This window comes from Uliginosibacterium sp. TH139 (genome assembly GCF_002855595.1).
GTDB lineage: Bacteria > Pseudomonadota > Gammaproteobacteria > Burkholderiales > Rhodocyclaceae > Uliginosibacterium > Uliginosibacterium aquaticum.
Genome location: NZ_PKRR01000001.1, coordinates 511056 through 567812, shown reverse-complemented (window position 1 = coordinate 567812; position 56757 = coordinate 511056). Strand labels below are relative to the sequence as shown.

The following is a 56757-nucleotide window of genomic DNA, read 5'->3' as shown; positions in this document are numbered from 1 at the left end:
GGCCATCAGGTGTGGATCAAGCGCGAGGACATGCAGCCGGTGTTCTCCTTCAAGCTGCGCGGGGCCTACAACAAGATGGCGCAGCTCAGCCCTGAGCAGCGCGCGCGTGGCGTGATCTGCGCCTCGGCCGGCAATCACGCCCAGGGCGTAGCCCTGTCCGCACAAAAGCTCGGCTGCCGCGCAGTGATCGTGATGCCGCTGGCAACGCCAGCGATCAAGGTAGATGCGGTCCGCGCCCGCGGTGGCGAGGTGGTGCTGGCCGGCGACTCCTATGACGACGCCTATGCCCATGCGCGCGAACTCGAAGCCCGCGATGGCCTCACCTTCGTGCATCCATTCGACGACCCGGATGTCATTGCCGGGCAAGGCACGATCGGTGTGGAGATATTGCGCCAGCATTCCGGCCCGATCGATGCCGTGTTCTGTGCGGTGGGCGGCGGCGGCCTGCTCGCCGGCGTGGCGGCCTACATCAAACGGATCCGCCCGGGTACGCGCCTGATCGGCGTCGAAGCCGTAGACTCTGATGCCATGGCGCAATCACTGGCCGCCGGCAAGCGCGTGCAACTCGCGCAGGTTGGCCTGTTTGCCGACGGCGCGGCCGTGAAGCTGGTGGGCGAAGAAACGTTCAGGCTATGTCTTCAGTATGTGGATGAAATCGTGCTCGTGGATAACGACGCGATCTGCGCGGCGATCAAGGATGTGTTCGAGGACACCCGTTCGATCCTGGAACCCGCCGGCGCCTTGGCCCTGGCTGGAGCTAAGGCCTGGCTGGCACGCGAAGGCGGCAGCGGGCGCAGCGTGGTGGCAGTGGCCAGCGGCGCCAACATGAATTTCGACCGCCTGCGTTTCGTGGCCGAGCGCGCCGAGCTTGGCGAGCAGCGCGAAGCCGTGCTGGCGGTGACGATTCCCGAGCAGCCCGGCAGCTTCAAGGCTTTCTGTCGCCTGCTCGGCGGGCGCAATGTCACCGAGTTCAACTACCGCCTGAGCGAAGGTGCCGAGGCACACGTTTTCGTCGGCGTCTCGATCGCCCGGCGCGCGGAAGCCAGCGAGCTGGTCGCGCAGCTCGCCACTGCCGGCCTGCCGGCGCTGGACCTGACCGACGACGAGATGGCCAAGACCCACACCCGCTACATGGTGGGCGGCCGTGCGCCGCATGCGCAGAACGAGCGCATCTACCGCTTCATCTTCCCCGAGCGCCCCGGCGCCCTCCTGCGCTTTCTCGATAATCTGCGCTCGGACTGGAACATCAGCCTCTTCCACTACCGCAACCACGGCGCGGACTTCGGCCGGGCACTGGTGGGCATGCAGGTGCCGCCCGAGGATGCGGCCGAGTTCGAAGCCTTCCTCGCCCGCGTCGGCTACGACTGCGTGGAGGAAACTGCCAACCCGGCCTACCGCCTGTTCCTGCGCTGAGCGCGCAGCGCCCCCGCTTCAAACCTCAAGGAGTTCAGCATGATCGGTTACGTCACCCTCGGTACCCAGGACCTCGCCCGCGCCTCGGCTTTCTACGATGCGCTTTTTGCCAGCATCGGCACCAAGCGCCAGTGGGAGTCCGAACGCAGCGCCGCCTGGGGCATGGATGACAGCAGCCCCGCACTGGGCGTGATCAAGCCCTTCGACGGTCAGCCCGCAACGGTAGGCAACGGCACGATGGTGGCGCTGTACATGCCCAGTCGTGAAGCGGCACGCCAAGGCCATCGAACTGGGTGCTCAGGACGAAGGCAAGCCTGGTCCGCGTGGTGATGCGCTCCGTAAACTGATTGATCCGGATGGCAATAAGCTCGCGGCCTTCCACATGTAATTCGCATCAGACAAAGCAAAAGGCCCATCCACATTGGACGGGCCTTTTTGTTTGTGATTGCGGGTGGGTCAGGGGATGTCGGCGACCAGGATGCCGTTCTCGTCGGTGATGTAGAGTTTTTTGCCGATCACGGCAATGTCATAGGGCCGGTTGAGGTGGCCGGGCAGGCTGCCGGTCACGACTACCGAGAGTTCATCCATTTTCCCTAGCACGGTACTGACCGAGCCAGTGGTCGAAATCTTGCGTACCGTGTTGGAGTCCACCACATACAGGTTGCCGCTGGAATCAAAGGTCAGCGCCCGTGGCGCGACGAAGAGGGAGGATCCCAGGTTGCCGTCCACATAACCGGCCGTAGTGGCACTACCCGCGTAGGTGCTGACCAGACCGGCCGGGGTGATCTTGCGGATTGCGTGGTTGCCGGTGTCGGCGACATAGAGGTTGCCACTGCTGTCGGACACAATGGACTCGGGATAGGCGAAGCGCGCTGCAGTGCCGCTGCCGTCGCTGCTGCCGGGGAAATCCGCGCTGCCCGCAAAGGTGGTCACGACGCCCGTCGGGCTAACCTTCCGGATCACGTTTGTGCTGTATTCGGCTACGAAGATGTTGCCTGATGGGTCGAGTGTCAGTGCGTCTGAGTGGCTGAAGCGGGCCGCAGTGCCGGTACCGTCCAGCGTGCTGCAAGTGCTGGCGAGGCCGGCAAGTGTGGTCACGACACCCGCTGCCGTGACCTTGCGCAGGGCGCAGGAGTCCATCAGGTAGAGGTTGCCGGCGCTATCTCTGGCAACGGCACCGATGGAGCCCAGACGCGCCGCACTGCCGCTGCCATCAGTATTGCCCCAGAGGCCGGCAGAGCCCGCGAGGGTACTGACGATGCCGCTGCTGCTGATTTTGCGCAGGAGGTAGTTGCCGGAATCCGCGACGTAGAGGTTGCCCGAAGCGTCCGCCACCATGCCGCGCGGTTGGCGGAAGCGCGCGTTGCTTGTGGCGCCGTCGAGGTAGCCGACGTAGGGGCCTTTACCAGCTAGCGTGGTGACGCTGGCGCTGCTCGTATTGAGGGTACGGACAGCGTAGGCGTCCGCCAGATACAGCGCGCCGCCGGTGGCGTCGATGACCATCCCCTGAGTGTAGACGCTGGCAGCGCTGCCAATGCCATCGATCACGGCAGATTCGCTGTTTCCGGCCAGCAGGCTCGCTGTGCCGCCACTGCTCAGCTTGCAGATCCGTTGGTAGTAGCTGATGTAGAGATTGCTGCCGCTGTCGATGGCGAGCCCGGTGATGGTGCCGCCGCAGCCTGCAGCGGAGAGGGTGGAGTCGGACATGACGGTGGTGACCGCCCCCGCTGCCGTCATTTTTCGCACGCCGTTCGTGTCACCGATATAAACGTTGTTGCTGGCGTCAACGGCGATGGCGGTGGGGTAGCTGAAGCGGGCACTGTTGCCGGAGCCATCGGTGCTGCCGACCAGGCCTGCAGAACCCGCGGGGGTGGACACCAACCCGCCGCTGGAGATTTTGCGGACGGTGTGGTTGCCGAGGTCCGCAACAAACACATTGCCATTGCTGTCTACGGCGAGGCTTCTCGGGGAGTGGAAACGGGCACTGCTGCCGGAGCCGTCTGCGCTGCCACTCACGTTAGTGCTGCCGGCTAGGGTCGATACGACGCCCCCGGAAATCTTGCGGATGGTGTCCGCTCCCTCATCGGCCACATAGAGGATGCCGGTGTTGCTCATGGCTATGCCGCTTGGATAGCCAAAGCTGGCGCTGCTGATGGGGCCATCGGCACCGTTGTGGCTACCAAGCATGCCTGCATAGGTACTGACTGTGCCGGTGGCACTGACCTTGCGGATCAGATTGTTGAATCTGTCGGTCACGAACAGGTCGCCGGTCGTTGCATCGCGCGCAATGCCGGTGGCCTCGTCGAAGCGGGCGCTGGTGCCGACGCCGTTGTAATAGCCATAGCCGCCGAGGCTTCCAGTGAGCAGGCTGAGCTGCCCGCCGCTGGCGTAGTCGTAAATTGGGGCGTAAACACTGTTCGCGCTCGACGATGCGGCAGCGCTGCTGGAGTTGTTGCTCGTCGCGCCACCACCACCACCGCAGGCGGTCAGCGCAATAAGGACCCAGGATGCGATTAGAGAGGGCGCAGGCGTGCGCAGCAGTTTGTAGCGGATCATGATGTCCCCGGATAATCAGGCTTTGGGCGCCCGATCTTGTGGTATGGGCCTCGTCGCGGAGGCCAGCAGGGAGATTGTAAATCGGATTAAATAATTATCAATCTGGGTTCGATCAAGCCCGTGATGCGATTCGCGTGCGCTTCTGGTACGCGAGCATGAAAAAGCCCGCTCATGCGAGCGGGCTTTTTGATTGATGCCGGGCGATTACTCTCCGATCTTGAACAGCAGCGAGTCAGCGCCATCGTTCAATGCCACGGTCATCGGCATCTGCTTGGCCGCCGGCCCCCACAGCTGGCGCGGACCGGGCGAGGCGAAGAGATCATCCGCCGCCCAGGCTTCGCGGCGCGAAACGAAGAATTTCATCGCCGGCGCGCTGGTGCGTACCAGCGCCTTTTCGATCACGTATTCATCCTTGCCGTGGCGGCGCTCGATGTTGAGCAGGCCGGAGAGCGGGATCGCCAGCGGCTCGCCACCGGCGCTGAGGCCGGACACGCTGGCCATGTAACCGGTACGGCCGTCGAGGATCAGGGCACCCACGGTGAGGCCCAGGTTCCAGGTGTAGGCGGCATCGAACAGGGTCGGCGCACCGCAGCGGCCTTCGTAGCCGAAGAAGTGGTGATGGGTGGCAAAGGGCACTTCCGGCGCGACTTGCTGCAGGCGTGCCCGCACCATGTCGCTCAGGAGTTGCTCAGTGGGAATCAACGACACCTGCAGGTTGCCGTGCGAATCACGATCAGCCAGCAGCATGTTGATGATGTAGCCGGGCAGCGAGCTGAACAGCGCGCTGTTGGCGGCCGAAAGCTTGGCGGCCACGAAAGCCGGGCGGGCATCCACCGGCAGCGCGGCAAAGGCCTCGGCGTGATGCGCAAGGCTGTCGTTGAGTTCGGCGATCAGCGCATTCATCTCGGGGATGAATTCGATCAGGCCTTCCGGCACCAGCACCACACCGTGCTTGAGTTTCTTGCTGCGGTAACGATCGATGACCGCGTTGGCAATCTGCTCGACGATGGCGGAGAGCGACAGCTTCTTCTCAGCAACCTCTTCTGAGATCAAGGTCACGGCGGGCTTCACCTGCAGCGCGACTTCGAGGGTCACGTGCGAAGCGGAGCGACCCATCAGTTTGATGAAGTGCCAGTATTTGATCGAGGAGCGGGTGTCTTGCAGGATGTTGCCAGCCAGCTCGGCATAGATGCGCGTAGCGGTGTCGAAGCCGAAGGAAATCGGCAGCAGGCCGGGCACCTGCAGATCGCCGTCGATGGTCTTGGGCGCGCCGATCACCTGCACGCCGGAGCCGTCGGCCTTGATGCCTGAGAACAGGAACTCGGCGAGGATCGCGGCGTTGGTGTTGGAGTCGTCACCGCCGATGATGACGATGGCGTCCAGATTGTGCGTAATGCAGGTCTGCTTGACTTGCTCGAACTGCTCGGGCGTCTTGATCTTGGTGCGATCAGTGCCGAGGAAGTCGAAACCACCGGTATTCAGGATGCTGGCCACATCGGCATCGGTGATCTCGAACAGTTTGCCTTCCAGCAAACCCTTGGGGCCGCCTTTCACCCCGAACAGGGTGTTGTCTGCACCAAGCATCTTTTTGATGCCGCACAGCACGTTGTGCCCGCCCGCGGCGGGGCCGCCCGAGAACAGGGCCGCAACGCGCTTGCCGGAAACGCGTGGGCTCGCCGGGCCGGCCACGCGCAGCACGGCATTGCCCGAGGCCTTCACGCTCTGTGCGAAGTGTTGGGCCACGGTGGCGCTATCCTTGGTCGTCAGCACCTGGCTGCTCGCGGCAAAGGCGATGGCCTGGGGCGCTGCCGCCGTGCCAAAGGCGTTGCAGGTGGGCAGGGGCAGCTGGCGAACTTCGTTTTCGAAGACGGAACGATGGCTTTCCATCTGCTGCAATTGGGCGGCGAGTGTGCTCATGGCAGGGGTCTCTCGTGGTTCTGACGCGGAGGTTCTGGATATGAAACAGCCGGCAAAGCCGGCTGTTTGAATGACGCCATTTTAAACCGGGACGGTTACAAGCGGCGTTCCGGTTTTTCGGGGCCGATCAGCCCTTGAACATCTGGTGCGGAATCAGCTTCCAGTAATCCTCTTGCGAAGCATCGTCCAGACAGGCCTGGATAATCTTGCGGCCCAGCGGGTCCAGATCCGGCGTAAGGAAGGGGGTCAGCTCGCGCTTGAAGAACTCGCGCCACATCTGCGCGCCATGTTCAAACACTTCTGGGCCACCTTCCAGCTGGGTCTGCACATGCAGCAGCACCGGTGGGATCATCGAGCCTTCAACCTTCACCTGACGCGGCACATAGCCCAACAGCGAACACGGCGACTCGACCAGCTCTTCGCGGTGGAAACGCGCCGAGCCACGGCGGGCCAGGTATTCGCGCACGATCCACTCGGACATGAAGCCCACGTGCCAGGCGCCGATGTTCTGGTTCGGGATCAGCACATGGCGGGTTTCAGTATTGGCGACGATCTGGCGCAGCAGCAGGTTGGCCTGATCGACACGGCGACCGGTACAGAAGGCCCAGTAGGAGCCCACGCCTTCGCACTGCATTCCACCAGCCGCCGAATCCTGGATCGACGGGTTGGCGTGGCCGCGCGGCGCAGCCAGACGCCACAGCCAGGCCAGTGCCGGGCTCAGCACGTGGAGCATGCCGAGGATGCCGTAGAGCTGACTATCTTTGTGGGTGGGCGGGCAACGCACACCAAAGGAGCGGATGTTCACCGCTACCGGCCCTTCCTGCACGTCATGCACCATATCGCGCGGAATGATCAGGCGCGGGTTCGGGCAGGGCTTGCCCGGAGAGTCTTCAATGTGTTCCCACAAAAGCGCCTGGCCGCCGGGCACGATGTAGTGGTTCAGGAAGATCAGCGGACGCTCGGGGTGCATCACCAGACGCTCAAGGTGCGGATCGGTGCCGTAGCCCTTGATGTGATCGACGCGCACGAACCAGCCGGCTTCCGCATCCTTGATGTTGAGCTTGGTCTGGCCTTCGTTGTAGTGCGGGTGAGCACAGGCCATGTCGTCGGCCATCGGGTTCAGATGGCAGGCTTCCGGCAGGTTCAGGGTGCGCTGCTCACCGGTCACGACGTTCTTGCCCAGCAGCAGGCGGCCGTCTTCCATGCGGTGCACATGCTCGGTCATCTCGCTCTTGCCGCCGCCCGAGGCGCCTTCGTGCATGATGATGGTCTGGTTGTCGTAGGGGGTAACCACGCCCACCGCGGCGCAGTGGTTGGTGGTCCAGCCTTCGCGCTCACCAATGTCCAGCAGCAGCGAGTACACGCCCTTCTTGGCCGAAGGACCGGGATAGAGGTTGTAGGCGAAGATTTCCTGATGCGTCTCGGAGCGTGCGTGCACCACCACCTGCTTGCCATCGAAATGGGTATGGCGGAAGGGCGGAGCGATGAAGATCGCGCCACCGGCAAGCTTGAAGTTGGACGGCACCTGGCTGTTCGGGATCATGCCCTGCAGGTCAGCCAGGGCGCCGGCAAAGAAAGCCGCGCCCTTGGGCACGATAGCCAGCGCGCCATAGCCCAGTTCATCGGGGCCGGCGTAAAACGGAACGACGATCAGTTCCTGGGTCTTGAGCCAGTCGAGCGTCTTCTGGCGCATCTTGTCGAAGCTCTCGCCGAAACGCTCCTGATAGGTCGGCTTGTCGGTCGGCAGCTTGTCGCCGATGACCATCGCATCCGGATCGCGGCGGCGCATCTTGGGATCGATGAAGTTGATGCAGATGCCGTTGCGCGCCTTGGTAACGGTGGCCTCCGCCACATAGCCCTTGCCCGGCACGTCGAAACCGACCTCGACCTCGCCCTTGTCTTCACGGTTAGCGTGGCGCCAGTCCGTCTCACCCGGCTTGCGGTTCAGCGCCCAATTGAGCAGATCTTCGCGACATTCGGCCACGTAGATGGCCGGAGCGGCACTGAGCACTTCGATGACGTGCGCCGGCAAGCCCAGCTTGGGCCAGTCGTTCTTGAAATCGATGGGTTTGATTGTTTGCGTCATGGTCGGTAAGGGCCTGGCGTTGAGAGGCGGCAGCCGGAACAGCGCTACCACTAAGGGAAACCCCGAAGGATACAGGGACTCCCAAGCGAGTTGTTGACCTGACCCGGGTAGAGCGCGAGGGCCGTGCAAGCGCTCCGACGCTTGCCTCAAGGCGCCCGCTCTGCAATGCTTGGCGCCGCTTTTCCTCTGCTTGCCTTCCGCTGTTCGGGCCCTTATGAAACTTCTCCTCCTTTGGGTGCGCCGCCTCTTGCTGGCAACCCTGCTGCTCCTCTTGGTCTGGCACCTGTGGTTGCTGGGCTGGGTTCTGTGGTGGAAGTGGGTCGATCCGGGCTATACCAGCTTCATGCTGATTCGCCTGGCCGAGCTGCAGGTGAAGGATCCGGCGGCCCGCCTCAAGCACCAGTGGGTGCCTTACGGAAAAATTTCGATCCATCTGAAACGAGCCGTGGTCGCAGCCGAAGACGACACTTTCGTGGATCACGATGGCTTCGATCTGGAAGGTATCCAGAAAGCGCTAGAAAAGAATGACAAGAAAGGCCGGGTGGTGGCGGGGGGCTCCACCATCAGCCAGCAGCTGGCCAAGAACCTGTTTCTGTGGTCCGGCAGCACGCGCTTCGAGAAGTATTCGCGCAAGGCGCTGGAAGTACCGGCCACACTGATGATCGAAGCCTTGTGGGACAAGCGCCGGATCCTCGAGGTCTATCTGAACTCGGTGGAATGGGGCAATGGCATCTTCGGCGCAGAAGCGGCTGCACGCCGCTACTTCGGCACCGGTGCGGGCCAGCTCGCGCCGGCCCAGGCCGCACGCCTTGCCGTGATGCTGCCCAACCCGCGCAAATACGAAAAGAACTACTCGCCGCGCCTGGCCGCCCACGCAGCGCGCGTGCAAGCACGCATGGCGGGCTCCGAAGTTCCCTGAGCGGCCTGGCAAAGGCCGCCAGGAAACTGCTGCATCGCGACATTCACGCGTAGAATTCCGCCTTTCCAACGAGGCCTCGCCATGACTGACAACGAAGACCTCCAGCCTGAAATCGACGACAACGAGCTCTTTCAGCAGCATCTGCTGGAAGTGCAGGGCCTGCTCGGCCGTCATCGCCTGGTTGAGGACCTGGTCAGGCGCCAGGAGATGCCCCGCCACGACCTGGTGGACGGCCTCGTGCACCGCCAGAATCTGGTCGAGCTGCAGAAAAAACTCGACACCCTCGACGCCGCCGAGATCGCCCGCATCCTCGAAGCCCTGCCGCACAACGAGAGCGTGGTGGTGTGGGAGCTGGTCAAGGCCGCGCGCGGGGAAGAAATTCTCGACGAACTCTCGTCGGACGATTTCCGCGACACCCTCACCTCGGAACCCGAGCAGCCCGAGCGCAAGCCGCTGATGCTCAACGCCTTCGAGCTGCACAACGGGCGCCTGCGTCAGATCAACATCGAGACGCGCGCCGCGCTGGCTGCCGCCAAGCCGATCTGGGTGGACCTGATCGCGCCGGACAAGGAAGAGCTGGAGTGGGTAAAGCAGGTGTTCGGCCTCTCCCTGCCGGATCCGGAAGACCTCACCGACCTTGAAGAATCGGCGCGCTTCTACATCGAGGATGAGAGCGAGCAGATCCATCTGCACTCGGACTTCCTGCTCGACAAGGCCGATGAATCGCGCAACGTGGCGGTGGCCTTCGTGCTCCATCACGGCATCCTGTTTTCGATCCGCAACGAAGAGCTGCCGGTGTTCCGCCTGCAGCGCCTGCGTGCACGTATCCAGCCGGGCTATGTGTCCGACGGCAAGGACGTGCTGCTCGACCTCTACGCCGCCGATGTGGAGTACTCCGCCGACACCCTCGAAGATGTGTATGCCTCGCTCGAGGCCGTCGGCAAGCAGGTGCTCAGCACCGAGATGACCGACACCCAGGCCGCCAAGATCCTCGCCGCGATTGCCGCCGAGGAAGATCTCAACGGCCGCATCCGACGCAACGTGATGGACACGCGCCGGGCCCTGTCCTTCCTGATCCGCGGCAAGTTCCTATCCAAGGACCAGCAGGAAGATGCACGCCAGATCCTGCGCGACATCGAGTCGCTGGACGGCCACACCGCCTTTCTGTTCGACAAGATCAACTTCCTGATGGATGCCACGGTCGGCTTCATCAACATCAACCAGAACAAGATCATCAAGATCTTCTCGGTGGCCAGCGTGGCCATGCTGCCACCAACCCTGATCGCCAGCCTCTACGGCATGAACTTCAAGTACATGCCCGAGCTGGAGTGGAGCCACGGCTACGCCTTCGCCCTGCTCCTGATGCTGTTCTCGGTGCTCGTCCCCTTCTGGTACTTCAACAAAAAGGGCTGGTTGCGCTGAAAACTCCGCATCAGCCTACTGCGCGGATCAATCTCGAAATTTCGGTGTTCAACGTTCAGGCCAGGGCGCGTGATGCTTGATGGAAAGCTCTTGTTCCAAGCGGCTGGTGAAGTGGATTTGCCTGTTTTTGCCGGCCTCGCAAAAGCAGGTATGGCGGCTTATTTCACCGTCCATCACATGGAATGGAAGCCGGAGCTGTTCGTTGAAGGTTTTCGCACCACGGAAAACTACAAGATTCTGCTCAAGGAGAACACGGTTGGCGTACTGCGAATTGCGCAGGAAGAAGACCACATCTTCGTTTTCGACCTCCACGTTGAGCCAGGCTTCAGAAACAGGGGCGTCGGCTCAGCCGCCCTGGCTTTCATCCGGGAGATTGCGGAGCAGCGCAAGAAAGCGAGCATCAGGATGTGCGCATTCAGAACGAACCCGGCCATAGATCTGTACCTGCGCTCAGGCTTCAAGATCGTTACTCAGGACGAGTGCCTCGTGAAACTCAGGCACGAAGTGTCCGACGCATCATAAATTCGAGCATTGCCATTGCGCCCGCACAGGCGTTTTCTGTGTCACTGAATGCGCTTGGCGTAGAACTCACATCCACCCGCGCAAGGTCTCCCAGGCCAGCTTGGCCAGAAGGCTCACCGCCAGGATCAGAAACAAGCGCCTGATCCATTGATTCCCGCCGCGCATGGCCAGGCGCGAACCGACCACCGAACCGCAGATCGCGGCCACTCCCAGCGGCACGGCCAGCTCATAGGCCACCATGCCCGCCGGCACCAGGAACACCAGGGTGGCGGCATTGGTACCGAAGTTCACGACCTTGGCGCAGGCCGTGGCGCGCAGGAAATCAAAGTGGAAGAAGCGCACGAACAGGAACAGCAGGAAGCTGCCAGTACCGGGGCCGATGAAGCCATCGTAGAAGCCCAGCGCCAGGCCCAGTGCAGCACCCTTGATCAGGTCGGCGCGGGTCGGGGTGCGGCTGGTATCCAGATGCCCCAGCTGTGGCCGGAACCAGGTGTAGACCAGCATGATGGCCAGCACCACGATGATCACCGGCCGCATCCACTGACTGGGCATCAGGTCCAGCATGCGCACACCGAGATAGGAGCCGGCAAAGGCGGTGATCACGGTGGGCAGCATCAGGCGCCAGGGCAGGTCCATCTTCGCCGCGTACTGGCGGATCGACATGGCATGGCCCATCACCGAGGAGAACTTGTCCACGCCCATGATCTGGGCCGGTGAGAAGCTCGTCAGCACGCTGTAGAAAGCGGGAATCCCGATCAGGCCACCGCCACCGATAGCCGCATTGATGGCCCCGGTGATGAAGGAAATGGGCAGCAGGATCAGGAGTTCGTGGGTCACTGTGCGGGAAGTGGGGAGTGGGGTGGTGGTGTAGGGCGAACTTCAGTCCGCCATTCACAGGTGGCGTGCGGCTGAAGCCGCACCTACAAACATCAGGCGTTCCGCAAGGCCGCGATCACGGGCGCGGTATCCGGGCGCTGGCCGCGCCACAAGAAGAAGCACTCGGCGCCCTGCTCCACCACCATGCCCAGGCCATCGGCCGTCTGCCCCACGCCGGCAGCCCGCGCGGCGAGCACGAAAGCGGTCGGCTCTTTCTTGTAGGCCATGTCGTAGGCGAGCGACTCCTTGTCCCACACGCCGGCCGGCAGGGGCGGCACGTCGTTGGTCATGGAAGAGGCCGAGCCGTTGATGATCACGTCGAAGCGGCCGCTGATATCGGCAAACCCTCCCCCTGCGAGCTGGATGCTGCCGGCCTCACGGCCAAACTCGGCAGCCAGTTCGACGGCCTTGCTGGCGGTGCGGTTGGCGATGAAGATCTCGGCCGGCTGCTCGTCAAACAGCGGCAGCAGGGTGCCGCGCACCGCGCCACCGGCGCCGAGCAGCAGCACGCGTACCCCCTTGAGCGAGCGGCCGAGGTTGTGGGTAATGTCGCGCATGATGCCGAAGCCATCGGTGTTGTCGCCGAGGATCGTGCCGTCGTCCCGCAGCGTGAACATGTTGATGGCGCCGGCCGCGCGGCCACGCGGGGTCAGTTCATCCGCCAGTTCGAAGGCTTCGAGCTTGAAGGGCATGGTGATGTTCATGCCTTTGCCGCCGCTCTTCTGGAATTCGCGTACGCCAGCCACGAAGCCATCCAGCTCACCAAGAATCGCGCCGTACGCCATATCCTGCCCGCACTGCTGTGCAAAGGCGGTCTGCAGGGCCGGCGACTTGGCCTGGGCGATGGGGTTGCCGATGATGGCGTAGCGATCAGTCATGGAGCGACTCCTGCAATGTTCGGGGATGGCGGATCTTAGGTTTGGGCTAACCAGCTGTCCAATATATATTTCAGGATGAATTGATCGCCTGGAGATATGAATGGAGCTGCGCCACCTGCGCTACTTCGTGGCCGTTGCCGAGGAGCTGCATTTCACGCGAGCCGCGGCCCGCCTGCACATTGGCCAGCCGCCCCTGTCGCAGCAGATCCAGACCCTTGAGGCGGAGCTGGGCGTGAGCCTGTTTCATCGCACCCGACGCAGCGTGCAACTGACCGAGGCTGGTCGGCATCTGCTCGAGCGGGCGCGCACCATCCTCGCCGCCAGCACGGACGTGGCGGCCGAATTGCAGCGCATCGCACGCGGCGAAAGCGGTGAATTGCGCATTGCCTTCACCTCCAGCGGCCTGCTGATTCCGGAGCTGCGCAGTGCCCTGAAGACCTATCGCCAACGCTACCCGGGCGTGAGCCTGCGCCTCTCCGAAATGTATACCCACGCCCAGTTCGCCGCCCTGATCGCGGGTGAGCTGGATGTGGGCTTCGTACGCTACAACGAACCTGCAGCACCGGCCGGCCTGCGTCTGCAGCTGCTGCGCCGCGACCGGCTGTGCCTGATCCTGCCGGACGATCATCCGCTCGCCTCGCAGCCACGGATCCATCTCGCCGAGTGCCGCAACGAAGCCTTCATCGGCTACCCGGCCGGTGCCGGTGCCAGTCTGGTGGACTACCTGCAGGCGCTCTGCCGCAACGCGGGCTTCGAGCCGCACATCACCCAGGAAGCGCGTGAAGCACAGACCCAGATCGGCCTCGTTGCAGCCGGTATAGGGGTGGCGGTACTGGCCGAACCGCTGGCCCTGATCCGCGTGGAGGGAGTGCGATTCATTCCACTGGCTGACCCTGGCGCAGAAGTGTGCATGGCCCTGGCAACCCGGACCGAAGAGGCATCACCACGCGTACAAGGTTTCATGAACGGCTTGCTTCCGGCTCGCGTCGACTGATGCAACGGGGTTGCATCTGACCGGCACACATGTTCCAATCCGCCCCATGCCTGCCCAAGTCACCGCCAATTCCAGCCAGATCGAGCGCATCCACGCCCTCGGTGCGCGTGCGACGCCGGCGCGCATCGCCGTCCTGAAGCTGCTCGAAGCAGCCGAGCGCGCCCTGAGTCACCGCGAGATCGAAGAAGCGCTGGGCGCCGGCTTCGATCGCGTCACGCTCTACCGTGTGCTCGACTGGGCTGTGGAAGCCGGCCTCGCCCATCGCATCACCGATGTCGAGCGGGTCTTCCGTTTCAGTCTGGCCGCGCCGGATGCCGCCGCCCACGGCGAGCACGCCCATTTTCGCTGCGACTGCTGCGGCAAGGTTTTCTGCCTGGCTGACATCCCCGCCCCGCAACCGACACTGCCTGCCGGTTTTGCCGGCCGCGCCGTCGAGTACTGCATCACCGGGCAATGTGCCCGCTGTGACGAAAAAGAATCCACATGACCCTGCTCTCCATCCTTGCCGCCACCCTTGCCGGTGGCCTCCTCAGCGTCATCGCGGCCGGTCTGCTGATCGCCGGCTTCCCGCAACGCTGGCTACCGCGCCTGGTTGGCTTTGCCACCGGCGTACTGCTGGCCGTGGCGCTGCTTGATGTGTTGCCGGAGGCTTTCGAGTCCGGTGTCGAAGCACACGCCCTGTTCGTCACCCTGCTCGCTGGCCTGCTGGGCTTCTACGGGCTTGAACGCATCGCCCTGTGGCGCCATGCGCATGTGGACGAAGAAGGTCATGACCACCACTGCCCCAACCACGGCCACCATCATCACGCGGTGGGTAGCCACACCGTGGTTTCGGTGCTGATCGGCGATGGCTTTCACAATCTGGTCGACGGCGTACTGCTCGCGGCGGCCTTCCTGACCGACCCGGTGCTCGGCTGGAGCACCGCCTTCGCCGTGATCGCTCACGAAGTGCCGCAGGAAGCCGGTGACTTTGCCATCCTGCGTGCCGCCGGTATGAGCACCCGGCGCGCCCTGCTGTGGAACGGCGTCTCCAGCCTCGCCTCGATTGCCGGTGGCCTGCTCGGCTACTTCGCGCTCTCCGGCATGGAAGGCCTGCTGCCCTACATCCTCACCGTCGCCGCAGCCAGCTTCCTCTACATCGCGATCTCCGATCTGTTGCCGATGCTGCGCCATGAACCGCATCGCCACACCTCGATCTGGCAAACCGTGGCCCTGCTCGCCGGCATCGCCGTGATTGCCCTCGGTTCGCTGGGCCATGGCCACTGACAAACGCATCCCGGTCGTTCTGCTGACCGGCTTTCTGGGAAGCGGCAAGACATCCCTGCTCAACTCCCTGCTGCGGGCACCGGAGATGGCCGGCGCGGCGGTGCTGATCAACGAGGTCGGCGCGGTGGGGCTGGATCACCTGCTGGTCGAGCAGGTTTCCGAAGACATCACCCTGCTCGAATCCGGCTGCCTGTGCTGCACCGTGCGCGGCGATCTGTCGCGCAGCCTGCGTGACCTGTTCATGCGCCGATTGAGGCGCGAAATCGGCCAGCTCGACCGGGTCGTCATCGAGACAACCGGGCTGGCCGACCCCGCTCCGGTGATCCATACCCTGCTCAAGGACTTTTTCCTCGCCGAGCGCTTCCGCCTCGAAGGCGTGATCACCACCGTCGATGTGCGCCACGTGCACTGGCAACTCGGCCAGCACCCGGAAGCCGTCAAGCAGGTGGCGATGGCTGACCGCGTGGTGCTCACCAAGTGCGATCTGGCGGACAGCCTGATGATTGCCGAAGCCGAAGAACGCGTGCGCGAACTCAATCCGGCGGCTGATCTGTGGCACGGCGAGCCCGGCAAACTGCCGTCAGGCCTGCTCGAAGGCATGAGCCTGTATGCGCCGGAAGGCAAGATGCCGGACGTTGCCCACTGGCTGAATGAATCCGCCATCCGCGAGCAGCAGCGCCTGAATGCCCGCCACGGCGTGTTCGGTCAGACCGCTCCGGCCGCAGCACTGCACGACGAAGCCATCAGCACCCATGTGCTGCATTTCAGCGAACCCTTCGCCTGGGGGGACTTCGCCCGCGCCCTGGATACCCTCCAGTCGGTCGTTGGCGAACACATCCTGCGTATCAAGGGCCTCGTGGCTGTCGAGGGCGAAGACCTCCCGCGAGTCATCCATGCCGTGCAGCACGAGCGCTATCCAGACAGCCAGCTGCCTGCCTGGCCGGACGAAGACCGGCGCAGCCGCCTTGTCTTCATCGTGCGCGAGTTGCCCCGCAGCGTGCTGGAGAAAGCCTTCTCCGCCTTCTGCTCAGCCCAGCCGGACGCCTCTATCTAAACGTTTGCGTGGCGCCCTGCCACGTCACCCCGGTATGCAACAGGCGTAATTGCGTGATCCATTTCACGCTTGCAGCCAAACCCCGCCCGAACGCGTCCGACGGGAGTCTATATTCCATTAGGGCTCACCCTTACGGGCAGCGCATCAGGACTCAATCTACGTCCCTTTGCGCCGTCAACCATACTAAGACGGGCGGGTAAACCGAGGCAGCAATGCCAGCGGCTTCAACCCGGATGTTGCGAGGCAGGCAAGCAGCTTTGCCGGCTGGCGTCAGGCAGTTCAATTACCAGGAATCGGCGCATGAACCTCATGCCCTTGAAGGCTCCGGCGAATATCGACTTCAATCAGCCCGCCCAGTGCCAGGCACTGCTGCGGCGGATCAGCGTCACCGATCTGGAAGAGGCCGGCCGCACCCTGATCCAGTTGCTTGAGGGCATGGCAGTAGCCAGCCCGCCCCCACTGGCCCAACTACAGGTACTGGAAGAAGCCCGCCAGACCCTCGATTACGTGCTCGGCGAGGTTTCAAAACGCTACGCTTCACGCCCGCTCCCCCCTTCCAGCCACGAAGAGGAGACGCTGCGTCAGGTCGTACGGCTATGGTCGCTGATGGCCACCAACTACGGCTTCGTGGCCCAGCGCGGCACACTGGCCGGCGATGGCAGTGTGGACGACAAGCGCGCCCTGATCGCCCAGCGCCGCATCCGTTATCACGCCCTGGCCATGACCGAGTACTTCCGTGCCCGCCAGGAAATGCCGGAAAACCTGTGGCTGGATCTGCACCAGCTCTTCGCCTCGGCAGAGCGCAGCGGCGTGGCCAGCACCCGTGTACCGGACGCACTGAACGAAACCTGGGGCGCCCAGAGTCCGCTCGAAGCCTATGTTGCTTTGCTGCTGACCGATGCGGCCAGCCCCTACAGTCGCACCCCGCGTGAGTTCCTGTGGGTCGTGCGCTGGGCCCAGCGCTTTGCGCCCTACTGCACTCTGCACACTGGCGGAGTGGGCACTAACACCAACCTCTACCTGTTGGAACCCGACAGTGACCACGGCCTGCGCCCGGCCGGCACGGTCGATCCCGCCGCAGTCGTCCGCAGCCTCGACACCACCAAGCTCGCAAGCCACATCCAGGCCGTCGTCAGTCAGCTCAAGAGCGGTGTTTCAGCCGCTTCGCTGGGCCTTGGTGACGACTGCGTGCAGCCGGCCTGCGCCCGCCTCATCGTATCGCTCTACCGCCCCTGGGGGCTGGCTTCTTCCGGCCGCAAATTCCCGCGCAAGCTGCTCCATGGCCAAGTCGAGGTGTGTACTGATCCAGTCGGCGTGGCCTATTTCCTTACCGGCAAGGCCTTCGAGCAACCCGAAGACGAGCAGATCCACTACAACGACTTCACCCGCACCGAAGCCATGCTGGCGCTGGGCGAGCGCGTCGAGCAGGCTGAAATGACGGATGCCCAGCTCACCGAACATGCCCTGAAATTGGGCTACGTACTGGAGCCATGGGATGTGCTGGATCAGTCCGTGGCGGGCTTCCGACTGATGCGGGCGCAGGGCGAATCACGCCTTGATCACCGCCAACTGATCGGCGTGCGCACCAACGCGCAAGAGCGGATCCTGCTGGCCGAGATCAGCTGGCTGCAATACTTGCAGAACGGCGCGCTGTGCTGCGGCATCTCGCTGATGCCGGGGCCACCCACGGTACAACCGGTGCGCCTGATCGATCCGCAACGCAAATCCCTGCGCGAACGCTTCAAACTAGGTTTCCTGATCCCGGGCGTCACCGCGCTGAAGACCGAACCGAGCTTGATCGTACCGGCAGGCTGGTATGTGTCGGATCGCCGCGTCGAGGTGCGCGCCGAAACTCCTTGGGTAGCACGCATGATCAAGCTCATCGCGCGTGGCGCGAATTTCGACCGGGTCAGCTTTGTACGGGAAGACGCAGTCGCTTCGCCGGAAAGCGCGCCGTAAAACAGCTCCCCTCACCCGATTGGCTGCGGATCAGCAACAGCCCCTGGTGACGGTTCAGCACATGCTTGACGATGGCCAGACCAAGGCCGGTTCCACCAGTTTCACGCGAGCGGCCATGATCCACGCGGTAAAACCGCTCGGTCAGGCGGCTGATATGCTCCGGGCCGATACCAATGCCGTTGTCGGCCACTGCAAACTCCCCGCAGCCATCGGCCGCCACGCGCCAGCTCAGGCGGATCGTGCCGCCTTCCGGGGTATAGCGCACGGCATTGCTGGCAAGGTTGGAGAAAGCGCTGTGCAGTTCCTTCTGGCAGCCCAGCAGGGTTGCCGGCATTACTGCATCCAGCACGATGGCATGCTTTCCTGCTGACAGCTGTTCGGTCTCGTAGAGCACGCTGCGCACCAGTGCGCCGGCATCTACTGGATCTTCCACGCTGGTCAGCTGATTGGCCTGCAGGGTGGAGAGCTGCAGCAGATCGTCCACCAGACGCTGCATACGCTGCGATTGTTGCAGCGCTAGCCCGAGGTAATGCTCGGATTCACCGGGCGTGATGTCCTCGCCCGCATCCAGCATGGTCTCGATGAAGCCATTGACCACGGTGAGCGGGGTCTTCAGTTCATGCGACACATTGGCCACGAAGTCGCGGCGCATGGTGTCCAGGCGTTCGAGCTGGGTAATGTCGCGCGCCAGCACCATTTCCTGATCATCACCGAAAGGAATCACCTGCACCGCAAGGGTCAGCCCCTCCTGACGACTGCTGTGCAGCACCAGTGGCTCACGCGTGAGCTCGGCCGGCGCGCGCAGGTAATTCACGAAAGTCGGCTCGCGCACCAGGGTGGTGATCGCACGGCCCATGTCGCGTTCGCCATCGAGTCCAAAATAGCCGGCGGCGGCGGCATTGATCCATTCGATGGTGTGCTGGCGGCTCAGATAAATCACGCCATCCGGCAAGGCCTGGCTAGCCTCGCGAAAACGCGCCAGGCTATGCGCCAGGCGTTCGCGCTGCTCGCGTTCGCTGCGCGCACGCCGCGCCAGACTGGCAAAGATGTAGTCCCAAACGCCAAAGGCCACTGGCGTAGGCGTACCAAGCGGCTTCTGGGCCCAGTTCACCAGCCGGGCCATGTGCCGCAGATGGTGCAGCAGGATCAGCAACAGCAGACCGATCAGCAACAGCAGGGCCGTCAGCGGATCGAAGAACAACCACAGCAGACCGCCCGCCCCGAGCACGAGGAGAACCGTTTCGCCCGCTGCCAGCAGGATGTAACGCCCGGCAAGAATCTTCTTTACTCCTGGTCTGCGGTCGCAGGCAACTCGGCCGAGAAACGATAACCACTGCCACGCACGGTCTGGATCAGGCGGTCGTGGCGGCTGGCTTCGAGGGCACTGCGCAGGCGGCGGATATGTACATCCACGGTCCGTTCTTCCACGAACACATGATCACCCCACACCTGATCAAGCAACTGTGCCCGCGAGTGTACCCGCTCGGCGTGAGTCATGAGGAAATGCAGCAGGCGGAATTCAGTCGGGCCGAGATTGGCCGGCTCACCGCCAGCAGTCACGCGGTGGGTGGCCGGGTCGAGGCGCAGGCCACCGATCTCCACGGCATCTTCAGTTACCTGCGGAGCCCGCCGGCGCAGCACAGCCTTGATACGGGCGACCAGCTCGCGCGGCGAGAAAGGCTTGGTCACGTAATCGTCCGCTCCGATTTCCAAACCCATGACCTTGTCCTGCTCTTCGCTGCGCGCGGTCAGCATGATGATCGGGATCGTGCGGGTGCGTTCCTCGTTGCGCAGGCGACGAGCAAACTCCACGCCGCTCATGCCGGGCAGCATCCAGTCCAGCAACACCAGATCCGGCAGGGCTTCGCGCACGATGCGTGAAGCGGTCTCGGCGTCGCTGGCCCGCATCACGGCATGGCCGGCGCGCGTCAGGTTGGCGGCAATCAGTTCCTGGATCGCAGGTTCGTCTTCAACAAGCAGGATGTTCGCAGGCATGGCACTCCCCTTCGTGCGTTCGATTCCTGCAGTCTATTGCCAATGCATGACTGTTTTGTGACAGGTAAGCATTGTGCAACACAAGCGGATCTGCCAACAGCCGGACGAAGCGCGCCCGACCACGGCTTTTGAAGGATAATCGCTGTATCCACTGCTGTTACGGCATCTCCACATGGCTGGCCTGAACCCCGACACTCCTCTGCCCACTGCGCTGACCCTGCATCAGCGCGCCCGTACCCTCGAGATCAGCTTCGAGGATGGCCTCAGCGCCACCCTGAGTCACGAGCTGCTGCGGGTGTATTCACCCTCCGCCGAAGTGCGCGGCCATGGTGCCGGCCAGGAGGTGCTGCAGTTCGGCAAACAGGACGTCGAGCTGATCGACATCCAGCAGATCGGCAATTACGCCGTGAAGCTGGTGTTCTCCGACGGTCACGACAGCGGCCTGTATTCCTGGGATTACCTCCACGAGCTGGCCAGCCGACATGAAGGCCTGTGGGCCGACTATCTGGCCCGCCTCACCGCCGCAGGAGCCAGCCGGGATCCGGCTGCACCGGTCCCCGATCATCTTCGCCCCGCCGCCCCGGCCAAAGCCTGCGGCAAGCACTGAGACTACTGCCATGAACGACAAGACCACCCATTTCGGCTTCGAGCAGGTTCCGGAGAGCGAGAAGGCCGGCCGCGTGCGCGGCGTGTTCTCCTCCGTCGCGCAGAAATACGATGTGATGAACGATCTGATGTCCGCCGGCATGCACCGCCTGTGGAAGGCCTTCACCATTGAACTCGCCAACGTACGCCCGGGCGAAAAAGTGCTGGACGTAGCGGGCGGCACCGCGGACCTGTCACTCGCCTTCGCCAGGCGAGCGGGCCAGACCGGTCAGGTCTGGCTCACCGACATCAATCACGCCATGCTCAGCGTCGGGCGCGACCGCACGACAGACAAGGGATTCCTGCTGCCGGTCGCCCAGTGTGATGCCGAGAAGCTGCCCTTCCCGGACAACCACTTCGATCTCGTCACCGTGGCCTTCGGCCTGCGCAACATGACCCACAAGGATGTAGCCCTGGCTGAAATGCGCCGCGTGCTCAAGCCAGGCGGGCGCCTCCTGGTGCTGGAGTTCTCACAGATCTGGAAGCCACTGGCCAAGGCCTACGACGTGTATTCCTTCAAGGTCCTGCCCTGGCTGGGCCAGAAGATTGCTAACGACGCTGCGAGCTACAAGTACCTCGCTGAATCGATCCGCATGCATCCGGACCAGCCCACTCTGGCGGGAATGCTTACAAGTGCCGGCCTGCAGCGCGTCGAGTTTTTCAATCTGGCCGCTGGCGCCGTCGCCCTGCATCGTGGTTACAAGCTCTGATTTGGCGCAAGGCTTGAAACCTTTCCGGAAGCACTCCATCTAAGTGGAAGCGCGCGTCTTGCGCGCATTCGCTCGCAGAGAGAAAACCCATGTTCAAGAACCTCATGCTTTCCATCGCCTTCGTCTCAGCCCTTGTCGGCGCGAGCATCGAAGTGGCCGAAGCCAAGCGTCTCGGCGGCGGCCGCAATACCGGGATCCAGCGCCAGGTGGCACCCACCCAGCGTCAGGCGACGCCCACGGCCACCCCGCAACAGCAGGCTGCGCCCACTCAAGCTGCGCGTCCAGCCAACCAGCCGGCTCCGGCCGCACAGCCCAGCGGCTGGCGCAAATGGGCCGGCCCGCTCGCCGGACTCGCCGCCGGTATCGGCCTCGCCGCCCTTCTCTCGCATATGGGAGTAGGGGCCGAGTTCGCGGGCATCCTGCTCGCCATTCTCGCCGTCGTCGTTGTCGTAGCCCTGCTGCGCCGCTTCATGGGTGGCGCCCGCCAGCAGCAGGCTGAACCGGCCTTTGCCGGCGCCGGCAACGTCAGCCCGATGCAACGTGAGGCCACCCCTCAAGCCGCTTTTGGCGGCGCAGCTGGAGCGAGCCCTGAAGCTGCAGAAGCTCGTTTCCCAGCAGGCTTTGATGTGGCCGCCTTCGAACGTCAGGCCAAGCTGAACTTCATCCGTCTGCAAGCGGCCAACGATGCCGGCAACCTTGCTGACATTCGCGATTTCACCTCGCCAGAGATTTTCGCCGAGATCAAGCTGGGCATCGACGAGCGCGGTGGCAAGGCTCAGAAGACCGATGTCGTCGTTCTCAACGCCGAAGTGCTCGAGGTGGTGGAAGAAAACAGCCAATACATTGCCAGCGTGCATTACTCGGGCTCGCTACGTGAGGATGATGCGGCGGCCCCGCAAGCCTTCGATGAAATCTGGCATCTCGCCAAGCCAGTCGACGGCAATCGAGGCTGGACCCTCTCCGGCATTCAGCAGCTCAGCTAAACAAGAACGCGCCATCCAGACGGCCACCGGGGTATCCTCCGGTGGCCGTTTTCATTTCTGTCACCGCCATGTTCGACGCCCTGCCGCTATCCCTGATCAATCGTTTGTTAGCTGCCGAGCGCTGGGCTGCCGACCTGCTGCGACCACACGCCGGCCAGACGGCGGCACTGCAACTCGGGGGCCTGTCGCTACGCTTCACCGTCACGGAAAGCGGCATGCTGCATGTCGCGAGCAAGGATGCGCCTGCGGATCTGAGCCTGAGCATTGCCGCCGATGCGCTGACGCAACTCTTCGATGGGCCGGAGGCCTTGCGTCAGGCTGCGCACATCGAGGGCAACGCGCGCTTCGCAGAAAGCGTGGGTCTGCTGCTGCAACATTTGCGCCCCGATCTGGCCGGGCACTTCGCACCGCTGATCGGTGACGTCGCAGCACATCGACTCGGGCAGACTGCTGCCAGCCTGAGCCGCCACACGCTGAAGGCCGGGCAGAGCCTCGCCGGCTCGGCACTCGACGCCTTGCGCGCGCCGGGCGCCCCACTTATCGGCAAACACGAGATGAACGCGTTCAGCAGCAGGCTGGAAGAACTGCTCACTCGCCTGCAGAAACTCGAAAAGCGCCTCTCCTGAAACAACAAAGGCACCCGAAGGTGCCTTTGTCTGCTACAGCGTTCCGCCTGCGCTCAGTGCGTGCGATGACGGAACTTGTCGATCGCAGCCAGCTGAGCAATCGCTTCGGCCAGTTCGGCCTGTGCAGCGGCGTAATTGACTTCGCCCTGGCGAGCCGTCATCAGCTCTTCAGCACGCTTCTTGGCTTCCATTGCCTTGGCTTCGTCCAGATCCTTGCCACGGATGGCGGTATCCGCCAGCACGGTGACCAGGTTCGGCTGAACTTCAAGCATGCCACCCGCCACGAAGATCACTTCCTCTTCGCTCTTGTTCGGGAGCTTGATGCGCACCGTACCCGGACGGATACGGGTTAGCAGCGGAGCATGCCCGGGCAGAATGCCCAGATCGCCCGACTCGCCCGGCAGGGAGACGATTTCGGCCAGCCCGGAGAAGATTTCCTCTTCCGCGCTGACGACATCGACGTGTACGGTCATTGCCATTTTTTACCCCTTGGGAAGGGGGAAGGGTCAGAGGGAAGAATAAGGTCAGGCGCCAAGCCAGCCCTTATCTCTCCCCCTTATCCATCCCTTATTGCAGCGTCTTGGCCTTCTCGATGGCTTCGTCGATGGTGCCGACCATGTAGAACGCCTGCTCCGGCAGGTGGTCGTAATCACCGTTAACGATGCCCTTGAAGCCCTTGATGGTGTCCTTCAGGCTGACGTACTTGCCGGGCGAGCCGGTAAACACTTCGGCCACGTGGAAGGGCTGCGACAGGAAACGCTGGATCTTGCGCGCACGACCCACAGCCAGCTTGTCTTCCGGAGCCAGTTCGTCCATGCCCAGAATCGCGATGATGTCGCGCAGTTCCTTGTAGCGTTGCAGGGTTTGCTGCACGCCACGGGCCACGTTGTAGTGCTCTTCGCCAACGACCAGCGGATCAAGCTGGCGGCTGGTGGAGTCGAGCGGATCAACCGCCGGGTAGATACCCAGGGCAGCGATATCACGCGACAGCACAACGGTGGAGTCGAGGTGGAGGAAGGTGGTGGCAGGCGACGGGTCGGTCAAGTCATCGGCAGGCACATACACGGCCTGGATCGAAGTGATCGAGCCCACCTTGGTGGAGGTGATGCGCTCCTGCAGCTTGCCCATTTCTTCAGCCAGCGTCGGCTGATAGCCCACGGCGGAAGGCATACGGCCGAGCAGTGCGGACACTTCGGTACCGGCCAGGGTGTAGCGGTAGATGTTGTCCACGAAGAACAAAATGTCGCGGCCTTCGTCACGGAACTTCTCGGCCATGGTCAGGCCGGACAGTGCGACGCGCAGACGGTTGCCCGGGGGTTCGTTCATCTGACCGAACACCATCGCAACCTTGGACTCCTTCAGGTTGTCGAGCTTGATGACCCCGGCTTCAGCCATCTCGTGGTAGAAGTCGTTGCCTTCACGGGTACGCTCACCCACACCGGCAAACACCGACAGACCGCTGTGCTGCTTGGCGATGTTGTTGATGAGTTCCAGCATGTTCACCGTCTTGCCCACGCCGGCGCCGCCGAACAGGCCAACCTTGCCGCCCTTGGCGAACGGACACACCAGATCGATCACCTTGATGCCGGTTTCGAGCAGATCCACGGAAGGCGACAGCTCGTCGAACTTAGGCGCCGGCTGGTGAATCTCGCGACGCTCGTCGCACTCCACCGGGCCCACTTCGTCGATCGGACGACCGAGCACATCCATGATGCGGCCCAGGGTGCCGTGACCGACCGGCACCGTGATGCCCTTGCCGGAAGCATTGACCTTCATGCCACGGCGCAAGCCGTCAGAAGAGCCCATGGCGATGGTGCGGACGATGCCGTCACCCAGTTGCTGCTGGACTTCGAAGGTCAGACCCTTCTCCACCAGCGCGTTTTCTTCAGCAGCGTCGAGCACCAGGGCTTCGTACACGCGCGGCATGGCTTCGCGGGGGAACTGGATGTCCACCACGGCGCCGATACACTGAACAACGGATCCTTGACTCATTGTCATATCCTCAATAACTAAATTCAAACCGCTGCGGCGCCGCTGACGATTTCCGAAATTTCTTTCGTGATCGCAGCCTGGCGGGTCTTGTTGTAGACCAGCTGGAGTTCCTTGATGACGTTACCGGCATTGTCGGTTGCAGCCTTCATCGCCACCATGCGGGCACTCTGCTCGGACGCGATATTTTCCGCGACCCCTTGGTACACCAAGGCTTCCAGGTAGCGGAGCAACAGCTCGTCGATGACGGTCTGCGGATCCGGTTCGTAGAAGTAATCCCAGGAGTGTGCAGGCGCCCCCATGCGCTCACCGGTCAGCGGCAGCAGCTGCTCGATCACCGGTTCCTGGCGCATGGTGTTGATGAATCGGGTGTAAGCGATATAGACCGCATCGACCTCACCGGCCAGATACTTATCGACCATCACCTTGACCGGGCCCACCAGCTTGTCCAGATGCGGCGTATCACCGATGTGGACCAGGTGCGAAACCACTTTTGCACCCATGCGCTGCATGAAGCCGTAGCCCCGATTGCCGATTGCCGTGACCTCGATGTTCTTCACACCCTCGGCTTGCCATTCCCGCATGCTGTTCACCGTCATCCGCAGGATGTTGGTGTTCATCGCTCCGCACAAACCCTTGTCAGTCGTGACAAGGATCAGGCCAGCCCCCTTCACCGTCTCGCGCGGAGTCAGGAAGGGGTGCTTGTAATCAGCGATGTTGGCATTCGAGAGGTTAGCCGCCAGACGACGCACCTTCTCGGCATAGGGACGGGCGTGCCGCATCTTTTCCTGCGCCTTGCGCATTTTGGATGCGGCCACCATCTCCATGGCCTTGGTGATCTTCTTGGTGCTCTGAACACTCTTGATCTTGGTCCGGATTTCTTTTCCGCCAGCCATGATGTGTCCTGATCAGTTGTTCCAGCTCTTCTTGAACTCGATGATCGCGGCCTTCAACACGGCTTCAGCGTCAGCGTCCAGATCCTTGCTCGAATCGATTTTGCTCATCAATTCGCCTTGGCTGCCACGCAAATACTGATGCAGGGCCGCTTCGAAGGGCAGGATGTTCTTGACGTCGACATCGTCGGCATAGCCACGGGTGATCGCGTACAGGGTCGCAGACATTTCAGCGGTCTGCAGCGGTGCGTACTGAGCCTGCTTGAGCACCTCCACCACGCGGCGGCCACGCTCGAGTTGCTTGCGGGTTGCATCGTCCAGGTCGGAAGCGAACTGCGCAAAGGCAGCCAGCTCACGATACTGCGCAAGGTCGGTACGAATACCGCCGGAGAGCTTCTTGACGACCTTGGTCTGAGCCGCACCACCCACACGCGATACCGAGATACCGGCGTTGATAGCGGGACGAACACCGGCGTTGAACAAGTCGGTTTCGAGGAAGATCTGGCCGTCGGTAATCGAAATCACGTTGGTCGGCACGAAGGCAGACACGTCACCCGCCTGGGTTTCGATCACAGGCAGAGCGGTCAGCGAACCGGTCTGACCTTTGACTTCGCCGTTGGTGAATTTCTCGACATACTCTTCCGAAACTCGTGCGGCACGCTCCAGCAGACGCGAGTGCAGGTAGAACACGTCGCCAGGATAGGCTTCGCGGCCCGGCGGACGGCGTAGCAGCAGCGAGATCTGGCGATAGGCCCAGGCTTGCTTGGTCAGATCGTCATAAACGATCAGCGCATCCTGGCCACGGTCGCGGAAATACTCGCCCATGGTGCAGCCGGCGTACGGCGCGATGTACTGCATCGCAGCGGAATCCGAAGCCGAGGCAGCGACAATGATGGTGTATTCCATCGCGCCGTGTTCCTGCAGCTTGCGCACCACGTTGTTGATGGTGGAAGCCTTCTGGCCGATCGCCACATACACGCAGAAGAGGTTCTTGCCCTTCTGGTTGATGATGGTGTCGACTGCCACGGCGGTCTTGCCCGTTTGGCGATCGCCAATGATCAGCTCGCGCTGGCCACGGCCCACCGGCACCATCGAGTCGATAGCCTTCAGACCGGTCTGCACCGGCTGCGACACCGACTTACGCCAGATCACACCCGGAGCGACCTTTTCGATCTTGTCGGTGAGCTTGGCGTTGATCGGGCCCTTGCCATCGATCGGCTGACCCAGTGCATTGACCACACGGCCAATCAGCTCGGGGCCGACCGGCACTTCCAGAATGCGGCCGGTGCACTTGACCGTGTCGCCTTCGGAAATGTGAGTGTATTCGCCGAGTACCACGGCACCCACGGAATCGCGCTCAAGGTTGAGAGCAAGGCCGAAAGTGTTGTTCGGGAACTCCAGCATTTCGCCCTGCATCACGTCGGCCAGGCCATGCACGCGACAGATCCCGTCAGTCACGGAGACCACGGTGCCTTCGTTGCGTTCAGTCGCGCCGAGTTGCAGGTTCTGAATGCGACTCTTGATGAGATCGCTGATTTCAGAAGGATTGAGTTGCATGAATGTGCTCCTAGTTCTGTAGCGCGGCGGCCATGGCGGCAAGCTTGCCGCGCACGGAGGCATCGATCACTTCGTCGCCCACGGCGATACGCACACCACCGATCAGGTCCGGATCAATCTGCACGGTGACGCGCACTTTCGACTTGAAGTGCGCCTCCACATCGGCAGACAGACGGGCCAGGGCTGCGTCGTCCAAGGGAAAAGCGGAAGTCACGACTGCGTCCTTGACGCCTTGATGGGCATCCCTAAGCTGACCGAACACCTCGCTGATCTCGGACAGGACTTGTGCGCGCTCGGCTTCAACCAAGACACGTACGAAGTTGGCCTGCTCGACCGAGGCCTGCACACCCGAGCTTTCCAGCAACAGCTGGGTCAGCTGGGCAGCAGCAAAACGCGGGTCGCCGAGGCATTCGCTGACCTGCGCATCGGCCGCTACGGCAGCCAGACGCTCAAGCAGTTCGCCCCAGGATGCGAGCGCGCTCGCATCCCGCGCCAGCGCAAAGACGGCCTCGGCGTAAGGACGCGCAAGGGTGACGTTTTCGGCCATGGCTCAGTTAAGTTCCTGTTTCAGGTTGGTCAGCAGCTCGGCATGGACCTGGGCATCGATCTCGCGGCGCAGGATGCGCTCGGCACCCGCAACAGCCAGTGCGGCCACTTCGGCGCGCAATTCTTCGCGGGCGCGTTGGGCAGCAGTGGCAGCTTCGCCTTGGGCGGCTTCACGCGCGGCAGAAACAATACGCGCCGCTTCGGCACGCGCTTCTTCCACGATGACTGCAGCCTGCTTTTCGGCCCCGCCACGTACATCAGCAGCAGATTCGCGCGCTTTGCGCAATTCTTCGCCAACACGCTTCTCGGTCAGAGCCAGATCGTTCTTTGCCTTGTCCGCCGCAGCAAGTCCGTCAGCGATCTTGCTTGCGCGTTCGTCGAGGGCCTTCACGATCGGCGGCCACACGAATTTCATCGTGAACCAAACGAACGTCAAGAACACCACGATCTGCGCAATGAAGGTTGCGTTCAGATTCACGGCAGATTCCTTTCCTGGTGATGAAGAGTGAAACGATCAGGAAAGATCACTTCAGGAACGTGGAGGTCGCGAACCAGAGGGCGATACCGGTACCGATAATGAACGCGGCATCGATCAGGCCAGCCAGCAGGAACATCTTGACCTGCAGGGCGTTCATCAGCTCGGGTTGACGTGCGGATGCCTCGAGGTACTTGCCACCCATCAGGGCGATACCGATACAGGCACCGATAGCGCCCAGACCGATGATCAGACCGCAAGCGAGTGCGACGAGACCGTAAACTTGTTCCATGTTGACTCCTAAGCGTAAGTGATTGATGAAGCGTTGAAAGGGTGGGTAAAACTGGAAATCAGTGGCTTTCGTGCGCCTGGCCGACATACACCAGGGTCAGCATCATGAAGATGAAGGCCTGCAGCACCACGACCAGGATGTGGAATACAGCCCAGGCAAAGCCGGCAACGAAGTGCCCAAAGAACAGCAGAATGCTCGGCAGGTTTGCGCCAGTCCAGGCAGCCCCCATCAGAGCGATCAGCATGAAGATAAGTTCGCCGGCAAACATGTTGCCGAACAGACGCATCCCGTGCGAGATGGTCTTGGCTGCAAATTCGATGAGCTGCATGGCGAAGTTCACCAGACCCAGCACCACGGCCAGAATAGGATTCTTGCTGGTGCCGAAGGGCGCGCTGACCAGCTCGTGGGCCCAGCCGCCAATGCCTTTGATCTTGGCGTTGTAGTAAAGGCAGATCAGCAGCACAGTGACGGACATGCCCATCGTGGCGTTGATGTCTGCAGTCGGCACAACACGCATGTAGGCATGGTGAGGATCATGACCCATACCGGCATAGAGGCCTTCCCAGATGCGCGGAATCAGATCCAGCGGCAGGAAGTCCATGGCATTCATCAGGAACACCCAGACGAAGATGGTGAGTCCGAGCGGCGCCACGAACTTGCGCGATTCGGCGCTGTGAATCAGCCCCTTGGCCTGGTCACCCACCATTTCGACGAGCAGTTCAACGGCGGCCTGGAATCGCCCCGGCACGCCGGAGGACGCGCGACGCGCGGCCAGCCACAAAACGAAGCCGCCAAGTACTGCCAGAAAAACCACCCAGAACACGGTGTCATAATTGATCAGGCCAAAATCGACCAGATTCTTCTGGACAGCACCCGTTCCGTTCAGGAAGGTCAGGTGGTGAGCAATGTATTCGCCCGCAGTTACGGTGTGCTGGGCGACGTCGTGTTCAGCAGCCATGTCAAGGTTTCACCAAAAAAGCCAAAAAATTCGCTTGCAGGGTGATGATCAGACCCATCACCAGTGCGCCCCAATGAACGCCCGGATACAAGGCCGCCACCAGAACCAAAATCACTAACGAGAGCAGTGTCTTGAGGACTTCTCCCGTAAAAAATGCGCTTGTTTGCGCCTGGCCCGTGCGCTTCGTCGCTCGCAGCAACCAGAGCGCGAATACGGCCGTCGGCAACACACAGACCAGAGCTCCGAAACCTGCCGATGCTGCGCCGCGCAAACCAAATAGCAGGGCAGCTGCTACAACGCCGATCAGGGCTGCAAGTGCTTGCAGGGCTACGAGCTTCAACATCCTTGACCAATGCGGCGAGTAGGGCTTTTACAGCCTAGAGCCGCGCCATCTTAGGAGCGTCTTTGGGGCAAGTCAATCATGCGGCACCGCGGCAAACCCCTAACAGTTTTGATGTTTTTTGCTTTATCCAAGCGAAGGTCTTTTAGATCAAGGCTCGGCCCGCCAGAAGAGTCGTTCGACATTTTTTACAAATCCGCCTTGATTGTGCGCAACAGCATTTACTTTTCAGGCAATTCACCACTCCACTTTCGACATAAATCAAGCACAGCCCCGCTGCGACGCAAACGCAGCACCGCAACGGGAACTCGTAAAGCAACAGATAGGCCAGATTTCAAAATGTGCGGGCATCTGTACAGGTGAGGGCGGCTGCCAGAATTGCGGCGATCCGCGCTTGCTGCGGTGCAGCGCAGCCATACGCCGGAGTTTGCGCTAAAGTCGCGCGCTGAAAGTCACGACTGCGTCGCAGTTTGTGCAGTTCCTGACAAGACTGAGGGAGTCCTTCAATGACGCTGGGCAAGCGCATTGGTATCACCATGTTGCGGGCCATCGCCCGCGTGCTGTTCCGCATCGAGGTGCGCGGCAATCCGCGCGTCTCGTCGAGCAAGCTGCTGATCATCGCCAACCACGAGTCTTTCCTGGACGGCCTGTTGCTGGGCATCACGCTTCCGCAACGTCCACTCTTCGTAGTCCATACCGGAGTGGCCCGGACCCTGTTCTTCCGCCTGCTGCTGAAGACCGTTGACCACCTGGCCGTGGACCCGACCAGCCCGATGGCCATGAAAACCGTCATCCGCGTGATCGACAGCGGCCGCCCGGTCGTGATCTTTCCCGAAGGCCGCATCACCACCACCGGCAGTCTGATGAAGACCTACGACGGCCCCGCCTTCGTGGCCGCAAAAACCGGAGCTACCATCCTGCCGGTGCGCATCGATGGCGCAGCGCGCACCTATTTCTCGCGCCTATCCGGCAAGCATCCGCACCAGCTCTTCCCGCGCATCACGATCTCGATCCAGCCGACCACGCGCATCGAGTGGCCCTCCGAAGGCAGCAGCCGTGAGCGCCGGCGCAAGGCCGGTGAGGCCATGCGCCGCCTGATGCAGGAAATGATCTTCGCCAGCCGGCCGAACCAGACCCTGTTCGAGGCAATGCTGTCTGCGATCTCGATCCATGGCCGCTCCTGGCGGCTGGTGGAGGACATCAAGCAGATCGAGTACAGCTATGGCGATCTGCTCAAGATGACGCTCGCACTGGGCCGCCTGGTTGGCCGCAAGTGCGCCGAGGGTGAGCGCGTGGGGGTGCTCCTGCCCAATCTGGCCCCAACCCTTGGCCTGATCCTGGGCCTGTCCGCCTTCCGCCGGGTGCCGGCGCTGATGAATTACACCTCAGGCGCGGAAGGCATGCTGGCAGCCTGCGAGGCGGCCACCATCCGCCGCATCGTGACTTCGCGCGGCTTCATCGAACAGGCCAAGCTGGAAGACAAGATTTCAGTACTCGAACAGCATTACGAGTTGATCTATCTGGAAGACCTCAAAGCCGAGATGACGGCCTGGGACAAGGCCTGGCTGATCCTCTGGGCGCTGCGCTTCCCGGCCCTGGCTGCGCCCGGCGGTAATGCCGAAGATCCGGCCGTGGTGCTGTTCACCTCCGGCTCGGAAGGCAAGCCCAAAGGCGTGGTGTTGTCGCACCGCGCGATCCTCGCCAACATCCAGCAGGCGCGTGCGGTGGTGGACTTCTCCTCGGAAGACAAGCTGCTCAACGCCCTGCCGCTGTTCCACTCCTTCGGCCTCACAGTGGGCGGCCTGCTGCCAGTGATTTCGGGCGCCAGCGTATTTCTGTATACGTCACCGCTCCATTACCGCGTCATCCCCGAGCTGGTGTATGACCGCAACTGCACGATCCTGCTGGGTACCAGCACCTTCCTGTCGAATTACGCCAAGCATGCCCACCCGTATGATTTCTATCGCCTGCGCTACGTGATCGCCGGCGCCGAGAAGCTGACCCAGACGGTGCGCACGAACTGGTTCGAAAAATTCGGCATTCGCATCCTGGAGGGCTATGGCGCGACCGAGTGCGCGCCGGTGCTCGCCGTGAATACCCGTATGGCGTATCGGACCGGCTCGGTGGGCCAGCTTCTGCCGGGCATGCAAGCCAGGCTGATGCCGGTGCCGGGCGTAGAGCTGGGCGGGGCACTGCATGTCAGCGGGCCGAACCTGATGAGCGGCTATCTGCGCGCCGACAATCCAGGTGTGCTGGAACCGCCCTCTTCCGAGCTGGGCAGCGGCTGGTACAACACCGGCGACATTGTGGACATCGATGCCGATGGCTATCTGTTCATCGTTGGCCGCCTCAAGCGCTTCGCCAAGGTGGCCGGCGAGATGATCTCGCTCGAAGTCGTCGAACGCCTGGCCCTGCAGGCATCGGACAAGGGTGTGCATGCTGCCACCAGCCAGCCCGATGCGGCGCGCGGCGAAAACATCCTGCTCTACACCACCGACAAGATGCTGACCCGTGACCTGATTCAGGCCGCCGCACGCAGCGCCGGCTCGCCGGAGATCGCGGTGCCGCGCAAGATTGTCGTGGTCGACGAATTGCCCGTGCTCGGTTCGGGCAAGACCGATTATGTGACCCTCAAACAATGGGCCGAAACGGCCTGAGCAAGTTTCGTAGGGCGAACTTAAGTTCGCCGCCGGCCCCGGTGTGCGACTGAAGTCGCACCTATATCGAGACACCCGTCCGCCCGCCATCGCAGCGTGCGGCTTGAAACAGAATTTGCTGGAGACCCGATGCTGCGTCTGATCCTCAAGGGCCTATTGCGCCCACTGTTCCGCCTCGTGTTCCGGGTGCAGGTACATGGCGAAGCCGATATCCGCGCAGAGCGCCTGCTGATCGTGGCCAACCACGAATCCTTCCTCGACGAGCTGCTGCTGGGTCTGTTCCTGCCGCAACGGCCGGTCGTCGTCGTATACAGCTCGGCGAGCTGCAGCCGTGTGCTCCGCTTCTTCGCGCGCGGCCTGGTCGATTACCTCACCATCGATCCGAACAACCCGATGGAACTCAAAACGGTGATCCGGCTGATCGAAACCGGCCGGCCGGTGCTGATCTTCCCCGAAGGCCGTATCACCACCACCGGCAACCTGATGAAGACTTACGACGGACCCGGCTTCATCGCCGCCAAGTCTGGTGCCACCCTCCTGCCGGTTCGCATCGAGGGCGCTGCGCGCAGCTACTTCTCGCTGCTGCAGGGCCATTATTCGCGCTCGCTGTTCCCGAAGATCCGCCTCTTCGTGCAGGAACCAACACTCATCGAAACCGCCAAGGCGGCCCACGGCGAGCAGCACTATCTGGCTGGCCAGGCCATGCACCGGGTGATGACCGACCTGATGTTCGCCGGCCGCGCTGAGCAGACCCTGCTTGCAGCCCTGCTCGAAGCAGCCCGCATCCAGGGCCGCAACTGGCGCCTCCTGGGAGACGTGGAACATGTCGATTACTCCTATAGCGACATCCTGCGCACCGCACTGGTCCTGGGCCGCAAACTCGCCGCACGTAGCGCCGAGAATGAACGCTTCGGCGTGCTGCTACCAAATGTGGCGGCCCTGCTGGCGCTGGTCTTCGGCCTTGGCGCCTTCCGCCGCCCGCCCGCCATGCTCAATTACACTGCCGGCGTGGACGGCATGCAGGCCGCCTGCAGCGCTGCCTGTATCCGCCAGATCATCACTTCGCGCAAATTCATCGAGCAGTTCAAGCTCGGCGACAAACTCGCCCGCCTGCAGGGCGTGGAATTCATCTACCTTGAAGACCTGCGCCGCGAAGTCAGCCTCGCTGACCGCCTGTGGTGGTTGTGCTTCGCCCGCCACCGGCCGCTTGCCGCGGTGCCTGCCTCGCGCCCGGAAGATCCGGCGGTGGTGATGTTCACCTCCGGCTCGGAAGGCAAGTGCAAAGGCGTGGTGCTCTCGCACCGCGCGATCCTCGCCAATGTGTCGCAGCTGCGCTCGGTGCTGGATTTCTCGGTCAATGACGTGATTGTCAATGCCCTGCCGCTCTTTCACAGCTTCGGCCTCACCTGCGGCGGCATGATCCCGCTGCTATGCGGCGCCAAGGTCTTTCTCTACCCCTCGCCGCTGCACTACCGGGTGATCCCGGAGCTGGCCTACAACGCGTCCTGCACGATTCTCTTCGGCACCAACACCTTCCTGGCCAATTACGCCAAGCACGCCCATCCCTTCGACTTCTACCGCCTGCGCTACGTGGTGGCCGGCGCCGAGAAGATCACCGATAGCGTCCGCCAGGCCTGGTTTGAGAAGTTCGGCACGCGCATCTTCGAAGGCTATGGCGCCACCGAATGTGCGCCGGTGCTCAGCGTGAATACCCAGATGGCCTATCGCTCGGGCAGTGTCGGCAAGTTCCTGCCCAGCATCGAATACCGCATCCAGCCCCTGCCCGGCGTGGAATCGAAGGATGGCCAGCCAAGCGGCCAGCTGCATGTGCGCGGCCCCAACCTCATGAGCGGCTATCTGCGCCATGACGCGCCCGGCATCCTGCAGCCGCCGCACTCCGAAATAGGCCCGGGCTGGTACGACACCGGCGACATCGTGGAGATCGACGCAGAGGGTTTCGTGCATGTGCTGGGCCGCGTCAAACGCTTCGCCAAGGTGGCCGGTGAGATGGTGTCGCTCGGCGCCGTGGAATTGCTGGCTGGCGAGGCTGCACCGGAGGGCCAGCATGCCGCCATCGCGCTCAGCGACGACGAGCGCGGCGAAACCATCCTGCTCTACACCACGGCCACCGGCCTCGCGCGCGAAACACTCCTCGCCACGGCTCGCAGCAAGGGCAGCCCGGAGCTGGCCGTACCGCGTCGTATTGTTTACCTCGACGCCTTGCCGCTGCTGGGTTCGGGCAAGGTGGACTATCCGGAACTGAAGCGCCTCGCGGCCGCCTGAGCGTCCGTTAGCGGGCTCGCGGCGGGGGCGTCCATGCACAGGATGCCCTCGACTACACGCCCTGAGCAGGTTCTGAAAAACGCCCGAAGTGCACACTTCCGTGCAGCCAAGCACCAGGCTTGCGCAAAAACCTCTTTTTTAGAGCGGCTATTTCCGTGAAATAGTTCCGCACTGCACAACACGCCCTTCCGGGCAGCAATCCGGGATTTCCCCAAGCTGGCGCGCGCTGGGGCTTCTCACTCGGCGCATAGATCCCTATGCATCCATGCTGCGTGGCACAACCCGTGCTTGATCTGGAACAAGTTTACCTGCCCTTCCGCCCCTGTGTGATCGTCGCACAAGTGTCATGCGGGCATGGCAAAAACGGTGAATTCCACACGGAGGGCCCACCATGCAAGCTGCCGCGTCGTCCATTTCCTGGTCCGGGGAAACCGACAATCTGCGCTCGCGCTTCCCGCTGGTTGGGCTGATCGAAACCCTGCTCGGCCCGGTGTTGGCGGTGGTCACCCTAATCATCAGCGTGTTGGCACACGAGGGCAGCTTCGACCGCCACTACTTCGCACTCTCCCTGCTGACCTTCCTGCTGCTCTTTCCGGGCATCCTGCGCATTTCGGAGAGCCGCTGGCGCATGGCGCTGAAGGCCAGCCTGGCCTGGCTGGTGCTGTGCGCCACGCTCTACTTCATCGGCTATGTCACGGATTATCTGGACTTCTACGACCGCGACATCATCCTGACCTGGCAACTCGCCACCCTGGCCGCCTTGCTCGCCTCGCACGAAATTGCACGCCAGAGCCTGCTGCGGGTGCTGGCCCATGACCCCTCAAGGGTCGTCATCGTGGGCGCCAACGATACCGGCGTGGAACTGGCCGCCCACTTCGAGCAGGATCGCTACGCCGGCTCACGCTTTCTGGGTTTCTTCGACGACCGCCCGCGCGAACGCATGGGCCATCACATCGGTGATCGCTCGGTACTCGGCGCCATCGACAATCTGGCCAGCTACGTCAAGACAAACGCCGTCAATCAGATCTACATCGCCCTGCCGATGGCCTCCCAGCCCCGCATCCTGGCCCTGCTGCAGAGCCTGCGCGACACCACCGCCTCGGTCTATTTCGTGCCGGACCTGTTCGTGACCGAACTGATCCAGGGCCGCGTCGAGCATGTCAGCGGAATGCCCGCAGTGGCTGTCTGCGAGAGCCCCTTCACAGGCGTGAACGGCATCATCAAGCGCGCCGAGGATCTGGTTCTGGGCAGCCTGATCGTGCTGCTGATCTCGCCACTGCTGCTGGGCGTGGCCCTGGCAGTGAAATTCACTTCGCCCGGCCCGGTGATCTTTGCCCAGCGCCGCTACGGCCTCGATGGCAAGGAAGTGATCGTCTACAAGTTCCGCTCCATGACCGTCACCGAAGACGGCGACAAGGCCTACACCCAGGTCAGCAAGGGCGATGCTCGCGTCACCAAAGTTGGCGCCTTCATCCGCAAGACTTCGCTCGACGAGCTGCCGCAATTCATCAACGTGCTGCAGGGGCGCATGAGCATCGTTGGCCCGCGCCCGCACGCAGTGGCGGTGAACGAGAAATATCGCACCGTGATCTCCGGCTACATGGTGCGCCACAAGGTGCGCCCGGGCATCACCGGCTGGGCCCAGGTGAATGGCTATCGCGGCGGCGACGATCTCGAGCACATGAGCAAGCGCATCTATTACGACCTGCAATACCTGCGCAACTGGTCGCTGAGCCTGGACCTGCGAATCATCCTGCGCACCGTCGGCCTGGTCGCAAAAGACAGCGCCGCTTACTGAACAACACGTCGTCAAGAACAGGCTCTACCCCCCTCGTTTCAAGGAGAACTCTCATGAACATCATCATCCGTTGTCTGGTTGCCTGCGTGGCTTGCTTTGGCTTCATGGTCGCCACCAGCCTGTCGCAATCGCGCGCCCCGCAAGTGCCCAGTGCCGCTGCCGAGCCGGCTCCGGCCAGCCCGGTTGTGGCCGTGATTCCGCACACGCGCTCTGTCGAGTGAGTCGTGCATGAACCAGCGCCGCTCGCGCCCTGCTGGCTGGCTGGCCTGGCTGGGCCTGTGCTGCCTGGTAGCGGCCAGCCCCGCCCATGCCGCGCCGGAGCGCTTCGAGGACACGCTGTGCGTGACTGCCAAGTTCTCGCAGGGGCAGCCGCTCTCCGAGCTGCCGATGCTCACCGATCTGGGCGTGAAGTGGGTGCGCGACACCGTCGCCTGGTTCGACATCGAAAAGCGGCCGGGGCAGTACCAGGCCTTTCCGCCGGAGTTCCAGCAACGCCTGGATTTCTATCGCCAGCACGACATCGGGCTGGTCATGCTGCTGGCCTACGACAATCCGCTGGCCTACCCGAACACCCCGGCCAAGCCCGGCAACTCGGCCGATCCGGTGGCCTACGGACGCTATGCTGCCGAGATGGCGCGACGCCTGCGCACGCAGGGCCTGCGCTTCGTGATCGAGTTGTGGAACGAGCCACACAACGATCTCTTCCACAAATTCGGCGGCAACTGGAATGGCGCACCGCCCTCGCCCTGGGTGGATCACTACCTGCGCATGGTGGACGAGGCTACCCAGCGCATCAAACTCTTTGACCCGAGCATCCGGGTCATCACCGACGATGACATGTGGGTAATCCACTACCACTTCCTGGCGCGCGGGCTGACACGCCAGATCGATGGCTTCGCGATCCACCCCTATACCGGCGGCGACATCCCGGAACTCACCGCCGTGACCTATGACACCGACTGGACCCGCCCCTACCAGGTGGTAGACCCGGACCGCAGCTTCGGCTCGGCGATGCGCCGCCTGCGCGAGTTCGGCAGTCAGAAACTCGGCAAGCGCCCCGAAATCTGGATCACCGAGTGGGGCTGGGGAGTCGGCGAGAAAGCGCCTCTCGGCCCGCTCAGTGAAGAGGCCGTGGCCACCTACCTGCCACGGGCTATGGTCCTGGGGGCCGCCACCGGTGCCGAGGCGACCTGCTGGTTCAGTACCCGTGATTCGGTGGACGGGCCGATGGGCCTGACCGACAACAACAGCCGCCCGCGCCCGGCCTATTACGCCTTCCGCGATCTCCACGCCAAGCTCGGCAAGGCGCGCTATGTCTGCCCGCTCAGCACCCAGAGCGGCAGTGGCGCAGCCATGGCCTATCTGTTCCGCGATGCCAAGGGGCCCCTGGTCGCGCGCTGGGATGCTTACCCGGCGGTGCAGGGTGCCGGCAAGCTCAGCCTCGAGCGCCCCGCCACTGCGCCGGCGTGCGCGCGTTCATGAGGCCGGCGCCATGTCCGGGCACAGCACCAGCCTGCATCACCCCAGCCGCTCCGACGCAGCGGAGCGGCCAGCCATGAACACGCGCGCCCTGCCCTCGCAACACACCGATCTACTCTTCGTGTACCTCGCCTATGCACTGCGCTACCTCTACCTGTTGATCCTCACCCCTTTCTATGGACGGGTGCTCGGCGTGGAGGGCTATGCCCAGGTGCTGGCCGCCATGTCGCTGATGAACATGGTGTGGCTCTTCGTCAGCTGGGGCTTCGTAGCGGCCGGCGGACGCGAGATCGCCACCGCGCCGCGCAGCGGCTATGGCGGCATTTTCTGGCAGCACGTGTCCGCACGCGCCCTGCTGTCGACCCTGGCCCTCGGTGGTGGCATCGTTGCCACCCTGGCCTCGCCGATCCTCGCCAGCCACCCGGTGATCGGCGTCTGTGCGGTGCTGCTGGGCATCGTTTCGGCCTACAACCTGGGCTGGTATTTCACGGCCAGCGAGCGCCCGCGCCACACCGTAAAGCTGGAGGTGCTGGGCTTCGTGCTGAGCCTGATCCCGATCCTCAGCCTGGTGCGCGCGCCCGGCGATGCCTGGGTGGTGCTGGCCTGCCTGCTGGTTTCCGGCGTACTGGCCCTGGCCCTGGCGCACTGGTGGGTACGCCACGAGATCAGCCCGGCGCGTTTCTCGCCGGCAGCCGGGCTGGCGCTGGTGCGCAGCAGCAGCACCCTGTTCGTGTACACCTGCAGCTCGACCCTGCTGGTGGCCTCTTCCACCTACCTGCTGAGCCTGCTCTCGAGCGGCAGCGAAGTGGGCAGTTTCGGCGCCGCCGAACGCCTGGTCAGTGTGGGCCTCAGCGTGATGGGCCCGGCCAGCCAGATCTTCGTACCGCGCATCACGGCCCTGTTCCTGCACGACGAGGGCGCGGCCTTCCGCATGGTGCGCAAGGCCGCCCTGCTGCTGGGCGGTATCGGCCTTGCAGGCCTCGTGGCCAGCCTGCTGCTGGGGCACTGGGTGGTGCGCCTGATCTTCGGCGCCGGTTTCGAGGCCAGCGTCCCGGTGCTGCATCTGCTGGCCATCGTGTTTCCGCTGGCCGCCATCAACCAGATCATCGGCGCCTATGTGCTGGTGCCACAGCACCGCGAAGGTCTGCTGACCCGCGTGACCCTCATCGGCGCCGGCCTCAGCCTGCTCTGCGCCATCCCGGCCGGCCTTGCCTGGGGCGCATTGGGCATGGCTGCCGCGCGTGTCGGCGGCGAGCTGGCGGTGGCCGCCATGCTGCTGCTCACCAGTTGGCGCATGGGCATCCTGCAGCGCCTGCTCGATCCTGAAAGCGAGAAAACCCCATGATCCAGAACCCGCTGCCACAAGCCTTCGTGATCGTCGCCACCAAGGGCCGTCCGGTCGAAACCGCTAACCTGCTCGGCTACATCGCGGCACAGAGCTATCTGCCGCTGCGCACCCTGGTGGTGGGCGCCGACGCGGCCGACGTGGCGGGCCTCGGCAGCCATCCGCTGGTGCATGGCGGGCAGGCAGAAGTTCTCGTGTGCGGGCGCGCCGGCCTGACCCTGCAGCGCAACGCCGGCCTCGATCGCCTTGCCGCGCTGGTCGATGAACTCAAGCCGGCAGACTGGTTCGTGGCGTTCTTCGATGATGACTTCCGCCCGGCCAGCAACTGGCTGGTGTCTTGCGCCCAGCGCTTCGCGCAGTCAGCAGAGGTGGTCGGCCTGTGCGGCAACCTGCTCGCCGATGGCATCCACTCCAGTGGTTACGATGAGCAGACCGCGCGCGATTACCTGCTCGGCAAACGCGCACCGGAATCCCACTGGGCCCATGGCAAGCAGCTGACCGAGCTGGTCGACGGCCTCTATGGCTGCAACATGGCCTATCGTGGCCCCATCGCGATTGCCCAACGCTTCGACGAGAAGCTGCCGCTCTACGGCTGGCAGGAAGACATCGACTTTGCCGGCCGCGCCCGCCGCTACGGCAAGCTGGTGTGCGAGCCGGCTTGCCGCGGGGTGCACATGGGGGTTCAGGGCGCGCGTACCAGCGGCCTGCGCTTTGGCTATTCGCAAATCGCCAATCCGGTCTACCTGATCCGCAAGGGCAGCATGCGGACCAGCTTCGGCGCCCGCCTGGCGGCCCGCAACCTGGCCTCGAACCTGTTCAACTCGCTGCGCCTGAATCGCCGCAAGGATTACGCCGGCCGCCTGCGCGGCAATTTCCAGGCCCTCGTTGATGCTGGCCTCGGTCGCCTGCACCCCGAACGGGTGCTGTCCATCCGCTAGGACACACGATGAGCCTCGAATGGATCGGTGTCGTGTTCCTGCTGCTGGGAGCCGGCCTGCTGTGGTCGGCCCCCGAGCGCCTGCTGAGCCTGCAGATCGTGGCCTGTGTATTCGCCGGCAGTGCGGCCTTCAGCCTGCCGGCGCTGGGCGGCGCCACGGTGGCGCCCGGTTTTGCGGTGCTGCTGCTGCTGGCGCTATGCGTGCTGAAGTTCGGCCACCTGCACAGCATGTTCGAGGCGATGGCACCGCGCCAGCCCGGCTTCCCGTTGTTAATGCTGGTGGTGTGGGGCTTCGTGTCGGCGGCGGTGCTGCCGCGCCTGTTCGGCGGCGAGGTGGACGTGGTGTCGATGAACCGCTCAAGCGTGGTGCTCGGCGCCGTGCCGGTCGAAACACTCGCGCCGGGCTCTGGCAACATCACTCAGAGCGTGTATGCGGCCGGTGAGCTGGTGGTGTTCGCCGTGGCCCTGGTCTTCCTGCGCCTCGAAGGCGGGCTGGAGCGCGCCGGGCGCGCCATGCTGTGGCTGGCCGGGCTCAATCTGATCGCCGCAGTGATCGATCTGGGCGGCTATTACAGCGGCCTTGGCAATCTGCTCGAACCGCTGCAGACGGCGAACTTCGCCTTCATGCCGGAGGCAGCCTTTGGCAATGTGAAACGCATCAACGGCACCTTTCCGGAAGCCTCCGCCTTCGCCGGCTTTACCCTGCCGCTGATGGCCTTCTGCTACGTGCTGTGGCGCGAGCGCTGCTGGCCGCGGCTGAGCGGGCCGCTCGCCCTGGGCAGCCTGCTGGCCCTGCTGCTGGCCACCTCCAGTGCCGGCTACGGCGGCCTCGGCGTGTATGCCGCACTGGTTCTGGTGATCTCTTTCTGCGAGGGCTGGCGCCCGGGCGGGCACACCCATCTGTGGCATTACCTGGGCCTCGGCCTCGCGGCGGCGCTCGTGATCGGCGCCATCCTGGCCCTGCTGCCGGCCGTGCGCGAGCAGGCCTGGGACATCATCGAAAACACCCTGCTCTACAAATCCAGCTCCTCCTCGGCAATCGAACGCGGGGAATGGAACCAGATTTCCTGGCAGGCCTTCCTCGATACCTGGGGACTCGGTGCCGGCATGGGCAGCGCCCGCGCCTCAAGCCTGCCAATGGTACTGGTGTCCAACGTAGGCCTGCCCGGCAGCCTGCTGTTTCTAGCCTTCCTCGCCCGCGTGCTGCTGGCGAAACTGCCGGCCGGCATCGATGCCACCCAGCGTGCGCTGGTCATCGCCGCGCGCCACGGCGTGCTGGCAGCACTGATCATCGCCAGCCTGGTCGCCTCGGTCTTCGATCTGGGCGTGATGTTCTACCTCCTGTGCGCCATCGCCTGCTGCCCAGCTCTGCTGTATGTGCCGCGCCGCACTCCGCAGGCAAGGCCGGTGATGGCCAGTGACGGGGTCTTCGCATGACGGCCTCCGTCCCGCTACCCACGCCCAGCGCCACCCGCCCCGGCCTCGCCTGCGGCCGTTACCTGTTCTTCAACCCGCTGCTGCGCACCGCGATGCGCCTGATCGATGCCCTCACCGGCCTGCGGCACAGCCTCGCCCGGCCCATGCCGGCCAGCCTCGCCCCCGACCGCATCCTGCTCTGCATGCAGGCCCACATCGGCGACCTGATTTATGCCAGCGCCGCCATCCCGGTGCTGCGTGCAGCTTTCCCGGCCGCGCGCATCGATTTCCTGGTCCATCCGGCCGCCGCCCACTTGCTGGCCGAGCACCCCGAGCTGGGCCAGATCCACAGCCTGACCCACTGGAAGCTGGACCGCTCCGGCCAATCACTGTGGCGCCGCCTGCTGCGCTACCTTGGCGCGCGCCGCACGCTCCTGCAGACCCTCCGCGCCAACCACTACGCGCTGGCCGTCGATCTCTACGCCTACTTCCCCAACAGCATCCCGCTGCTCGCCAGTGCCCGCATCCCGCTGCGCCTGGGCTGGGCCAGCGGCGGCTTTGGCGGCCTGCTGAGCCATGCGCGTGAATGGGACTGCGCCGGCCAGCACATCCTCGAGTGGCATCGCCGCCTGCTTGCCCAGATACCGGCCTGCCGTCCGCATCTGGGCCATCTGCAAACCTCCTGCCCACTGCCCGCCACGGCCCTCGCACGCAGCCGCGAGCTGCTGCAGGCGGCCGGCATTCACTCGCCCTTCCTGTGTTTTCACGTTGGCGCTGGTGGCGCGCACAAACAATGGCCGGAACCCGCCTGGCATGAACTGGCCCTGGCCTGTGCCGCGCGTGGCGAGCGCATCGTGCTGCTCGGCTTCGGCCCAGCTGAAGAAGCCTTGGCACAACGCATTGCCGCACGCGTGCCGGCAGCGGCCGTGAGCCTCGCCGGCCAGCTCGATTTCACGCGCCTTGCCGGCTGCATCGCCCAGGCCCGTCTGTTCGTCGGCCTCGACTCGATGGGCACCCATCTTGCCGCCGCGCACGCCATTCCGGTCGTCGGCATCTATCCCGGCATCATGGACGGTAGCTGGCGCCCGGCAGGTCGCCATAGCCGCATCATCACCACCCCCAAGCCCTGTGCTCCGTGCTTCCTGCCCGCCGGCTGCGCAAGCATGGCCTGCCTGCGAGAAACCCCGGCCAACGCGGTGTTCGCAGCCATCGAGGCCAGCCTCGGCGAGCAGGTGGAGGCCGCCCATGCCTGAGGCCCGCGAGATCCTCATCAACGGCCGCTTCCTCGGCCGGCGCCCGACCGGGGTGGACCGCTTCGCGTTCGAACTGCTGCGCGCACTCGATGATTGGCTGGAGGAGCGGCCGCATCCCACGCTGCGTTTTCGCATCCTGGTGCCGCAAGGCGTGAGCGCCCGTTTCCGTCATCTCGCCGTGGAAACCTGCGGTCGGCGCCAGGGTCTGCTGTGGGAGCAGCTTGAGCTGCCGCTGGCCGCCCGCGGCCTGCCACTGCTGAGCTTGTGCAATGCCGCGCCACTGTTCAAGCGCCAGCAGATCGTGACCCTCCACGATGCGGCCCCGGCGCAGGTGCCGGAATCCTATGGCCGCGCCTTCCGCCTCTGGTATCGCCTGCTGATGCCCTGGCTGGGCAGCATCGCACCGCGGGTGCTGACCGTATCGCAGTTCTCGGCTCGCGCCATTGCCACGGCCTACCATGTGCGCGCCGACAAGATCCGGGTGCTGGCCGAGAGCGGTGAGCACATGCTGCGGGTGGCGGCCGATGCCGGCCTGCTGGAGCGCCATGCGCTGCTCAGCCGGCCGTACGTGCTGGCCGTGAGCAGCATGGTGCCGCACAAGGGGTTCGCCACCCTGGTGCGTGCCGTGGAATTACTCGGGGCGGACTGCGGCTTCGATGTGGTGATCGCCGGCGGCACCGATCCGCGCATCTTCGCCGGCGCCAGCCTGCCCGGCTTCGTGCGACATGTCGGCTATGTCACAGATGGCGAGCTGCGCGCGCTCTACGAGCACGCGGCCTGTTTCGTCTTCCCGTCCTATTACGAAGGCTTCGGCCTGCCCGCTGCCGAAGCAATGGCCCTGGGCTGCCCGGTGATTGCGGCCAATGCGGCATCGATCCCGGAAGTGTGCGGCAGTGCCGCGCGCTACTTTCCGGCCGGCGATGCCCAGGCGCTGTCCACCCTGCTGCAGCAGAGTCTGCGCGACGAAGCCTGGCTCCGGGCTGCGCGCGATCGCAGCCTGGCTCAGGCCACGCACTGGCGCTGGCGCGATTCAGCCAGCCAACTGCTGGCAGCCCTGACATGAAGCCGGCACCGCTCTCGCCCAGCGAAGTCGAAATCGTCACCGTGACTTACGGCGAGCGCTGGGGACTGCTGCGCCAAGTGATCAGCGCCGCCCTGAGCGAGGGCGCAGGCGGCGTAACAGTGGTGGATAACGCCGCCGCGCCGGGCCTCGCCGGACGCATCGCCGCCGAGTTCGACAGCCGCGTACAGCTCATCCATCACAGCACCAATCTCGGCTCGGCCGGCGGCTTCGCGGCCGGCATGCGTGCCGCGCTGACCCGCACGAAGCGCTTCATCTGCTTGCTCGATGATGACAACGTGCTGGCACCAGGCTGCCTCGCGAGTCTGCTTGCCACCTACACTGCACAGGACATGCCGAGCGCGCCAGCGCACTCGGCTGTACTGGCCTTCCGCCCCGAGCATTACGTGGCCGGCTCGCTGGCGCAGCAACAGCGCGAGCGCAGCAGCTACCTGGGTTTTCATGTGGCCGATATCGGCCACAAGCTGCTGCGCCATCTGGGCCACTGCTGCGCACCACAGTCACAGGGCGGCGAAGTGCGCTGGGGGCCATGGGGCGGCCTGCTGTTCCACCGCGCCGTGCCCGAGAGCATCGGCCTGCCGCGTGCCGATTACGTGCTCTACAACGACGATATCGAATGGACCCTGCGTCTCACCGACGCCGGTGGCCGCATCGTGCTCGACCGGCAGGCGCGGATCGTGGACGTCGATCAGTCCGGCCATGCCGCCGCCAACTATCCGAACGTGTTCGTGGCCCTGCTGACCGGCAGCAGCGACATGCGTATGTACTACGAATTCCGCAATCGCTCACACCTGGAACAGCTGCGCAACCGCAGACCGGACCTCGTCATGCGCGTCAATCGCCTGCTCTTCTGGCTCATCCTGCAGATCTATGCACTGGCACTGGGGCGCCCGCAACGCCTGCGCCTGCTCAAGGCGGCCCGCCACGATGGCGAAAGCGGTCGTCTCGGCACCTGCCCTGCCTATCCCCTGCCAGCCTGCAACGGGGAGGCCGCATGAGCAGCCGCCCGCGCCAGCAATGGATCGATGTGGCCAAGGGCCTCGGCGTGGTGCTGGTGGTGCTCGGCCACAGCCCGCTGGTCGGCTATGGCGCGCTACGCGGGCTGATCTATTCCTTTCACATGCCGATGTTCTTTGCCATCGCCGGCCTCACCCTGTGCAATCTCAGCCCGCGCCAATGGCTGATCCGGATCGGCTCGCTGGTATGGATCTACGGCATCGTATCGCTGGCCTTCCTTCCCCTGGCGCTGGGCCTGGACAGCAATTTCGTGCCGACCCCGCAGCCACGCCTGCTGCATGTGCTGCTGGGCATCCTGTACGGCACGGCTACCAGCCTGCGTGTTGATACCCTGTGGTTCCTGCCCGCCCTGGCCCTGGGCATGCTGCTGGCCTGGCCGCTGATCCGCCTCTGCGAGCAGCGTCCGGCCGCTCAGCAGGCGGGCTGGCTCAGCGCCTGCGCCCTGCTGCTGATCGGCATCGGCGCCGCCTGCCTGAATGACATCGACAAGAGTCCGCCGCTCAAGCAGATGACCTGGCACGGCGCAGGATCAAACGCCCTGCTGCCCTGGTCGGCTAATGTGGTGCCCTTCATCAGCGGTTTCATTCTGCTCGGGCGCAGCTTCATGGCCTGGCCCGCGCCCAGCGTGCGGGCCCTGTGGTACTTGCTGCCACTGTGGGCGCTGGCCTTCAGCCAGTCCGCACGTCAGCTGCTGCCGTGGACCCTCGAGCTGGCCCACGCTCAAATCGGCCCGACCCCGGCGTGGACGGCCTTGACCGCCCTCGCCGGCACCCTCAGCTTCCTGCTGCTGGCACGCCACGCACTAGGCGGTGCGGCCCCCGCCGCCTGGCTGGGCCGCAGCAGCCTGCCAATCATGGTGCTGCACCCGATGCTCCAGCACGCCATAGCCAGCCGCAGCGACTCTCCCTGGCTGGCGCTGCTGGCCCTGATCCTGGCCATCCTGCTGCCGGCTCTGTTCGACCATGCCGTGCTGAACCGCCACAGCCTTGGCCAGTTTGTTTTCTACCCGCGCAGCTTGATCCGGAAACTCTGCCATGGCGCCCCCTGAAACGCACGCTGCCACGCCCGCACGCCTCGCTTGGCTGGATGCCGCCCGCGGCATCGGCATCGTACTGGTGGTACTAGGCCACATCCTCGGCGGCCTGCGAGACGCCGGCCTCATCGAACGGAGCGGCTTCGGCGCCCACCTGTTCTACGCGATCTACAGCTTTCACATGCCGCTGTTCTTCTGGCTGGCCGGCAGTCTCGTGGACGCACGACTCGCCAAGGGCTGCGGACGCTTCCTCCAGGCCACCCTGATCGGCGTGGTGTGGCCTTATTTCCTGTGGGGCTTCCTGCAAAGCCTCGCCAACCATCTGGGCTCGGCCTACACCAACCATCAGTACCCCTTCGACGCGCAGCGCCTGATTTCCTTTCTGTGGCAGCCGCCGGCCCAGTTCTGGTTCCTCTACGCCCTGTTCCTGCTGCACCTGCTCGCCCTGCTCAGCCGGCACATCCCGCGCGGCCTGTGTCTGGGCGCAGCCAGCGCGCTGTCGCTCGCTGCCCTGTGGGCCTGGCCGGAGAGCTCCAGCATCTTGGTGTGGACTGCCATGCCGGCCTGGGCCTACTTCGCCGGCTGCCTCCTCGGCAATGCCCCGCTGTGGCCCGGCGAGGCCGCCCTGCGTCGCGTCGCGCCCGTGCTGGTGCCGCTGCTGCTGCTGGCCTGCGGCACAGTCTCCATTCTGGTGCAGGACCACGGCGACGCGCCCGGCCTCAATCTCCCGATCCTGCCCGCCACCCTGGCCGGGGTGGGCGCCGTGATCCTCGCCTGCCGCTGCTGGGGCCAGCACCTGAGTGGGTTGCAATGCCTGGGCCAGTTCTCCATGAGCATCTACGTGCTGCATGTACTGATCGTGGCAGGCACCCGGATTGCTTTGGTCAAACTGCTGCACATCGAAGCCCTGTGGCTGATCCTGCCCAGCCAGCTATTACTGGGCATCGGCGTTCCGCTCGCGCTGGCGGCACTGGCACGACGCTGGAATATCAACCGCCTGCTCGGCCTCGGCTGAGCTCAGGAGAGTGTCATGAAGATAGCCATCGTCCATGAATGGCTGGCCACTTACGCCGGCAGCGAGAAAGTTGTCGAACAGCTCCTGGCCCTCTATCCGGAGGCTGACCTGTTCGCGGTAGCGGATTTTCTGCCGGACAATCAGCGCGCCTTTCTCGGCGGGCGCACGCCAGTCACCAGCTTCATCCAAAAGCTGCCGCGCGCGCGCAAGTGGTTCCGCCACTACCTGCCACTGATGCCGCTGGCCATGGAGCAGCTCGATCTGTCAGCCTATGAGCTGATCATCTCCAGCAGCCATGCAGTGGCCAAAGGCGTGCTCACCGGGCCGAACCAAACCCACATCTGCTACTGCCACTCACCGATCCGCTATGCCTGGGATCTGCAGCATCAATACCTGCAGGAATCCGGCCTCACCAGCGGCCTCAAGGCCTGGATCGTGCGCGCGCTGCTGCACTACATGCGCCTGTGGGATGTACGCACCGCCAACGGGGTGGATCACTTCATCGCCAACTCAGCCTTCATCGCCAAGCGCATCCGCAAGGTGTATGGCCGCGAGGCCGCGGTGCTGCATCCACCGGTGGATGTCTCCGGCTTTGCCCTGGGCGGCGACAAGGAGGACTTCTATCTCGCCGCCTCACGCATGGTGCCCTACAAGAAGATGCCGCTGATCGTCGAAGCCTTCGCCAGGATGCCCGGGCGCCGCCTGGTGATGATCGGTGACGGGCCCGAGTTCGAGAAATGCCGCGCCCTCGCCACCCCCAACGTGAGCCTGCTCGGCTACCAGAGCTTCGAGGTGCTGCGCGATCACATGCAGCGCGCGCGCGGCTTCGTCTTCGCAGCCGAGGAGGATTTCGGCATCACGCCGGTCGAAGCCCAGGCCTGTGGCACTCCGGTGATTGCCTTCGGGCGCGGCGGGGCGCTCGAAACAGTGATTGCCACCGGGGACCCAGCCGAGCACACCGGCCTGTTCTTCGCCCGCCAGGATGTAGACGCGATTTGCGCCGCAGTGGAGGCCTTCGAGGCCGGCGCCGGCTTCGATCCACTGGCCTGCCGGCGCAATGCCGAGCGCTTTGGACATGCCCAGTTCCGCCAGCGCTTCCAGCAACTGGCCGAGACATACGCCCCAGCATGATCAACCCGGCGCGCGATCAGCTGGTCGGCCTGCAGCAGCTGCGCTTCATCGCCGCGCTGCTGGTGTTGATCCACCATGTGCTCGAAGAGCTGCACGCCAGCCCGCTGGTGATGCTGCCCAAGTTCATCACCACGGTAGGCGCCTGCGGCGTCGACATCTTCTTCGTGATCAGCGGCTATGTGATGTGGCACAGCACGCGCGGCTTCTCGCCCGAAGTCACGGCCGGGGATTTCATGCGCCGCCGGATCCGCCGCATCTTCCCGATCTACTGGTCCTTCCTGTGCCTGATCCTGCTGCTGTGGAGCAGCGGTCTGGCCTTCCGCTCGCTCGAATACTCCCTGCCGCGCTTTCTGTCCTCGATCTTCCTGCTGCCGGGGATTGCGCGCGAGGAGCCCATGGTCATGGGCGTGGCCTGGACGCTGGTCTACGAGATGTACTTCTATGTCCTGTGCAGCCTGACCCTGCTCTTTCCACGCGTACGCTGGCGGCCCGCCTGCATCGCCATACTCATGCTGGGGGTGCCGGTGCTGGCAGGCCTGGCCGGCCTGCAGCACGCCGAGGCCTGGTACAGCAGCCCGCTGATCATCGAGTTCGGTTTCGGTCTGCTGCTCGGAGCTTCCGGCCTGCGCATCCCACTCGCCTGGCGCCCCGCGCTGCTGAGCCTGGCCGGCCTGTGCGTCCTGTTTGCCACCCACCTGTTCGGCGGCGAATACACCGGCGGCCTGGCAGACACCTACCGCTGGTGGGCCTGGGGCCTGCCGGCCCTGCTGGTGGTGGCCTGCAGCCTCTCTGGCAGCTTCTGCGGAGGTCGTGCCGGCGCCTGGCTGAACCGCATGGGAGACGCCTCCTACACGCTCTACCTGAGCCACACCTTTGTCATGATCGCGCTGGCGCGTCTGCTCAAATCAGGTGGCGGCGATCAGCTAACGATCGTAATCCTCAGCGGCAGCCTCAGCGTGATGGCTGCCTGTCTCTTCGCTGCCCTGCTGTATTTCCGGTTTGAGCAACCCCTCACCCGCCAGTTGCAAGCCCGCAAGTGTTAGCCCACTCCAATGCCGGCATTCGAGCCACGCTACCTTCGCTTTGAAAACAGTCCGCGTGCCCTTCCCGGCAGGCCGGAGCTGCTCGACTACTGGCACAGCATCCGCAGCCGAAAATGGCGGGTGCTGGCAGCTGGCGTCCTGCTGGCGGTACTGGCGGGCCTCGCCAGCCTGCTCATAACGCCCTTGCACGAAGCCGAAGCCCTGCTGCTGATCGGCGACAACCCGGGGCAGCTGCTATCCCTCGACGACCTCAGTGAAGTACAGGGCGGGCGCAGTCATTTCGTAACCCAGGCGGAATACCTCGGCGCGCGCAGCCTGGGCCTGCGCGTGGTGGACAGCCTCAAGCTGTGGGACGAGGCCGAGTTCGATCCGCGCCGTGCCCGCCCCGGCCTGCGCGCCCGCCTGCTGGGGCTCATCGGCAAGACCCCGGAAGCCATCGAATGGACACCTGAATTGCTCACCGAGGTGACCTGGCAGCGCTATGCCAGCCGCCTGCAGGTAGCGCCGGTGGGCAAGAGCCAGCTGCTGGCGATCCGCTTCTATGCAGCCGATCCGGCGCTGGCCGCGCGGGTGGCCAATGGCGTGGTGGATAACTATCTCGGCGCCCTGCTCGAAACCCGTATCCTGAATGCCGAGCAGGCCGGTGAAGTCCTCAGCCAGCACGAAGCCCAGCAACTGCAGAACCTCAAGTCCTCGGAACGCGCCCTGCAAGCCTTTCGCGAACGGCGCGGGCTGGTGGACCTGGGCGGCAACGGCCAGGCCCTCGTCGCCCAGCGCATCACCGATCTGGGCATCCAGCTGGCCAGCGCCCGCAGCCGCCGGATCAGTGCCGAGAGCACCTGGGAGCAGGCCCGCACAGCCGCCCCCGACGAGCGCGCGCGCCTGCCCGGTGTGCTGGGCAATGCCGATGTGCAAAACGCGCGCGGCGTAAGCGATCTGGCCCGCCAGAATCTGGCCCGCCTGCAGGAGCGCTACGGCAGCGAGCATCCACGCCTGCGCGAAGCAGCGGCCGAGCTGGCCTCCGCCGAGGAGCGCCTGAACAGCCTGATCAGCGTGGCCCTGGCCGGACTGGAAGCGGACGCCCAGCGTGCCCGTACCAGCGAACGCATGCTGCAGGCCGAACTCGACAGCGCCCGCGCCGTGGTGCAGCGGCTCAATCGCGATGAAGCCGCGCTGGCCGCGCTGGAGCGTCAGGTCGCCAGCGACCGCAGCTATCACGCTCGCTTCAGCGTGCGGAACAAGGAAGTCAGCGCCCAGCGCGATCTGCGCGGCGATCCGGCCCGCCTGATCCAGTCGGCAAGCCCTCAGCTGCGCCCGGTGAGCCCGAACCGGCCACGCCTGATCCTCACTGGTGGCGTACTGGGCCTGCTGCTCGCGGCGCTGCTCGCCATCCTGCGCGATCGCCTGGCGCTCGGTGTATTCAGCGCCAGCGAGGCGGAGCGACGCTTTGCCCATCCGGTGCTGGCCGAACTGCCCTGGGTGTCGCTGCCCTGGGTCCGCAGCCTGGCCACGGTTCAGGTGGACGCACCGCTGAGCCGCCTCGCCGAGAGCATCCGCAGCCTGCGCTCAAGCATATTGCTGGCCGATCTGGACCTCAGCTGCCGGCGCACCCTGATCACCTCCAGCGTCGCCGGCGAAGGCAAGAGCACCATCAGCGCCAATCTGGCACTCGCCATGGCGCAGACCGGGCCGTGCCTGCTGATCGATGCCGACCTGCGCCGCGCCGGCCTCACTGAACAGCTCGGCGTACAGCGCGAGCTGCCGGGCCTGGGCAATCATCTGCAACTGGGGGTGGAGGTGGAGCGCTGCATCCATCGCCTGATCGGCAGCGATCTGGATGTGATGCCAGCCGGTCTGGCCCTGACGGAGCCGCTCGAAGCGCTGCAATCGCCGCGCATGGTGGAGCTGCTCACGCAGCTGTCCACCCGTTACGCCAACATCATTATTGATTCACCACCGCTGGCACCGGTCAGCGACGCCCTGGCCCTGGCCCCGCTGTGCACCCGCTGCCTGCTGGTAGTGCGGGCCCGCGACACCGTGCACCCGCTCTCCGCGCGTTCGCTGCGCCGCCTGCAACGTGCGCGCGGGCGCATCCTCGGCCTGGTCTTCAACAACGTGACTTCACCGCCCGGCCCCACCGCAAGCGGGCTGGCCATGCAGCCGGCAATCAGCGAGGCCTGAGGGGCTCACCCGCCCAGCATCCTAGAAACGGAAGCTCGCAGCCAGCCCGAAGGACGGCGTGTTGTCCATGTACTGGGTGCTCACAGCGTTGCCATCGCGATCTTCAACCTTGAGGCGGCCGTTGAGCATCATGCCGGCGTAGGCGTCGAGGCTCACGACCGGCACCGGCTTCCAGGACAGGTGCAGGAACACCGGCACATAGCTCAGCTGACCGACGCCGCCGGCCGAGAAGGCATTGTCTTCAGCGAGGCGGAAGCGCGAATTACGCCAGGAGCCGCCCAGACCCAGTTCCACGCCAGGCGTCACGCGATAAGCCAGCTCGAGGCCGGCCGGCCCGGACAGGCCCAGGCCCAACGGGTTGAACAAGCGCCATTGCTCGTTGAAACGCCAGTCGACCATCACGAAGGGGAAGAACTCGGTGTCCTTGTCCAGGGTGCGCGAAGCCGTCAGGCCGAAGCCGATGCGCTGGCCCTGACCGAACTGCTTGTTGGCGCCCGCAATCAGGCCCCAGGCCAGCGAATCGCTGCTCTTGGCATCCTCCTCGCCGGCCCATTCGGCGCGCGGCGTCAGCATCATGCTCCAGCCGTCCGACAGGCTGCGGTTCAGCGGCAGGCCCAGCGACAGACGCTGCACATCCTGCCAGGGCGCGGCACGCGTGCCCTCGAAAGACCAGAATTCGTGATCGCCGCGCAGTTGCAGGCCCAGCGTGGTGCCGGCGCCGATCGCTGCGGTGTGGGAGAAAGACAGCTGAGTGTTTTCCACCGAAGTCGAGCCGCCCCCGGACAGGTTGGCTTCATTCAGATGGACCTGGCCCAGCGACACGCTGGTGCCCGCCATCTGGGCCTGGGCGCAGGCGCCCCACAACAGGCAGGTGGCGGCGAGAATCTTGCGGACGGTCATGAGCAGCTTTCGGGGAAAGAGAGGGAGGACGGCGTTAACCGGGCGTGTGACACAGACCGGAGAACAAAGTTCATTGCCCGATCATGCCCGGGCGAGCCGCTTCAGGCCAGCTCGCCAGAGCAGCGGTCCACCGCGCCAGATGGGGCCGTGCCTGTGAGGGTGCCTGCGACCGAATCCAGCCCGAAAAAAAGAGCTCCGGCGCGAGCTTGTCATGGCGCACCCGTCGGAGTCACGAAGGCGGTTTGGGCCACATAGGCTCCACGCCACCTCGGCCCCCGGCGGAAAAGCCGGCCCTGCAAGAGCAGAGTTTCCAATTTTCAGTAATTCCTGAAACTTGTGATAGGCTTGATCCAGATCAATAAACAACAGAGAGCTGGGCATGACTCCCCTTGTCCGCAGTTTCGTTTCGCACTTCGGCGAGATGGGTTCCCGCTGGGGCATCAACCGCACCGTGGGGCAGATCTACGCGCTGATCTACGTCTCCGCCGAGCCGATCAATGCCGACCAGATCGCCGAGGAACTGGAGTTTTCGCGCTCCAATGTCAGCATGGGCCTCAAGGAACTGCAGGCTTGGCGGCTGGTGCGTCTGCGCCATTTTCCGAACGACCGGCGCGAGTATTTCGAGGCTCCCGGCGACGCCTGGGAGGTGTTCCGCACCCTGGCGGAAGAGCGTCGCCGCCGCGAAATCGAGCCGACCCTGTCGATGCTGCGCGCCGCGCTGATGGACGAAGCTGCCAGCGCTGAGGATCGCCACGCCCAGGAGCGCATGCGCGACATGCACGGCCTGATCGAGCAGCTCACCAACTGGTTCGACGATATCCAGCGCCTCGACAGCGCCACCCTCAGCAAGCTGATGGGCATGGGCTCCACCATCCACAAGCTGCTCGACTTCACCGACAAGATCAAGCGCGCCACAGGCGCCAAGCCACGCACTTAGCCCCGTTTCAGCGCAGCACAGAGAACCGACATGGACGCCCTCGACCCCCTCCTCCTGGCCCGCCTGCAGTTCGCGGCCAACATCAGCTTTCACATCCTGTTTCCCACCATCAGCATCGCCCTGTGCTGGGCATTGCTGTTCTTCCGCTGGCGCTGGATCCGCAGCCGCGACACGGCCTGGCTGGAAGCTTACCGGCTGTGGACCAAGGTCTTCGCGCTGACTTTCGCAATGGGCGTGGTCTCGGGCATCACCATGAGCTTCCAGTTCGGCACCAACTGGCCCGGCTACATGCAGCGGGTCGGCAATATCGCCGGGCCGCTGCTGGGCTACGAAGTGCTCACCGCCTTCTTCCTCGAAGCCACCTTCCTCGGCGTGATGCTGTTCGGCCATGACCGGGTATCCGAGCGGCTGCACCTGGCCGCCACGGCGCTGGTGGCGCTGGGCACCACGGCTTCGGCGTTCTGGATCCTGGCCCTGAATTCCTGGATGCAGACGCCGGCAGGCTTCTATGTCGAGGGCGGCCAGTACCATGTAGCGAGCTGGCTGGCGGTGATCTTCAACCCCTCCTTCCCGTATCGCTTCGGCCATATGCTGCTGGCTTCCGGGCTCACCGCGGCCTTCCTGATCGCCGGCCTGTCGGCCTGGCAGATCCTGCGCGGACGGGCCAGCGCCGCTACCGGCGTAGCGCTGCGCACCGGTCTCTTCGCAGCCGCGCTGCTGATCCCGCTGCAGATCCTGCTGGGCGATCTGCACGGCCTCAACACCCTTAAGCATCAGCCCCAGAAGATCGCCGCGATCGAAGGCGTGTGGCAGACCGAGCGCGGCGCACCGCTGCTGCTCTTCGCCCTGCCGGATGAAAAAACCCGCAGCAATCACTTCGAGATCGGCATCCCGAAGCTCGCCAGCCTGATCCTGACCCATGACACGGCCGGCGAGATCCGCGGGCTCAACGAGTTCGAAGGCCGCCATCCGCCGGTGGCGCCACTGTTCTGGGCCTTCCGGATCATGGTCGGGGTGGGCGTGCTGATGCTGCTCGCCAGCTGGGTCGGAGTCTGGGCGCTGCGCCGCGCCGGGCGTGCCGAGGCCCTGCCACGCCCCTTGCTGCGCCTCCTCACGGCGATGAGTTTCTCCGGCTGGGTCGCGACCCTCGCCGGCTGGTATGTCACCGAGATCGGCCGCCAGCCCTGGCTGGTGTTCGGCGAACTGCTCACCGCCGATCTGGTCGGCCCGGCACCGGCCGCCACCATCGCCGTCTCGCTCACGGCCTATCTGATCACCTATGCGCTGCTTCTGGCCGCCTATGTCAGCGTCCTTTTCTACATGGCCGGCAAGGCCGGCCAAGCCGCAGGAGATGCAGCATGAGTTTCGATCAGTTCCTGCCCGTATTCTTCTTCGCTGTGCTGGGTGTGGCGATGCTGCTGTATGTGCTGCTCGACGGTTTTGATCTCGGCGTGGGCCTGCTCCTGCCACTGGTCGAGCGGGCCGAGAAGGACGCCATGATCGCCGCCATTGGCCCCTTCTGGGACGCTAACGAAACCTGGCTGGTGCTCGGCGTGGGCATCCTGCTGATCGCCTTTCCGCAAGCCCATGGTCTGATCCTCGGAGCGCTCTACCTGCCGGTCACGGCCATGCTGATCGGCCTGATCCTGCGCGGGGTGGCCTTTGATTTCCGCGTCAAGGCACGCGACCAGCACCAGGGCCTGTGGGACCTGGCGTTCTTCGCCGGCTCGCTGACCGCCTCCCTCGCCCAGGGCTGGATGCTTGGCCGCTACATCAGCGGTTTTGCCGAAGGCGCCGGGCCGCTGGCATTTGCCGGGCTGATCGCGCTGGCCCTGCCGGCCGCCTATGTGCTGCTTGGCGCCTGCTGGCTGCTCCTGAAGAGCGAAGGTGCACTGCAGGAAAAGGCGCAGCGCTGGGGTCGCCGCGCCCTGCCGGCGGTGGCGCTGGGGCTGATCCTGATTTCGCTGGCCACCCCCTGGCTCAGCGACACGGTGCGCGCCAAGTGGTTCGCAATGCCGGTCTTCCTCGCTCTGCTGCCGATTCCACTGGCTTGCGGCGCGGCCCTGCTGGGCCTGGGCTGGGTGCTGGGGCGGCCCAGGGTCCGCGAAGAATTTGCCTGGCTACCCTTCGTGCTGAGCATCTTCGTGCTGCTGATGGGTTTCTTCGGCCTCGCCTACAGCCTCTATCCCTACATCATCATGGACCGCCTGAGCCTGTTCGAGGCCGCCGCCTCCACCCCGGCGCTGACGGTGATCTTCATCGGCACAGTGATCACCGTGCCGCTGATCCTGGCCTACACCGCCTTCTCCTACTGGGTGTTCCGCGGCAAGAGCAGCAGCCTCAGCTACGGTTGATACGGTGGCAGACTGCAGGAGTGGCCGACGCCACGCCTGCATATGCCCGCCGAATGCCAGATGCACTCACAGATGGATGCCGCCTGAAGCTTCCAAGCGCTGGCCATTGACCCAGCCGGCTTCGTCCGACAGCAGCAGCGCCATCAGGCTGCCGATGTCGTCGGCCTGGCCAACACGCCCCAGCGCAGTCTGGCCGGCGATCATGGCGTTCAGCTGCGGGTTGTTACGCACGGCTGCACCGCCGAAATCGGTCTCGATGGCACCCGGCGCGATCACATTGGCCGCAATCCGGCGCGGCCCCAGCTCCAGCGCGAGGTAGCGCGTGAAGACTTCAATGGCCCCCTTCATGGCCGCATAGGCTGCATAGCCCGGCAAGGAGAAGCGGGCCAGGCCGGAGGACACATTGAGAATGCGGCCGCCCTCGGCAATCAGCGGCAGCAAGCCCTGGGTCAGGAAGAACACGCCCTTCAGATGCACATTCACAAGCTGGTCGAACTGCGCCTCGCTGGTCTCGGCGATGCTGCCATACACGCCCATGCCGGCATTGTTGAGCAGGTAATCGAACTGACTGCGCTGCCAGCGCGTCTGCAGTGCATTGCGCAGCTCGGCGATGAAAGCCGGGAAGCTGGCGACATCGCCAGCTTCCAGTTGCAGGGCCACGGCCTGCGCGCCCAGCGCCTCGATCTCGGCCACCACGGCCTGCGCTTCGGCCACCTGGCTGCGATAGGTGAGGATCACGTCGACGCCGCGCGCGGCAAGCTTGAGGGCGGCGCTGCGACCAAGGCCACGGCTGCCACCGGTAATGAGGGCGATCTTGCGAGTCATGCTGAGCTCCTTGAGTGGGCTTGGCTCGGGTTGAGCCAGTGAAGCCAGTCTATTGACCAGAACATCAGCGATAAACACCACACAATTGACTAAACTGTTCGCATTCCACGAACAGTGATCCGGAACATGAATCAACTGGACGCCATGCGTATCTATGTGCGCGTTGCCGAGCTGGCCAGCTTCACGAGCACCGCCGAGCAA

The 56757-nt window shown here is 64.1% G+C and carries 52 protein-coding genes (2 of these 52 running past the window's edge); 34 read left to right on the top strand and 18 right to left on the bottom strand.

Going from position 1 to position 56757, the window contains the following annotated elements; all coding sequences use genetic code 11:
• A protein-coding gene (gene ilvA, locus C0V76_RS02625; RefSeq protein ID WP_101940784.1) for a threonine ammonia-lyase, biosynthetic crosses the window boundary here: on the top strand, positions 1–1413 show its 3' portion. It extends 114 nt beyond the left edge of the window; 1413 of the gene's 1527 nt are visible here — the last part of the coding sequence; its start codon lies beyond the left edge, outside the window; its stop codon occupies positions 1411–1413.
• Between the two features lie 39 nt (positions 1414–1452).
• Complete coding sequence (locus tag C0V76_RS02620; RefSeq protein ID WP_216821624.1) at positions 1453–1743, top strand: hypothetical protein; 291 nt, start codon at positions 1453–1455, stop codon at positions 1741–1743.
• Between the two features lie 126 nt (positions 1744–1869).
• On the opposite strand, the gene C0V76_RS02615 is transcribed toward C0V76_RS02620, so the two are convergent.
• The 3 genes from C0V76_RS02615 to C0V76_RS02605 all read right to left on the bottom strand — a co-directional run bounded on the left by C0V76_RS02615 (position 1870) and on the right by C0V76_RS02605 (position 7972).
• Positions 1870–3969, bottom strand: a complete 2100-nt coding sequence (locus tag C0V76_RS02615; protein WP_101940783.1) for a hypothetical protein — start codon at positions 3967–3969, stop codon at positions 1870–1872.
• A gap of 204 nt (positions 3970–4173) precedes the next feature.
• A complete protein-coding gene (locus C0V76_RS02610; RefSeq protein ID WP_101940782.1) occupies positions 4174–5886 on the bottom strand; it encodes a diphosphate--fructose-6-phosphate 1-phosphotransferase in 1713 nt (570 codons plus the stop codon).
• A gap of 127 nt (positions 5887–6013) precedes the next feature.
• A complete protein-coding gene (locus C0V76_RS02605; protein ID WP_101940781.1) occupies positions 6014–7972 on the bottom strand; it encodes a DUF4914 family protein in 1959 nt (652 codons plus the stop codon).
• 214 nt (positions 7973–8186) lie between these two features.
• On the opposite strand from C0V76_RS02605, the gene mtgA reads away from it, so the two are divergent.
• From mtgA to C0V76_RS02590, 3 genes are all read left to right on the top strand, one after another.
• Positions 8187–8891 carry a monofunctional biosynthetic peptidoglycan transglycosylase gene (gene mtgA, locus C0V76_RS02600; RefSeq protein WP_101940780.1) on the top strand — a complete coding sequence of 235 codons (705 nt, stop codon included), beginning with the start codon at positions 8187–8189 and terminating at the stop codon, positions 8889–8891.
• Positions 8892–8972: 81 nt separating this feature from the next.
• On the top strand, positions 8973–10313 hold the full coding sequence (gene corA / locus C0V76_RS02595; protein ID WP_173893962.1) for a magnesium/cobalt transporter CorA: 1341 nt from the start codon (positions 8973–8975) through the stop codon (positions 10311–10313).
• A 72-nt stretch (positions 10314–10385) separates the two neighbouring features.
• Positions 10386–10835 carry a GNAT family N-acetyltransferase gene (locus C0V76_RS02590; protein WP_101940779.1) on the top strand — a complete coding sequence of 150 codons (450 nt, stop codon included), beginning with the start codon at positions 10386–10388 and terminating at the stop codon, positions 10833–10835.
• A 66-nt stretch (positions 10836–10901) separates the two neighbouring features.
• Here C0V76_RS02590 and C0V76_RS02585 read toward each other — a convergent pair whose 3' ends face one another.
• Positions 10902–11672: a sulfite exporter TauE/SafE family protein gene (locus C0V76_RS02585; RefSeq protein WP_101940778.1), complete on the bottom strand. Its 771-nt coding sequence runs from the start codon at positions 11670–11672 to the stop codon at positions 10902–10904.
• A gap of 92 nt (positions 11673–11764) precedes the next feature.
• Positions 11765–12589: a shikimate dehydrogenase gene (gene aroE / locus C0V76_RS02580; protein WP_101940777.1), complete on the bottom strand. Its 825-nt coding sequence runs from the start codon at positions 12587–12589 to the stop codon at positions 11765–11767.
• A gap of 100 nt (positions 12590–12689) precedes the next feature.
• Between aroE and C0V76_RS02575 the strand changes: the two genes are divergently transcribed.
• The 5 genes from C0V76_RS02575 to C0V76_RS02555 all read left to right on the top strand — a co-directional run bounded on the left by C0V76_RS02575 (position 12690) and on the right by C0V76_RS02555 (position 17862).
• Positions 12690–13583, top strand: coding sequence for a LysR substrate-binding domain-containing protein (locus tag C0V76_RS02575; RefSeq protein WP_101940776.1), 894 nt, complete (start codon positions 12690–12692; stop codon positions 13581–13583).
• Between the two features lie 46 nt (positions 13584–13629).
• Complete coding sequence (locus C0V76_RS02570; RefSeq protein ID WP_101940775.1) at positions 13630–14070, top strand: Fur family transcriptional regulator; 441 nt, start codon at positions 13630–13632, stop codon at positions 14068–14070.
• Positions 14067–14849, top strand: coding sequence for a ZIP family metal transporter (locus tag C0V76_RS02565; RefSeq protein ID WP_101940774.1), 783 nt, complete (start codon positions 14067–14069; stop codon positions 14847–14849). The genes C0V76_RS02570 and C0V76_RS02565 overlap by 4 nt, the downstream gene beginning before the upstream one ends.
• The gene (locus tag C0V76_RS02560; protein ID WP_101940773.1) at positions 14839–15903 is read left to right on the top strand and encodes a GTP-binding protein; all 1065 of its coding nucleotides are present in this window, start codon (positions 14839–14841) and stop codon (positions 15901–15903) included. Before C0V76_RS02565 ends, C0V76_RS02560 begins: the two co-directional genes overlap by 11 nt.
• A 300-nt stretch (positions 15904–16203) precedes the next feature.
• Positions 16204–17862, top strand: coding sequence for a hypothetical protein (locus C0V76_RS02555; protein WP_101940772.1), 1659 nt, complete (start codon positions 16204–16206; stop codon positions 17860–17862).
• On the opposite strand, the gene phoR is transcribed toward C0V76_RS02555, so the two are convergent.
• Both phoR and phoB read right to left on the bottom strand, forming a co-directional pair.
• Positions 17813–19090: a phosphate regulon sensor histidine kinase PhoR gene (phoR, locus tag C0V76_RS02550; protein WP_101940771.1), complete on the bottom strand. Its 1278-nt coding sequence runs from the start codon at positions 19088–19090 to the stop codon at positions 17813–17815. The two genes, C0V76_RS02555 and phoR, sit on opposite strands and share 50 nt — an antisense overlap.
• A 56-nt stretch (positions 19091–19146) precedes the next feature.
• Positions 19147–19857: a phosphate regulon transcriptional regulator PhoB gene (gene phoB / locus C0V76_RS02545; RefSeq protein ID WP_101940770.1), complete on the bottom strand. Its 711-nt coding sequence runs from the start codon at positions 19855–19857 to the stop codon at positions 19147–19149.
• Between the two features lie 172 nt (positions 19858–20029).
• Between phoB and C0V76_RS02540 the strand changes: the two genes are divergently transcribed.
• The 4 genes from C0V76_RS02540 to C0V76_RS02525 all read left to right on the top strand — a co-directional run bounded on the left by C0V76_RS02540 (position 20030) and on the right by C0V76_RS02525 (position 22821).
• On the top strand, positions 20030–20464 hold the full coding sequence (locus C0V76_RS02540) for a gamma-butyrobetaine hydroxylase-like domain-containing protein (protein ID WP_101940769.1): 435 nt from the start codon (positions 20030–20032) through the stop codon (positions 20462–20464).
• 10 nt (positions 20465–20474) lie between these two features.
• A complete protein-coding gene (ubiE, locus tag C0V76_RS02535; protein ID WP_101940768.1) occupies positions 20475–21212 on the top strand; it encodes a bifunctional demethylmenaquinone methyltransferase/2-methoxy-6-polyprenyl-1,4-benzoquinol methylase UbiE in 738 nt (245 codons plus the stop codon).
• A gap of 89 nt (positions 21213–21301) precedes the next feature.
• Positions 21302–22195, top strand: a complete 894-nt coding sequence (locus tag C0V76_RS02530; protein WP_101940767.1) for a Tim44 domain-containing protein — start codon at positions 21302–21304, stop codon at positions 22193–22195.
• A gap of 41 nt (positions 22196–22236) precedes the next feature.
• Positions 22237–22821: an SCP2 domain-containing protein gene (locus C0V76_RS02525; RefSeq protein ID WP_101940766.1), complete on the top strand. Its 585-nt coding sequence runs from the start codon at positions 22237–22239 to the stop codon at positions 22819–22821.
• Positions 22822–22874: 53 nt separating this feature from the next.
• Here the strand turns inward: C0V76_RS02525 and C0V76_RS02520 are convergent, their stop codons facing one another.
• From C0V76_RS02520 to C0V76_RS02480, 9 genes are all read right to left on the bottom strand, one after another.
• On the bottom strand, positions 22875–23300 hold the full coding sequence (locus C0V76_RS02520; protein WP_101940765.1) for a F0F1 ATP synthase subunit epsilon: 426 nt from the start codon (positions 23298–23300) through the stop codon (positions 22875–22877).
• A gap of 88 nt (positions 23301–23388) precedes the next feature.
• The gene (atpD, locus tag C0V76_RS02515) at positions 23389–24813 is read right to left on the bottom strand and encodes a F0F1 ATP synthase subunit beta (protein WP_101940764.1); all 1425 of its coding nucleotides are present in this window, start codon (positions 24811–24813) and stop codon (positions 23389–23391) included.
• Between the two features lie 23 nt (positions 24814–24836).
• Entirely contained in the window at positions 24837–25706 is an 870-nt protein-coding gene (gene atpG, locus C0V76_RS02510) for a F0F1 ATP synthase subunit gamma (protein ID WP_101940763.1), read from the bottom strand.
• A 12-nt stretch (positions 25707–25718) separates the two neighbouring features.
• On the bottom strand, positions 25719–27260 hold the full coding sequence (gene atpA / locus C0V76_RS02505) for a F0F1 ATP synthase subunit alpha (RefSeq protein WP_101940762.1): 1542 nt from the start codon (positions 27258–27260) through the stop codon (positions 25719–25721).
• Between the two features lie 10 nt (positions 27261–27270).
• Positions 27271–27807, bottom strand: coding sequence for a F0F1 ATP synthase subunit delta (locus C0V76_RS02500; RefSeq protein ID WP_101940761.1), 537 nt, complete (start codon positions 27805–27807; stop codon positions 27271–27273).
• A gap of 3 nt (positions 27808–27810) precedes the next feature.
• Positions 27811–28284, bottom strand: a complete 474-nt coding sequence (locus C0V76_RS02495; protein ID WP_101940760.1) for a F0F1 ATP synthase subunit B — start codon at positions 28282–28284, stop codon at positions 27811–27813.
• 46 nt (positions 28285–28330) lie between these two features.
• Complete coding sequence (atpE, locus tag C0V76_RS02490; protein ID WP_101940759.1) at positions 28331–28573, bottom strand: F0F1 ATP synthase subunit C; 243 nt, start codon at positions 28571–28573, stop codon at positions 28331–28333.
• Positions 28574–28631: 58 nt separating this feature from the next.
• On the bottom strand, positions 28632–29531 hold the full coding sequence (atpB, locus tag C0V76_RS02485; RefSeq protein WP_101940758.1) for a F0F1 ATP synthase subunit A: 900 nt from the start codon (positions 29529–29531) through the stop codon (positions 28632–28634).
• 1 nt (position 29532) lies between these two features.
• Positions 29533–29874 carry an ATP synthase subunit I gene (locus tag C0V76_RS02480; RefSeq protein WP_101940757.1) on the bottom strand — a complete coding sequence of 114 codons (342 nt, stop codon included), beginning with the start codon at positions 29872–29874 and terminating at the stop codon, positions 29533–29535.
• Positions 29875–30377: 503 nt separating this feature from the next.
• Here C0V76_RS02480 and aas point away from each other — a divergent pair.
• From aas to C0V76_RS02410, 16 genes are all read left to right on the top strand, one after another.
• A complete protein-coding gene (aas, locus tag C0V76_RS02475) occupies positions 30378–32528 on the top strand; it encodes a bifunctional acyl-ACP--phospholipid O-acyltransferase/long-chain-fatty-acid--ACP ligase (protein ID WP_173893961.1) in 2151 nt (716 codons plus the stop codon).
• Positions 32529–32657: 129 nt separating this feature from the next.
• Positions 32658–34811: an AMP-binding protein gene (locus C0V76_RS02470; protein WP_101940756.1), complete on the top strand. Its 2154-nt coding sequence runs from the start codon at positions 32658–32660 to the stop codon at positions 34809–34811.
• A gap of 391 nt (positions 34812–35202) precedes the next feature.
• Positions 35203–36609, top strand: a complete 1407-nt coding sequence (locus tag C0V76_RS02465) for an undecaprenyl-phosphate glucose phosphotransferase (RefSeq protein WP_216821623.1) — start codon at positions 35203–35205, stop codon at positions 36607–36609.
• A 53-nt stretch (positions 36610–36662) separates the two neighbouring features.
• Positions 36663–36830 (top strand): hypothetical protein, encoded by a 168-nt coding sequence (locus C0V76_RS19835; RefSeq protein ID WP_158239116.1) that lies wholly within the window; start codon positions 36663–36665, stop codon positions 36828–36830.
• Positions 36831–36837: 7 nt separating this feature from the next.
• Positions 36838–38091 (top strand): hypothetical protein, encoded by a 1254-nt coding sequence (locus tag C0V76_RS19830; RefSeq protein WP_158239115.1) that lies wholly within the window; start codon positions 36838–36840, stop codon positions 38089–38091.
• Positions 38092–38164: 73 nt separating this feature from the next.
• Positions 38165–39433 (top strand): oligosaccharide flippase family protein, encoded by a 1269-nt coding sequence (locus C0V76_RS02460; RefSeq protein WP_158239114.1) that lies wholly within the window; start codon positions 38165–38167, stop codon positions 39431–39433.
• Positions 39430–40371: a glycosyltransferase family 2 protein gene (locus C0V76_RS02455; RefSeq protein ID WP_101940754.1), complete on the top strand. Its 942-nt coding sequence runs from the start codon at positions 39430–39432 to the stop codon at positions 40369–40371. Before C0V76_RS02460 ends, C0V76_RS02455 begins: the two co-directional genes overlap by 4 nt.
• A gap of 8 nt (positions 40372–40379) precedes the next feature.
• The gene (locus tag C0V76_RS02450; protein ID WP_101940753.1) at positions 40380–41807 is read left to right on the top strand and encodes a hypothetical protein; all 1428 of its coding nucleotides are present in this window, start codon (positions 40380–40382) and stop codon (positions 41805–41807) included.
• On the top strand, positions 41804–43039 hold the full coding sequence (locus C0V76_RS02445; protein ID WP_101940752.1) for a glycosyltransferase family 9 protein: 1236 nt from the start codon (positions 41804–41806) through the stop codon (positions 43037–43039). Before C0V76_RS02450 ends, C0V76_RS02445 begins: the two co-directional genes overlap by 4 nt.
• On the top strand, positions 43032–44102 hold the full coding sequence (locus C0V76_RS02440) for a glycosyltransferase family 1 protein (RefSeq protein ID WP_101940751.1): 1071 nt from the start codon (positions 43032–43034) through the stop codon (positions 44100–44102). The genes C0V76_RS02445 and C0V76_RS02440 overlap by 8 nt, the downstream gene beginning before the upstream one ends.
• Entirely contained in the window at positions 44099–45118 is a 1020-nt protein-coding gene (locus C0V76_RS02435; protein ID WP_101940750.1) for a glycosyltransferase, read from the top strand. The genes C0V76_RS02440 and C0V76_RS02435 overlap by 4 nt, the downstream gene beginning before the upstream one ends.
• Positions 45115–46185 (top strand): acyltransferase family protein, encoded by a 1071-nt coding sequence (locus C0V76_RS02430; RefSeq protein WP_158239113.1) that lies wholly within the window; start codon positions 45115–45117, stop codon positions 46183–46185. The genes C0V76_RS02435 and C0V76_RS02430 overlap by 4 nt, the downstream gene beginning before the upstream one ends.
• Complete coding sequence (locus C0V76_RS02425) at positions 46172–47185, top strand: acyltransferase (protein WP_101940749.1); 1014 nt, start codon at positions 46172–46174, stop codon at positions 47183–47185. The genes C0V76_RS02430 and C0V76_RS02425 overlap by 14 nt, the downstream gene beginning before the upstream one ends.
• Positions 47186–47200: 15 nt before the next feature.
• Positions 47201–48316 (top strand): glycosyltransferase family 4 protein, encoded by a 1116-nt coding sequence (locus C0V76_RS02420; protein ID WP_101940748.1) that lies wholly within the window; start codon positions 47201–47203, stop codon positions 48314–48316.
• On the top strand, positions 48313–49359 hold the full coding sequence (locus C0V76_RS02415) for an acyltransferase (RefSeq protein ID WP_101940747.1): 1047 nt from the start codon (positions 48313–48315) through the stop codon (positions 49357–49359). Before C0V76_RS02420 ends, C0V76_RS02415 begins: the two co-directional genes overlap by 4 nt.
• Positions 49360–49368: 9 nt before the next feature.
• Complete coding sequence (locus tag C0V76_RS02410; protein WP_101940746.1) at positions 49369–51540, top strand: polysaccharide biosynthesis tyrosine autokinase; 2172 nt, start codon at positions 49369–49371, stop codon at positions 51538–51540.
• Positions 51541–51561: 21 nt separating this feature from the next.
• Here C0V76_RS02410 and C0V76_RS02405 read toward each other — a convergent pair whose 3' ends face one another.
• Complete coding sequence (locus C0V76_RS02405; protein ID WP_101940745.1) at positions 51562–52440, bottom strand: DUF6268 family outer membrane beta-barrel protein; 879 nt, start codon at positions 52438–52440, stop codon at positions 51562–51564.
• A 379-nt stretch (positions 52441–52819) separates the two neighbouring features.
• Here C0V76_RS02405 and C0V76_RS02400 point away from each other — a divergent pair, with 379 nt between their 5' ends.
• The 3 genes from C0V76_RS02400 to C0V76_RS02390 are packed head-to-tail and all read left to right on the top strand — an operon-like array spanning position 52820 to position 55731.
• Positions 52820–53377, top strand: a complete 558-nt coding sequence (locus C0V76_RS02400) for a GbsR/MarR family transcriptional regulator (protein WP_101940744.1) — start codon at positions 52820–52822, stop codon at positions 53375–53377.
• A gap of 30 nt (positions 53378–53407) precedes the next feature.
• Positions 53408–54739: a cytochrome ubiquinol oxidase subunit I gene (locus C0V76_RS02395; protein WP_101940743.1), complete on the top strand. Its 1332-nt coding sequence runs from the start codon at positions 53408–53410 to the stop codon at positions 54737–54739.
• Positions 54736–55731 carry a cytochrome d ubiquinol oxidase subunit II gene (locus tag C0V76_RS02390; RefSeq protein WP_101940742.1) on the top strand — a complete coding sequence of 332 codons (996 nt, stop codon included), beginning with the start codon at positions 54736–54738 and terminating at the stop codon, positions 55729–55731. The genes C0V76_RS02395 and C0V76_RS02390 overlap by 4 nt, the downstream gene beginning before the upstream one ends.
• Before the next feature lie 66 nt (positions 55732–55797).
• Here the strand turns inward: C0V76_RS02390 and C0V76_RS02385 are convergent, their stop codons facing one another.
• Positions 55798–56556, bottom strand: a complete 759-nt coding sequence (locus tag C0V76_RS02385; RefSeq protein WP_101940741.1) for an SDR family NAD(P)-dependent oxidoreductase — start codon at positions 56554–56556, stop codon at positions 55798–55800.
• A gap of 126 nt (positions 56557–56682) precedes the next feature.
• Between C0V76_RS02385 and C0V76_RS02380 the strand changes: the two genes are divergently transcribed.
• Positions 56683–56757: the 5' portion of a LysR family transcriptional regulator gene (locus C0V76_RS02380; RefSeq protein WP_101940740.1), read on the top strand. The gene runs 834 nt beyond the window's last position; the window shows 75 of its 909 coding nt (coding positions 1–75); it begins with the start codon at positions 56683–56685; its stop codon lies beyond the right edge, outside the window.

Excerpts from the sequence above, each read along its gene's own strand:
- C0V76_RS02620 (WP_216821624.1), top strand. The coding sequence starts at position 1,453 with ATGATCGGTTACGTCACCCTCGGTACCCAGGACCTCGCCCGCGCCTCG.
- C0V76_RS02615 (WP_101940783.1), bottom strand. The coding sequence starts at position 3,969 with ATGATCCGCTACAAACTGCTGCGCACGCCTGCGCCCTCTCTAATCGCA.
- C0V76_RS02610 (WP_101940782.1), bottom strand. The coding sequence starts at position 5,886 with ATGAGCACACTCGCCGCCCAATTGCAGCAGATGGAAAGCCATCGTTCC.
- C0V76_RS02605 (WP_101940781.1), bottom strand. The coding sequence starts at position 7,972 with ATGACGCAAACAATCAAACCCATCGATTTCAAGAACGACTGGCCCAAG.
- mtgA (WP_101940780.1), top strand. The coding sequence starts at position 8,187 with ATGAAACTTCTCCTCCTTTGGGTGCGCCGCCTCTTGCTGGCAACCCTG.
- corA (WP_173893962.1), top strand. The coding sequence starts at position 8,973 with ATGACTGACAACGAAGACCTCCAGCCTGAAATCGACGACAACGAGCTC.
- C0V76_RS02590 (WP_101940779.1), top strand. The coding sequence starts at position 10,386 with ATGCTTGATGGAAAGCTCTTGTTCCAAGCGGCTGGTGAAGTGGATTTG.
- aroE (WP_101940777.1), bottom strand. The coding sequence starts at position 12,589 with ATGACTGATCGCTACGCCATCATCGGCAACCCCATCGCCCAGGCCAAG.
- C0V76_RS02575 (WP_101940776.1), top strand. The coding sequence starts at position 12,690 with ATGGAGCTGCGCCACCTGCGCTACTTCGTGGCCGTTGCCGAGGAGCTG.
- C0V76_RS02570 (WP_101940775.1), top strand. The coding sequence starts at position 13,630 with ATGCCTGCCCAAGTCACCGCCAATTCCAGCCAGATCGAGCGCATCCAC.
- C0V76_RS02565 (WP_101940774.1), top strand. The coding sequence starts at position 14,067 with ATGACCCTGCTCTCCATCCTTGCCGCCACCCTTGCCGGTGGCCTCCTC.
- C0V76_RS02560 (WP_101940773.1), top strand. The coding sequence starts at position 14,839 with ATGGCCACTGACAAACGCATCCCGGTCGTTCTGCTGACCGGCTTTCTG.
- C0V76_RS02555 (WP_101940772.1), top strand. The coding sequence starts at position 16,204 with ATGAACCTCATGCCCTTGAAGGCTCCGGCGAATATCGACTTCAATCAG.
- phoB (WP_101940770.1), bottom strand. The coding sequence starts at position 19,857 with ATGCCTGCGAACATCCTGCTTGTTGAAGACGAACCTGCGATCCAGGAA.
- C0V76_RS02540 (WP_101940769.1), top strand. The coding sequence starts at position 20,030 with ATGGCTGGCCTGAACCCCGACACTCCTCTGCCCACTGCGCTGACCCTG.
- ubiE (WP_101940768.1), top strand. The coding sequence starts at position 20,475 with ATGAACGACAAGACCACCCATTTCGGCTTCGAGCAGGTTCCGGAGAGC.
- C0V76_RS02530 (WP_101940767.1), top strand. The coding sequence starts at position 21,302 with ATGTTCAAGAACCTCATGCTTTCCATCGCCTTCGTCTCAGCCCTTGTC.
- C0V76_RS02520 (WP_101940765.1), bottom strand. The coding sequence starts at position 23,300 with ATGGCAATGACCGTACACGTCGATGTCGTCAGCGCGGAAGAGGAAATC.
- atpD (WP_101940764.1), bottom strand. The coding sequence starts at position 24,813 with ATGAGTCAAGGATCCGTTGTTCAGTGTATCGGCGCCGTGGTGGACATC.
- atpG (WP_101940763.1), bottom strand. The coding sequence starts at position 25,706 with ATGGCTGGCGGAAAAGAAATCCGGACCAAGATCAAGAGTGTTCAGAGC.
- atpA (WP_101940762.1), bottom strand. The coding sequence starts at position 27,260 with ATGCAACTCAATCCTTCTGAAATCAGCGATCTCATCAAGAGTCGCATT.
- C0V76_RS02500 (WP_101940761.1), bottom strand. The coding sequence starts at position 27,807 with ATGGCCGAAAACGTCACCCTTGCGCGTCCTTACGCCGAGGCCGTCTTT.
- atpE (WP_101940759.1), bottom strand. The coding sequence starts at position 28,573 with ATGGAACAAGTTTACGGTCTCGTCGCACTCGCTTGCGGTCTGATCATC.
- atpB (WP_101940758.1), bottom strand. The coding sequence starts at position 29,531 with ATGGCTGCTGAACACGACGTCGCCCAGCACACCGTAACTGCGGGCGAA.
- C0V76_RS02480 (WP_101940757.1), bottom strand. The coding sequence starts at position 29,874 with ATGTTGAAGCTCGTAGCCCTGCAAGCACTTGCAGCCCTGATCGGCGTT.
- aas (WP_173893961.1), top strand. The coding sequence starts at position 30,378 with ATGACGCTGGGCAAGCGCATTGGTATCACCATGTTGCGGGCCATCGCC.
- C0V76_RS02470 (WP_101940756.1), top strand. The coding sequence starts at position 32,658 with ATGCTGCGTCTGATCCTCAAGGGCCTATTGCGCCCACTGTTCCGCCTC.
- C0V76_RS02465 (WP_216821623.1), top strand. The coding sequence starts at position 35,203 with ATGCAAGCTGCCGCGTCGTCCATTTCCTGGTCCGGGGAAACCGACAAT.
- C0V76_RS19835 (WP_158239116.1), top strand. The coding sequence starts at position 36,663 with ATGAACATCATCATCCGTTGTCTGGTTGCCTGCGTGGCTTGCTTTGGC.
- C0V76_RS19830 (WP_158239115.1), top strand. The coding sequence starts at position 36,838 with ATGAACCAGCGCCGCTCGCGCCCTGCTGGCTGGCTGGCCTGGCTGGGC.
- C0V76_RS02460 (WP_158239114.1), top strand. The coding sequence starts at position 38,165 with ATGAACACGCGCGCCCTGCCCTCGCAACACACCGATCTACTCTTCGTG.
- C0V76_RS02455 (WP_101940754.1), top strand. The coding sequence starts at position 39,430 with ATGATCCAGAACCCGCTGCCACAAGCCTTCGTGATCGTCGCCACCAAG.
- C0V76_RS02450 (WP_101940753.1), top strand. The coding sequence starts at position 40,380 with ATGAGCCTCGAATGGATCGGTGTCGTGTTCCTGCTGCTGGGAGCCGGC.
- C0V76_RS02445 (WP_101940752.1), top strand. The coding sequence starts at position 41,804 with ATGACGGCCTCCGTCCCGCTACCCACGCCCAGCGCCACCCGCCCCGGC.
- C0V76_RS02440 (WP_101940751.1), top strand. The coding sequence starts at position 43,032 with ATGCCTGAGGCCCGCGAGATCCTCATCAACGGCCGCTTCCTCGGCCGG.
- C0V76_RS02435 (WP_101940750.1), top strand. The coding sequence starts at position 44,099 with ATGAAGCCGGCACCGCTCTCGCCCAGCGAAGTCGAAATCGTCACCGTG.
- C0V76_RS02430 (WP_158239113.1), top strand. The coding sequence starts at position 45,115 with ATGAGCAGCCGCCCGCGCCAGCAATGGATCGATGTGGCCAAGGGCCTC.
- C0V76_RS02425 (WP_101940749.1), top strand. The coding sequence starts at position 46,172 with ATGGCGCCCCCTGAAACGCACGCTGCCACGCCCGCACGCCTCGCTTGG.
- C0V76_RS02420 (WP_101940748.1), top strand. The coding sequence starts at position 47,201 with ATGAAGATAGCCATCGTCCATGAATGGCTGGCCACTTACGCCGGCAGC.
- C0V76_RS02415 (WP_101940747.1), top strand. The coding sequence starts at position 48,313 with ATGATCAACCCGGCGCGCGATCAGCTGGTCGGCCTGCAGCAGCTGCGC.
- C0V76_RS02410 (WP_101940746.1), top strand. The coding sequence starts at position 49,369 with ATGCCGGCATTCGAGCCACGCTACCTTCGCTTTGAAAACAGTCCGCGT.
- C0V76_RS02405 (WP_101940745.1), bottom strand. The coding sequence starts at position 52,440 with ATGACCGTCCGCAAGATTCTCGCCGCCACCTGCCTGTTGTGGGGCGCC.
- C0V76_RS02400 (WP_101940744.1), top strand. The coding sequence starts at position 52,820 with ATGACTCCCCTTGTCCGCAGTTTCGTTTCGCACTTCGGCGAGATGGGT.
- C0V76_RS02395 (WP_101940743.1), top strand. The coding sequence starts at position 53,408 with ATGGACGCCCTCGACCCCCTCCTCCTGGCCCGCCTGCAGTTCGCGGCC.
- C0V76_RS02390 (WP_101940742.1), top strand. The coding sequence starts at position 54,736 with ATGAGTTTCGATCAGTTCCTGCCCGTATTCTTCTTCGCTGTGCTGGGT.
- C0V76_RS02385 (WP_101940741.1), bottom strand. The coding sequence starts at position 56,556 with ATGACTCGCAAGATCGCCCTCATTACCGGTGGCAGCCGTGGCCTTGGT.